The 56,309-nt window shown below is 63.7% G+C and carries 54 protein-coding genes (2 of these 54 cut by a window edge); 29 read left to right on the forward strand and 25 right to left on the reverse strand.

Annotation, left to right across the window (positions count from 1 at the left end):
* The 9 genes from CDV44_RS08605 to CDV44_RS08635 all read right to left on the reverse strand — a co-directional run.
* Positions 1-662: the 5' portion of an ABC transporter ATP-binding protein gene (locus tag CDV44_RS08605; RefSeq protein ID WP_212677087.1), read on the reverse strand. Its footprint begins 154 nt before the window's first position; only the first 662 of its 816 coding nucleotides appear in the window; its start codon is at positions 660-662; the stop codon falls past the left edge of the window.
* Positions 659-1,720, reverse strand: a complete 1,062-nt coding sequence (locus tag CDV44_RS08610) for an ABC transporter substrate-binding protein (protein ID WP_087687655.1) — start codon at positions 1,718-1,720, stop codon at positions 659-661. Before CDV44_RS08610 ends, CDV44_RS08605 begins: the two co-directional genes overlap by 4 nt.
* A 54-nt stretch (positions 1,721-1,774) precedes the next feature.
* Positions 1,775-3,109: an LLM class flavin-dependent oxidoreductase gene (locus CDV44_RS08615; protein WP_249277459.1), complete on the reverse strand. Its 1,335-nt coding sequence runs from the start codon at positions 3,107-3,109 to the stop codon at positions 1,775-1,777.
* Positions 3,110-3,321: 212 nt separating this feature from the next.
* Positions 3,322-3,483, reverse strand: a complete 162-nt coding sequence (locus CDV44_RS28000; RefSeq protein WP_170935913.1) for a hypothetical protein — start codon at positions 3,481-3,483, stop codon at positions 3,322-3,324.
* Positions 3,484-3,524: 41 nt separating this feature from the next.
* Positions 3,525-4,994 carry a putative sulfate exporter family transporter gene (locus CDV44_RS08620; protein ID WP_087687657.1) on the reverse strand — a complete coding sequence of 490 codons (1,470 nt, stop codon included), beginning with the start codon at positions 4,992-4,994 and terminating at the stop codon, positions 3,525-3,527.
* A 77-nt stretch (positions 4,995-5,071) separates the two neighbouring features.
* Positions 5,072-6,052: an aliphatic sulfonate ABC transporter substrate-binding protein gene (locus CDV44_RS08625; RefSeq protein ID WP_087687658.1), complete on the reverse strand. Its 981-nt coding sequence runs from the start codon at positions 6,050-6,052 to the stop codon at positions 5,072-5,074.
* 53 nt (positions 6,053-6,105) lie between these two features.
* Positions 6,106-7,434: an LLM class flavin-dependent oxidoreductase gene (locus CDV44_RS08630; protein WP_087687659.1), complete on the reverse strand. Its 1,329-nt coding sequence runs from the start codon at positions 7,432-7,434 to the stop codon at positions 6,106-6,108.
* A 214-nt stretch (positions 7,435-7,648) separates the two neighbouring features.
* Positions 7,649-7,777, reverse strand: a complete 129-nt coding sequence (locus tag CDV44_RS28605; protein ID WP_254916211.1) for a hypothetical protein — start codon at positions 7,775-7,777, stop codon at positions 7,649-7,651.
* Positions 7,778-7,938: 161 nt separating this feature from the next.
* Positions 7,939-8,853, reverse strand: a complete 915-nt coding sequence (locus CDV44_RS08635) for a LysR family transcriptional regulator (protein ID WP_170935914.1) — start codon at positions 8,851-8,853, stop codon at positions 7,939-7,941.
* Positions 8,854-8,952: 99 nt separating this feature from the next.
* Between CDV44_RS08635 and CDV44_RS08640 the strand changes: the two genes are divergently transcribed.
* Entirely contained in the window at positions 8,953-10,254 is a 1,302-nt protein-coding gene (locus CDV44_RS08640) for an aspartate aminotransferase family protein (RefSeq protein WP_087687661.1), read from the forward strand.
* An 86-nt stretch (positions 10,255-10,340) separates the two neighbouring features.
* Here CDV44_RS08640 and CDV44_RS08645 read toward each other — a convergent pair whose 3' ends face one another.
* The 3 genes from CDV44_RS08645 to CDV44_RS08655 form a co-directional block, all read right to left on the reverse strand.
* Complete coding sequence (locus tag CDV44_RS08645; RefSeq protein ID WP_087687970.1) at positions 10,341-11,237, reverse strand: esterase family protein; 897 nt, start codon at positions 11,235-11,237, stop codon at positions 10,341-10,343.
* Positions 11,238-11,322: 85 nt separating this feature from the next.
* Positions 11,323-12,192, reverse strand: a complete 870-nt coding sequence (locus CDV44_RS08650; protein WP_249277460.1) for a molybdenum ABC transporter permease — start codon at positions 12,190-12,192, stop codon at positions 11,323-11,325.
* A gap of 15 nt (positions 12,193-12,207) precedes the next feature.
* Positions 12,208-13,170: an extracellular solute-binding protein gene (locus CDV44_RS08655; RefSeq protein WP_249277461.1), complete on the reverse strand. Its 963-nt coding sequence runs from the start codon at positions 13,168-13,170 to the stop codon at positions 12,208-12,210.
* Positions 13,171-13,226: 56 nt separating this feature from the next.
* Here CDV44_RS08655 and CDV44_RS08660 point away from each other — a divergent pair, with 56 nt between their 5' ends.
* The 5 genes from CDV44_RS08660 (at position 13,227) to CDV44_RS08680 (ending at position 19,462) form a co-directional block, all read left to right on the forward strand.
* On the forward strand, positions 13,227-13,652 hold the full coding sequence (locus CDV44_RS08660) for a hypothetical protein (RefSeq protein WP_087687662.1): 426 nt from the start codon (positions 13,227-13,229) through the stop codon (positions 13,650-13,652).
* Between the two features lie 233 nt (positions 13,653-13,885).
* Positions 13,886-15,508 carry a glycosyltransferase family 39 protein gene (locus CDV44_RS08665; protein WP_212677088.1) on the forward strand — a complete coding sequence of 541 codons (1,623 nt, stop codon included), beginning with the start codon at positions 13,886-13,888 and terminating at the stop codon, positions 15,506-15,508.
* Between the two features lie 88 nt (positions 15,509-15,596).
* Positions 15,597-16,577, forward strand: a complete 981-nt coding sequence (locus tag CDV44_RS08670; RefSeq protein ID WP_087687664.1) for an aliphatic sulfonate ABC transporter substrate-binding protein — start codon at positions 15,597-15,599, stop codon at positions 16,575-16,577.
* A 160-nt stretch (positions 16,578-16,737) separates the two neighbouring features.
* Positions 16,738-17,130: a hypothetical protein gene (locus tag CDV44_RS08675; RefSeq protein WP_087687665.1), complete on the forward strand. Its 393-nt coding sequence runs from the start codon at positions 16,738-16,740 to the stop codon at positions 17,128-17,130.
* A 130-nt stretch (positions 17,131-17,260) separates the two neighbouring features.
* Positions 17,261-19,462 (forward strand): TonB-dependent receptor, encoded by a 2,202-nt coding sequence (locus tag CDV44_RS08680; RefSeq protein WP_087687666.1) that lies wholly within the window; start codon positions 17,261-17,263, stop codon positions 19,460-19,462.
* Positions 19,463-19,522: 60 nt separating this feature from the next.
* On the opposite strand, the gene CDV44_RS08685 is transcribed toward CDV44_RS08680, so the two are convergent.
* Together CDV44_RS08685 and CDV44_RS08690 are read right to left on the reverse strand one after the other, a co-directional pair.
* Positions 19,523-19,732 (reverse strand): 4-oxalocrotonate tautomerase family protein, encoded by a 210-nt coding sequence (locus CDV44_RS08685; protein WP_087687667.1) that lies wholly within the window; start codon positions 19,730-19,732, stop codon positions 19,523-19,525.
* A gap of 18 nt (positions 19,733-19,750) precedes the next feature.
* Entirely contained in the window at positions 19,751-20,485 is a 735-nt protein-coding gene (locus CDV44_RS08690) for an SDR family NAD(P)-dependent oxidoreductase (RefSeq protein ID WP_087687668.1), read from the reverse strand.
* Positions 20,486-20,624: 139 nt separating this feature from the next.
* Between CDV44_RS08690 and CDV44_RS08695 the strand changes: the two genes are divergently transcribed.
* Complete coding sequence (locus tag CDV44_RS08695) at positions 20,625-21,587, forward strand: LysR family transcriptional regulator (protein WP_087687669.1); 963 nt, start codon at positions 20,625-20,627, stop codon at positions 21,585-21,587.
* Here the strand turns inward: CDV44_RS08695 and CDV44_RS08700 are convergent.
* Positions 21,576-22,505: a LysR family transcriptional regulator gene (locus CDV44_RS08700; RefSeq protein WP_087687670.1), complete on the reverse strand. Its 930-nt coding sequence runs from the start codon at positions 22,503-22,505 to the stop codon at positions 21,576-21,578. The two genes, CDV44_RS08695 and CDV44_RS08700, sit on opposite strands and share 12 nt — an antisense overlap.
* Before the next feature lie 130 nt (positions 22,506-22,635).
* On the opposite strand from CDV44_RS08700, the gene CDV44_RS08705 reads away from it, so the two are divergent.
* The 4 genes from CDV44_RS08705 to CDV44_RS08720 all read left to right on the forward strand — a co-directional run bounded on the left by CDV44_RS08705 (position 22,636) and on the right by CDV44_RS08720 (position 26,797).
* Entirely contained in the window at positions 22,636-23,301 is a 666-nt protein-coding gene (locus CDV44_RS08705; protein ID WP_087687671.1) for an HAD family hydrolase, read from the forward strand.
* An 11-nt stretch (positions 23,302-23,312) separates the two neighbouring features.
* Complete coding sequence (locus CDV44_RS08710; RefSeq protein WP_087687672.1) at positions 23,313-24,476, forward strand: DSD1 family PLP-dependent enzyme; 1,164 nt, start codon at positions 23,313-23,315, stop codon at positions 24,474-24,476.
* Positions 24,477-24,657: 181 nt separating this feature from the next.
* Positions 24,658-25,749 carry an LLM class flavin-dependent oxidoreductase gene (locus tag CDV44_RS08715; RefSeq protein WP_212677089.1) on the forward strand — a complete coding sequence of 364 codons (1,092 nt, stop codon included), beginning with the start codon at positions 24,658-24,660 and terminating at the stop codon, positions 25,747-25,749.
* Between the two features lie 37 nt (positions 25,750-25,786).
* A complete protein-coding gene (locus CDV44_RS08720; RefSeq protein WP_212677100.1) occupies positions 25,787-26,797 on the forward strand; it encodes an ABC transporter substrate-binding protein in 1,011 nt (336 codons plus the stop codon).
* A gap of 18 nt (positions 26,798-26,815) precedes the next feature.
* Here the strand turns inward: CDV44_RS08720 and CDV44_RS08725 are convergent, their stop codons facing one another.
* Positions 26,816-27,448, reverse strand: a complete 633-nt coding sequence (locus CDV44_RS08725; protein WP_087687673.1) for a TetR family transcriptional regulator — start codon at positions 27,446-27,448, stop codon at positions 26,816-26,818.
* Between the two features lie 80 nt (positions 27,449-27,528).
* On the opposite strand from CDV44_RS08725, the gene CDV44_RS08730 reads away from it, so the two are divergent.
* Both CDV44_RS08730 and CDV44_RS08735 read left to right on the forward strand, forming a co-directional pair.
* Positions 27,529-28,197 (forward strand): O-methyltransferase, encoded by a 669-nt coding sequence (locus CDV44_RS08730; RefSeq protein WP_087687674.1) that lies wholly within the window; start codon positions 27,529-27,531, stop codon positions 28,195-28,197.
* A 10-nt stretch (positions 28,198-28,207) separates the two neighbouring features.
* Entirely contained in the window at positions 28,208-29,080 is an 873-nt protein-coding gene (locus CDV44_RS08735) for an SDR family oxidoreductase (RefSeq protein ID WP_087687675.1), read from the forward strand.
* 150 nt (positions 29,081-29,230) lie between these two features.
* Here the strand turns inward: CDV44_RS08735 and CDV44_RS08740 are convergent, their stop codons facing one another.
* A complete protein-coding gene (locus CDV44_RS08740) occupies positions 29,231-31,534 on the reverse strand; it encodes an aconitate hydratase (RefSeq protein WP_087687676.1) in 2,304 nt (767 codons plus the stop codon).
* Between the two features lie 129 nt (positions 31,535-31,663).
* Between CDV44_RS08740 and CDV44_RS08745 the strand changes: the two genes are divergently transcribed.
* On the forward strand, positions 31,664-32,551 hold the full coding sequence (locus CDV44_RS08745) for a LysR family transcriptional regulator (RefSeq protein ID WP_087687677.1): 888 nt from the start codon (positions 31,664-31,666) through the stop codon (positions 32,549-32,551).
* 62 nt (positions 32,552-32,613) lie between these two features.
* On the opposite strand, the gene CDV44_RS08750 is transcribed toward CDV44_RS08745, so the two are convergent.
* Together CDV44_RS08750 and CDV44_RS08755 are read right to left on the reverse strand one after the other, a co-directional pair.
* Positions 32,614-33,594, reverse strand: coding sequence for an alginate lyase family protein (locus CDV44_RS08750; protein WP_087687975.1), 981 nt, complete (start codon positions 33,592-33,594; stop codon positions 32,614-32,616).
* A gap of 71 nt (positions 33,595-33,665) precedes the next feature.
* Complete coding sequence (locus CDV44_RS08755) at positions 33,666-34,577, reverse strand: LysR substrate-binding domain-containing protein (RefSeq protein WP_087687678.1); 912 nt, start codon at positions 34,575-34,577, stop codon at positions 33,666-33,668.
* A 252-nt stretch (positions 34,578-34,829) separates the two neighbouring features.
* On the opposite strand from CDV44_RS08755, the gene CDV44_RS08760 reads away from it, so the two are divergent.
* The 6 genes from CDV44_RS08760 to CDV44_RS08785 all read left to right on the forward strand — a co-directional run bounded on the left by CDV44_RS08760 (position 34,830) and on the right by CDV44_RS08785 (position 40,707).
* On the forward strand, positions 34,830-35,729 hold the full coding sequence (locus CDV44_RS08760) for an ABC transporter permease (protein ID WP_087687679.1): 900 nt from the start codon (positions 34,830-34,832) through the stop codon (positions 35,727-35,729).
* On the forward strand, positions 35,726-36,763 hold the full coding sequence (locus CDV44_RS08765) for an ABC transporter ATP-binding protein (RefSeq protein WP_087687680.1): 1,038 nt from the start codon (positions 35,726-35,728) through the stop codon (positions 36,761-36,763). Before CDV44_RS08760 ends, CDV44_RS08765 begins: the two co-directional genes overlap by 4 nt.
* A gap of 44 nt (positions 36,764-36,807) precedes the next feature.
* A complete protein-coding gene (locus CDV44_RS08770; RefSeq protein ID WP_087687976.1) occupies positions 36,808-37,932 on the forward strand; it encodes an extracellular solute-binding protein in 1,125 nt (374 codons plus the stop codon).
* Between the two features lie 113 nt (positions 37,933-38,045).
* Positions 38,046-38,828, forward strand: coding sequence for an ABC transporter permease (locus CDV44_RS08775; protein ID WP_249277497.1), 783 nt, complete (start codon positions 38,046-38,048; stop codon positions 38,826-38,828).
* On the forward strand, positions 38,806-39,378 hold the full coding sequence (locus CDV44_RS08780) for a TIGR00725 family protein (RefSeq protein ID WP_058378539.1): 573 nt from the start codon (positions 38,806-38,808) through the stop codon (positions 39,376-39,378). Before CDV44_RS08775 ends, CDV44_RS08780 begins: the two co-directional genes overlap by 23 nt.
* Positions 39,379-39,507: 129 nt before the next feature.
* Complete coding sequence (locus CDV44_RS08785; RefSeq protein ID WP_087687682.1) at positions 39,508-40,707, forward strand: porin; 1,200 nt, start codon at positions 39,508-39,510, stop codon at positions 40,705-40,707.
* 192 nt (positions 40,708-40,899) lie between these two features.
* Here CDV44_RS08785 and CDV44_RS08790 read toward each other — a convergent pair whose 3' ends face one another.
* Positions 40,900-41,241 carry a YciI family protein gene (locus CDV44_RS08790; protein ID WP_170935941.1) on the reverse strand — a complete coding sequence of 114 codons (342 nt, stop codon included), beginning with the start codon at positions 41,239-41,241 and terminating at the stop codon, positions 40,900-40,902.
* 156 nt (positions 41,242-41,397) lie between these two features.
* Between CDV44_RS08790 and hutU the strand changes: the two genes are divergently transcribed.
* The 5 genes from hutU to hutG all read left to right on the forward strand — a co-directional run bounded on the left by hutU (position 41,398) and on the right by hutG (position 48,390).
* Positions 41,398-43,077 (forward strand): urocanate hydratase, encoded by a 1,680-nt coding sequence (gene hutU, locus CDV44_RS08795; protein WP_087687683.1) that lies wholly within the window; start codon positions 41,398-41,400, stop codon positions 43,075-43,077.
* An 8-nt stretch (positions 43,078-43,085) separates the two neighbouring features.
* A complete protein-coding gene (gene hutH / locus CDV44_RS08800; RefSeq protein ID WP_087687979.1) occupies positions 43,086-44,642 on the forward strand; it encodes a histidine ammonia-lyase in 1,557 nt (518 codons plus the stop codon).
* A 145-nt stretch (positions 44,643-44,787) separates the two neighbouring features.
* On the forward strand, positions 44,788-46,179 hold the full coding sequence (locus CDV44_RS08805) for an amino acid permease (RefSeq protein ID WP_087687684.1): 1,392 nt from the start codon (positions 44,788-44,790) through the stop codon (positions 46,177-46,179).
* On the forward strand, positions 46,176-47,396 hold the full coding sequence (gene hutI / locus CDV44_RS08810) for an imidazolonepropionase (protein WP_087687685.1): 1,221 nt from the start codon (positions 46,176-46,178) through the stop codon (positions 47,394-47,396). The genes CDV44_RS08805 and hutI overlap by 4 nt, the downstream gene beginning before the upstream one ends.
* Positions 47,397-47,457: 61 nt before the next feature.
* Positions 47,458-48,390: a formimidoylglutamase gene (gene hutG, locus CDV44_RS08815; protein WP_249277463.1), complete on the forward strand. Its 933-nt coding sequence runs from the start codon at positions 47,458-47,460 to the stop codon at positions 48,388-48,390.
* Positions 48,391-48,419: 29 nt separating this feature from the next.
* On the opposite strand, the gene CDV44_RS08820 is transcribed toward hutG, so the two are convergent.
* The 3 genes from CDV44_RS08820 to CDV44_RS08830 form a co-directional block, all read right to left on the reverse strand.
* Positions 48,420-48,821, reverse strand: coding sequence for a lysozyme inhibitor LprI family protein (locus CDV44_RS08820; RefSeq protein ID WP_249277464.1), 402 nt, complete (start codon positions 48,819-48,821; stop codon positions 48,420-48,422).
* 45 nt (positions 48,822-48,866) lie between these two features.
* Positions 48,867-49,574: a response regulator transcription factor gene (locus CDV44_RS08825; protein WP_087687687.1), complete on the reverse strand. Its 708-nt coding sequence runs from the start codon at positions 49,572-49,574 to the stop codon at positions 48,867-48,869.
* A 154-nt stretch (positions 49,575-49,728) separates the two neighbouring features.
* Complete coding sequence (locus tag CDV44_RS08830; RefSeq protein WP_087687688.1) at positions 49,729-51,219, reverse strand: helix-turn-helix transcriptional regulator; 1,491 nt, start codon at positions 51,217-51,219, stop codon at positions 49,729-49,731.
* 194 nt (positions 51,220-51,413) lie between these two features.
* Between CDV44_RS08830 and CDV44_RS08835 the strand changes: the two genes are divergently transcribed.
* A complete protein-coding gene (locus CDV44_RS08835; protein ID WP_087687689.1) occupies positions 51,414-52,151 on the forward strand; it encodes a response regulator transcription factor in 738 nt (245 codons plus the stop codon).
* On the opposite strand, the gene CDV44_RS08840 is transcribed toward CDV44_RS08835, so the two are convergent.
* Positions 52,088-52,738: an anti-sigma factor gene (locus CDV44_RS08840; protein WP_087687690.1), complete on the reverse strand. Its 651-nt coding sequence runs from the start codon at positions 52,736-52,738 to the stop codon at positions 52,088-52,090. The genes CDV44_RS08835 and CDV44_RS08840 overlap by 64 nt on opposite strands.
* Positions 52,738-53,319 (reverse strand): RNA polymerase sigma factor, encoded by a 582-nt coding sequence (locus CDV44_RS08845; protein ID WP_249277465.1) that lies wholly within the window; start codon positions 53,317-53,319, stop codon positions 52,738-52,740. The genes CDV44_RS08840 and CDV44_RS08845 overlap by 1 nt, the downstream gene beginning before the upstream one ends.
* Positions 53,320-53,658: 339 nt before the next feature.
* On the opposite strand from CDV44_RS08845, the gene CDV44_RS08850 reads away from it, so the two are divergent.
* The 3 genes from CDV44_RS08850 to CDV44_RS08860 form a co-directional block, all read left to right on the forward strand.
* The gene (locus CDV44_RS08850) at positions 53,659-54,621 is read left to right on the forward strand and encodes a LysR family transcriptional regulator (protein WP_087687691.1); all 963 of its coding nucleotides are present in this window, start codon (positions 53,659-53,661) and stop codon (positions 54,619-54,621) included.
* A 109-nt stretch (positions 54,622-54,730) separates the two neighbouring features.
* Entirely contained in the window at positions 54,731-55,735 is a 1,005-nt protein-coding gene (locus CDV44_RS08855) for an ABC transporter substrate-binding protein (RefSeq protein ID WP_087687692.1), read from the forward strand.
* Between the two features lie 72 nt (positions 55,736-55,807).
* Positions 55,808-56,309, forward strand: the 5' portion of a protein-coding gene (locus tag CDV44_RS08860) for an ABC transporter permease (RefSeq protein ID WP_170935915.1). It continues 266 nt past the right edge of the window; only the first 502 of its 768 coding nucleotides appear in the window; its start codon is at positions 55,808-55,810; the stop codon falls past the right edge of the window.

Below are 56,309 nucleotides of genomic sequence, written 5' to 3' on the forward strand. Positions count from 1 at the left end.
GGACGGCGTGACATCACATAAATAGTGTCCGAGAGGTACACGGCCTCGTCGATATCGTGTGTCACCAATACGGCGGTTTTGCCCGACGCCGACCACAAGCTCAGCAGTTCGTCCTGCATGAACTCGCGGGTCTGTGCGTCAAGCGCGCCAAAAGGCTCGTCAAGCAGCAGAATCTTCGGATCGCTCGCGAACGTGCGCGCCAACGCCACACGTTGACGCATGCCGCCCGACAGTTCGCGGGGAAAGCGACGCTCGAATCCCTTCAAATGGATCAGCGCAATGTAGCGTTCGACAGTGCGGGCCACCGTGTCGGCATCCACGCCCTTGCGGCGCAAACCGTAGGCGATGTTGTCGTACACCGTGAGCCACGGGAACAACGCGTATTCCTGAAACACGATGCCCCGGTCGACGCCCGGGCCGGTAACGGTGTTGCCGAATGTCGAGCAAACCCCTTGTGAGGCTTGAACGAAGCCGCCGAGGATGTAGAGCAACGTGCTCTTGCCGCAGCCTGAAGGCCCGACCAACGACACGAGCTTGCCCGCCGGCACGTCCAGATCGATGCGATCGAGCGCGAGCACCGATTCGCCGCCCTTGTCGAACGACTTCGACAATCCGGCGACGTGAATCGCCGGCAGGCTGTCGTGGGAGGCTGCGTCGCTCATACGCGATGCGGAAGATAAGACGCGTCGACGTACGGCGCAATCGTCACGGGCTTGGGCAGCAACCCGAGCTTGGCCATCGCGTCGATGGGCGGCTGCAAGCTCGCCGCCGAGATCGTCGCGTTCGGGTCGCGATAGAAATCCTTCGCCGTCAGGAAATACTCGTCGAGCGACGCCGCAGGTGTCTTCGCCAGATCAGCCGTGAGCGCCACGACCTGTTTGCGATTGGCCGGGTCATAGATCCAGCGCTGCGCATCCACGTAGTCCGCCAGCCAAGCGCGCACGGCGGCGGGCTGCGACTTCAGGAAACGGGTACGGGCGCTCTGGAACAGGACCGGGTACGGCGGCACGACGCCCACGGCATCGAATACCGTACGAATGCCGCCCTTCTTCGCCTCGTCGACTTGGAACGGCATGGCCAGTACACCGACGTCAATGCGCTTCTGACGCAATGCCGGACCGATGTTGCCGAACGGCATTTCCACCACACGCACGTCCTTGCGCGGGTCCAGACCGTGAGCCTGAAGCGCGATGCGCAGAATGATGTCGACACTGCCGTTGAACGCGTTCACGGCCACGGTCTTGCCCTTGAGATCGGCAATCGTGCGAACCGGGCTGTCAGCGAGTACGACAAACGGGTTGGACGCATAGCCCTGCACGGCATCACGGTGGATTTCGGCAATGGCCGTCACGCCACCCGGCACAGCGTCCTGCGCAATCGTGGTGGCAAGGCTCGTGAACGCGAGCGTGCCGAGATCGGCCTGCTCGGCAGCCAGCAGCGTGGCCACCCCGGGCGTACCGCGCGCGGTGGTCGTCTCGATGACATATTCCTTGCCGTGACGCTTCAGCACGTTCGCCTTGAACCAGTCGCTGAAGATCACCGTTTCGAGCTCACCCGGCCCCACGACGCCAGCACTGGCATAGCGAATCACGGGCGGTGCCGCACGGGCGATCATCGGGAATGCCGGTAGCGATAAGGCCGCAGCCACTGCGGCGCCCTGCTTGATAAAGTTGCGTCGGCCATTGACCGACGAGTCACGCGAAGAGGAATGGGAAGACATGGCAGTGTGCGAGAAGTCGTTGTTATGTGTGCGTTGGCAAATGGCGCAAATGGCTTAGTGCGCGGGGCGCGCGAGACCGAGGTGGTCACGCAGCGTCGCGCCGTCGTACTCGGCACGGAAGCTGCCGCGTGATTGCAGTTCGGGCACGACGAGGCGCACGAAGTCCTCCACGCCGCCCGGCAGATACGGCATCTGCACCATGAAGCCGTCGCAGGCGCGCGCATCGAACCATTGCTGCATCGTGTCGGCCACGGCAGCGCCCGACCCATTGAAATCGCGCAGCGGGCCGATGCCATAGCGCTTGCCGATCTCGCGCAACGACAGCCCCTGCTTGCGCGTGAGCTCCGCCACTTCCTTGTAGTGACCCTGCACGCCGCCGACTTCGAGATCGGGCAGCACGCCGTCCTGTGGGAATGGCGACAGGTCGATGTCCAACTGGTACGACAGCGTGGAAAGTCCGGCTTCGGGATCGCACAACTCGTCGAGCAACGCCTGCTTGTCGCGCGCGATGGCATCGGTCTCGCCAACAACCGGCACCATGCCGAGCAGAATCTTCACGTCATCGGGGTTACGGCCGTGTTGCACCGCACGCTCCTTGATATCGCGATAGAAGGTCTGCGCAGACTCTTGCGACGAGTGCGTGACGAAGATCACGTCGGCCCACTTCGCCGCGAAATCCTTGCCGCGGGCCGAGGCGCCGGCCTGAATAAACACCGGGCGGCCTTGCGGCGGACGGCTCACGTTCAGCGGCCCTTCAACGTCGAACCACTTGCCATGGTGCGAGATAGGCGCCACACGCGACGGATCGGCGAACTGCGGCGTGGCGCGATCGAGCGTCAGGGCGTCGTCGTGCCAGCTGTTCCAGAGCTTGCATGCGACTTCGACGAACTCGTCGGCGCGGTCATAACGGTCCTCGCGCGAGAGTTGCTCGGCCAGACCGTAGTTACGCGCTTCAGCATCTTGAAACGACGTCACGATATTCCACGCTACGCGCCCGGCGCTCAGATGATCGAGCGATGCCAGTGCGCGGGCCACATGAAACGGCGTGAAGTAGGACGTTGAAATCGTGGCGGCCAACCCAAGCTTGTCGGTGCTGGCTGCCAGCGCTGACAGCACGACGAGCGGGTCTAGGCGCAAGGCACCGAGTGCGCCATGACGCAGTTGCGAGTCGAGGCTGTCGCCGAGACGGCGCGGCAACGCCTGAATGTCCGGCAGGAAGATCATGTCGAACTTGCCGGCTTCGAGCAGACGCCCGATGTCGCGATAGAACTTGACGTTGAGAATGTCGTGCTGCGCCGAGGGATAGCGCCAGCCGCCGTGGTGACCCGACACTGGGCCCGCCATCACATAGGCGGCCAGGTTCATTTGTCGCGAGGCATTCGTAGGCATGCGAGGTATTCGGAAAAACGGAGTAAGAGACCGGCGCGGGTAACTTCGTTGGCAGCGCCTGCTCAGTTGTCTTCCCGGACCACAGTGACGGCGGCGAGGGCGGCACAAGCCGCCCCGCACGCAGTCGCAACCCAGTATAGAGTTCGGTTGCCTGATGACAAATTCGAATATCTGCTAAGCAAATTCACACAAACAGAAACACGCTTGCGAATCTATACCGTCGCCACCGGCAGGTAGTGATTGATGATGCCGAGCACGACCAGCAGCACGATGCCGATGCCCAGACTCCAGCCGATCAATTTCTTCTCGATCGGCAGCAGCGGCTCCTCCGGCGCTTGCGCGATGGCTTTCGACAGGTTGTCGAGGTCAGACATGGTGAGACTCCTGTGATGTGAAAACGTTGGGGCGGCAAGAGTTACGCCAGCGGCGGCTTCACCCCGTGGAAGAACAGCCACGAGATCAACAGGCCCACCCAGATAACGAAGCCGAAGAGGCTGATGACATACACCGCCGCGAGCTTGCCGATACCTTCGGACCACAGCTTGCGGAAGTTCGACAGCAGACCGATCGAGAAGAACGTCAGGACGAAGAAGATGACGCGGAAGTTGTTGGCCTCCCCCACAGCGCCCTTGATCTTCGCTGCGGCTTCCGGTCCGGCGGCGAGCGACAGGCCCAGTGCAAGCGCGAACGTCACGACAAAGCCGATGATGAACTTCGGAAACCGCTCCCAGATCTCGCGCGGACGAGCCCGTTGCGAGGCGTCGGTGACGTTGATGTGATTGGTCCAGATGTACGCGAGGATGAACGACCACACGCCGATGAAGATGTCGATGAACACCTTGATCGTGGCCGTCGTGCCCACGATCCAGCCTGCCGCGTAGTGCGTGCCGCCCGCAGCCGCTTTCGCGTTGATCAACGCTTCGGTGATCGCGCCACCCGCAACTGCCGCCCCATCAGTCTTGACCGCCAGCCCGAGCCACGCCGCTGCGACCAGCGGATCGTCTGCGAGGAAATGCTGGGCGAGGAACGGGAGAATCAGCAGCTCAATGACGGCGAACACCACGACCAGCGACGACACCAGCACCGGAATCGCTGGCCGCGCACGAATGGCGCTGCCGGTTGAAATGGCCGCTGCGACGCCGCAGATCGAGATGCCCGAGGCCAACGGCACCGCCCACTCGCGCGGGAAGCGGAACCACTTGCGCGCGATGTAATAGACGACCGCCCAATAGATCAGATACGCCTCGACGATGGCGGCAACCCCACGCAGCAGAATCGACGACGCGAACGTCAGCCGGTCGGCCACCGTGACAGCAATGAACGCCCCCAGCACGACGATCGCTGTCTTGATGTACCACTCGGGGCGCACCGCATCCGAGAGCCACGCGCTCGCACGCGGGAAGGCATTGGCGATGATCAGACCGACCACCAGCGCGACGATATAGCCACCCTCGTTGGTGAGGCGCAGCGACCAGTCGATGCCGAACTTGGTTTGCTCGGCGGGCGTAACCGCCGCCAGATAGGCGTAGCTGCCGAGAAACCAGCTCGCATACGCCAGCCAGAACAACACGGAAAAGCGCACAACGAAGCGGCGAACGTCTTGCTGTAACGCGGCCACGCCCAGCGAGAGCACGGCGCTCAGGACGATCCATGTCAGGACAAAGGCGGCGAATCCGCCGAGGCGGGCGTATCCCGACGCCGCGGGCGCGAGTGCCGTTGCCGGGTCGGTCCAGACGCGTGTCGTGACGACCCAGCCGATCGGGTCGGCACCGGATACGCCCGTGAGCCCGGCGATAACGATGATCAGGCCGATGATGACGGCGAGCCAGTCTTCGCTCACCGGCTTGGCGGCCGAGACCTGTGGTGTGGTTGAGGCTTGCTCCATACTGCATTCCCCTTCAAATGACGTGACGTGTGTTTGACGATGCCGGGTGACCCGGCTGTTGTTATCTCCTGCCGGGTTCAGCCCTTACGAATGTCCACGACCGCCTGTCGCACGTCGACCGCGCGCGGTATCAGACGGGTCTGGAAGGCCAGATCGGCGTTCGCCTGCTGTGCCTTGAGGACGTCAGGGGTGATTGGGTATTGCACACCCCATTCCAGACGCGGGATGGCGCGCTTCCATACGTCGAGCGGCACGCCGGTGTTCTGCGCCAATAAATCGGCGGTTTCGTCCGGCTTTGCCAGCCGCGCCGTAATGTCGGCACTCAGCGTGTCGAACAGCGTGCGCAGCGTGGCCGGATACTTCTCGGCGAACGTACGCGTGCCGATGTAGAAGGCGTACTGCGGCACCGACACGTCGCCGATCTTGAGAATGGTGCGCACGTGGCTCGCGATCTCGGCGTCGGCATAGCGCGGGTCCGGCACGGACCATGCGTCGACGAAACCGCGTTCGATGGCCGCGCGCGCATCGCTGTACGAGAGGTAGGCGAACTGCACCTCCGACGGTGAAACGCCCGCGTCTGCCAGCGCACGCAGCACGAACAAATGGCCTTGCGAGCCCTTCGCGAAAGCAATCTTCTTGCCGCGCAAATCGCTGATCGTGCGCACGGTGGAATTAGCGGGCACGACGATGGCGTAACCGTTCTGATAACGGCTGCCGGCAGCGACGTACACCACTGACGGTGCGGCACCCGCTTGCGCGAGAATCGGCGGCGGCGAACCCACCACACCGACATCGACATCGCCTGAATTGATCGCCTCGACCATCGGCGCGCCGTAGACAAACTCGATCCACTTCACTGCCACACCGTGTGGTCGCAACGCCGCCTCAAGCTTGCCGGACGCGCGCAGCGCCACCAGCGGGTCGCCTTTCTGAATGCCGATACGAATTGCGCCGGGCCATGCTTCGGCGGCCAATGCGCGCGGCACGTGCCCCGCTGCGAGCGCGGCGGCGGTGGTAGCGCCCAGCCAGGAAAGTGCGGTACGTCGAGTGATTGCCATGTCAAACCTTGAAATGCTTGCGTCGCCCCGTGCAGACGGGGTGTTTCATGAATTCAGCGTGAGAAGTGACGGTTTTCGGGGCGTTCGAGCCCGTAGTGCGCGCGCAAAGTGTGCGTGTCGTATTCCGTGCGAAGCCGCCCGCGACGTTGCAGGATTGGCACCACGTGCTCGACGAACAGATCGAGTTGGGCAGGCAATACCGGGGGCATGAGATTGAAGCCATCCGCCGCACCATCGTCGACCCAGTCTTCGATGACGTCGGCAATGCGCTCCGGCGATCCGGCGAATGTGAAGTGCCCACGCGCGCCCGCGAGTTGATGAAGCAGCCGACGCAGGGTCGGCCGCTCGCGAGCGACGAGACCGACGATGACTTCCGCCCGGCTTTTCGCAGCCTGCACGGTGGCGGGATTCGGGAAGTCATCGACAGAGAGCGGCTGGTCGAGTGGCAGACGCGAGAAGTCGTAGCCGCCAAAGCGGTCGGAAAGCCGGGTAAGGCCAACGCTGATGTCGGTCAGGCCATTGAGTTCTTCGAGCAGCGCCACGGCTTCGGCATCGGTCGCGCCAATCGCGGCACTCAAACCGGGCAGGATCACGACCTGATCGGCACGCCGTCCACGCGCTTCGGCCGCCGACTTCAGATCGCGATAGAAGTCGCGGGCCGAGGCTTTGGTCAGATGTGCGGTGAAGATCGCTTCGCCAAAACGCGCGGCGAACGCTTTGCCGTCAGGCGACGACCCTGCCTGCACCAGCACAGGCCAGCCTTGCGGCGAACGCGGCAGATTGAGCGGCCCCGCCACGCGGTAGTAGTCGCCCCGGTGATCGATGCTGCGCACCTTACCGGGCACGACGAAACGGCCGGTGGCGGCGTCGTCGACAATGGCGTCGTCGGCCCAGCTATCCCAGAGGCCGGTCACGACCTCCAGATATTCGTTCGCACGGGCGTAGCGCTCGGCATGGCTGATCGGCTGATCGAGTCCGAAGTTCTTGGCGGCGGCACCGACCCACGACGTGACGATGTTCCAGCCAATGCGGCCCTTGGTGATGTGATCGAGCGACGCGAACTGACGCGCCAGATTGAACGGCTCGGTGTAGGTGGTCGACGCCGTGGCAATCAACCCGATATGCCGCGTGGCGAAGGCCAGCGCAGCGAGGGTAGTGATGGGTTCGAGTTGCGCGGTCGCAACGTGCTCGGCGGCTTCGGCAAGCGCCAGCGCGTCGGCGAGAAATACCGAATCGAAACGGCCGGCCTCCGCGGTTTGCGCAAGCCCGGCGAAATAGTCGATATCGGTCAGCGGCAGGCGCGTCGCGCCCGAATGACGCCAGCCGGCCTCATGGTGGCCGCGGCCGTGAATGAACAAATTGAGATGAACGCGTTTTGCCATCGTGCCTGCCGTCGGTGAACTCACCGGGCCGGGCGGCCCGATGCCGGCAGCAAGACGACGCTACCCGCACCTCGGCGGGTTCGCGCATTCGTCTACACAACCGTGGCAGCGACTATAGGCACGCGTTCAGCGAAACGGAACCAACGGCTTTTCATTAAGATATTCACGTTGGCAATCGCCGTTCCGCCAGATACAACAACGGTTTCGGAACGGCTTAGAGGGCCTTCTTCACGGTGCGTGCAGCACCCGAGATATCCTGACCGACGCCATCCACCGTGTTGCAGCCCGCGAGCGCGAACAACGAACCGACCAACAAGAAAAACGCCAGGCAACGCGACAGCATATCGACCTCTTCGATACAGAACTGATGGGGAACGAGTTTCCGGATAACGGACGCTCGCGCTTCAACAAAACAGCCAGACGCGCCGACGCGCGCTGAAACAACCCGCAATTGTCCAACAAATGCCGTCCGCCGGGGCCATCCCCGGCGTCTTTTACCTTCGGTTACAACATCGGCAGGATGTGCCGGATGTGATCGGCAAACGCCTGCGACAGATGATTCGGGCGGGCCCGGTCGAACTTTACCGTAATCCCGACCGACGGCAGCGGCGGCAGCCCGGGAACACCGTTCAGCGCATGCAGGTCCGATGGCACCGCCGTCTGGGTCATGACCGCCAGCGCCTGCCCGGAACGTGCCAGTGCCGTCAGTCCCGCCAAATTGCTGCTCGCATAGGCGATTCGGTAAGGCACGCCCGCCGCTTGCAGGGCCTCGCAGGCGGCGATGTGGTCCAGCGTGTCCGGATCGGATAGCGCCAGGGGTACGGGCTCACGCGGCAGCAGCGGATCGAAAAGTGCCGCTTCGAGCCCCGGGCTGCCGATCCAGACCAGCGGCTCGCGGCGGATGATGTCGTCGCCAACGGCGCCGGGCGGCAAGGTGTCCGGCAGCGAAATCAGCGCCAGATCCAGTGCGTGGCGCGCCAATTGCTCCAATAACCGGGGCGTCGGCTCGCAGATCACTTCCACCAGCGCCTGAGGATGCTGGCTGGCGAACTGCCGCAGCAGATCGGGCAGGAACGCTGCGGCGTAGTCGTCGGGACACCCAAACCGAAGGGTGCCGCTCAGGCCCTTCCCCGTCATGTCGGCCAGCGCTTCGTCATGCAGCCGAAGCAGGCGCTGGGCGTGCCCGAGCAAGCGCTCGCCGGCCCCCGTCAACACCACGCCACGGCCGGTGCGCTGCAATAGCGGCTGATCGACCACTTCTTCCAGCCGCTTCATCTGCTGGCTCAGCGCCGACTGTGTGCGCGAAATGCGTTGCGCCGCACGGCTCAGCGAGCCCGCTTGCGCGATGGCGACAAACGAGCGCAGCAGATCGATGTCCAGTGAGAGGCTCAAGGTATTAGATTCCCTTCTATCTTTCATTAGCATTATTCGCTTCTATGAAAGCAGAGCGCTGCTTAGACTGCAAGCGGTTGATGCCCTTCTCTTGAGCTTTCGTCATTCGCCTACCGGAGATCCCGCGTGTCCAAGAACCAAGACGCTGCCTTTTGGCAGAACGCCCGGCAACATCTGATCCGCTACGGCGGCACGTTCGAACCCGCGATCATCGAGCGTGCGCAGGGCAGCTTTGTCTACGACGCCGACGGCCGAGCGATTCTCGACTTCACCTCAGGACAGATGAGCGCTGTGCTCGGGCACAGCCACCCCGATATCGTGTCGGTCGTGACGGAATACGTCGGCAAGCTCGATCACCTGTTCAGCGGCATGCTGTCGCGTCCGGTGGTCGATCTGGCCACTCGGCTGGCGGAAATTACGCCGCCGGGCCTCGACCGCGCGCTGTTGCTCAGCACGGGTGCGGAATCGAACGAAGCGGCCATTCGCATGGCCAAGCTCGTGACCGGCAAGTACGAAATCGTGGGGTTTGCCCAGTCGTGGCATGGCATGACGGGCGCGGCAGCGTCGGCGACCTACAGCGCAGGCCGCAAGGGCGTCGGTCCTGCGGCGGTGGGCTCCTTCGCGATCCCCGCCCCGTTCACGTATCGCCCGCGTTTTTTGCGCGACGGTCAGTACGACTACCTCGCGGAACTCGACTACGCCTTCGACCTGATCGATCGGCAATCAAGTGGCAATCTCGCCGCCTTTATCGCGGAGCCCATTCTCAGCTCGGGCGGCATCATCGAATTGCCACCGGGCTATCTGGCCGCGCTCAAACGCAAATGCGAGGAGCGCGGCATGCTGTTGATCCTCGACGAAGCCCAGACCGGCGTGGGCCGCACCGGCACGATGTTCGCGTTCGAGCACCACGGCGTCACGCCCGACATCCTCACGTTGTCGAAGACGCTCGGTGCCGGGTTGCCGCTTGCTGCCGTGGTCACGTCCGCAGAAATCGAAGAACGTGCGCACGAGCGCGGCTACCTGTTCTACACAACCCATGTCTCCGATCCGTTACCCGCTGCGGTGGGGCTGCGTGTGCTCGACGTCGTGGCGCGTGATGGTCTGGTTGCCCGCGCCAACGTCATCGGCGAGCGCCTGCGGACCGGCTTGCTGGACCTGATGGAACGCTTCGAATGCATCGGCGACGTGCGCGGCCGCGGCCTGTTGCTGGGCATGGAAATCGTGAAGGACCGCCGCACCAAGGAACCGGCCGATGGCCTCGGCACGCGCATCACGCGCGAATGCATGAACCTCGGCCTGAGCATGAATATCGTGCAGTTGCCGGGCATGGGCGGTGTGTTCCGGATCGCCCCGCCGCTCACGGTCAGCGAAGCGGAAATCGATCTCGGCCTGTCACTGCTCGGGCAGGCCATCGAGCGATCGCTCTGACGCGTTGCTTCAGTCGCAAAAAAGCCCCGTGATTCGCTTCATCGAAGCGCACGGGGCTTTTCTTCAGCCAGCGATCGACGGCTAGCTTAGTCCTGACGTTGCGGACGTTGCACGTCGCGGAAGATGTACTTCAGCGCGTCGGGCAGCGTGCTCGACCAGACCGGCCACTCGTGCTTGCCGTCCACGATGCGAAGCTCTGCCGGCTGCTTGTTGGCGCGCAGCAATTCGTAAAAGCGCGTGGCTTCGGACTCGATGTTGAAGTCGTCGTCATCGCCCGAGTTGATATACATCGGCACCTTGATGCCCTTCTTCAGAAACGCGTCGAAGAACACCGGGTAGTTGTTCGCCTGCCAGACACGCGCGCTGTACTCGCCGCCCGTATTGGGTTCGGCAAACACCTTCACGAAGCGGGCCGACGAATCCTTGGGCGGTTCCGGGTTGTAGATCGCCGGACTGAGCAGCGCCGCCGCCTTGAACTTCTCCGGGTACTTGAGCACGTAACGCAGCGCGCCGTAGCCGCCCATCGACAAGCCGCCGATCAGACGGCCATCGCGCGTCGTGATCGTGCGGTACGTTTTCTCGACGTGGGGAATCAACTCGCTGAAGAACGCCGTCTCCATGCGTTCTTTCAGATCGACATACCAGTTGGTGTTGGCGTCCGGCATGATCACGATGGCCGGGGGAATGTCGCCGTGGCTGATCAGTTTGTCCATCGTCGACTGCATATGGCCCTTGACCACCCAGTCGTTACGCACGCCATCGTTGCCGTGCAGCAGATACAGCACCGGGTACGTGGTCTTGCCCGACGATTCATAGCCCGTCGGCAGGTAGACGTTATACGTGAGCGGGCGCGACAGGTTCTTGCTGTACACCTCGCTGGACAGCACCTCGCTCGCGTTGGCGAACGAACTGCTCAGTGCTGCGGCGGCGATGAGACCCGTCGCCATTTGTCGTGCGAAGCTCGCACCGGTTTGACCGAACATCTTGAACACATACCCTCCTGGGGGAAATCATGACTTTGTCTAGTTATCCAGAACACCCGACTCTGTGTGCCGGGCGCCCGAAAGATTAACATTTGAAATGATTTTCAGGGGATGGAATCGATGGCCGGCGCGCATGTTCAGTACACCGTGTCATCCTCGCCAGTGGTTCGCCAGTGGTTCGCCGGTGGCTGCGGCGTGCGCGCATCAACACCACGATCGGCAGCGGCAACGCCACTACCAGCAGCAACCAGAGCAACGCGTAGACAGCGCCCAACCCGTCGTTTTGCAGGTTGACGTAGAGCTTGACCGGAATGCCTTGCGGAAAGTACGCGAAGATCATCACGATGCCGAACTCGCCGATGACACGCACCCACGCGATGACCAGACCGGTGGTCAGACCGCCGCGCGCGAGTGGCAACGTCACGTGCCGGAACACACGCCATGGCGTCGCACCGAGCGTGCTGGCGGCCATCGGCAGCACGGGCGGCACGGCCTCGAAGGCTGCGCGCGCCGCGAGGATGAAGTAAGGCAATCCGCCGTAGACCTGCGACAGCACAAAGGCCGGGGCATTGTTGCCGAGCAGAATGCCCGCCCGCGACAGCAGCGAACCAAAGGTGCCGACCGGGCCATAGGCGGACGCGAGCAGAATGCCCATCGCTAGCGGTGGTGTCATCAGCGCCACGAGCACCAGCACTTCCGCCACACGTGCCATGCGCGAGCGCGTGGTAGCCAACCAAAGTGCCACACGTGTGCCGAGCGCGACGACGATCGCCATCGAGAGGCACGACAGCCCGAGCGACACCGCGACGGCATCCCAGTCGCCATAAGCAAGCCTGAAATGACGCCACGGCGTTTGCGCCACCAGCGCGACAAATGGAATCGCGAGCAACATCCACGTGATGCCATCGCCCAGACGCGCCACGGCGCGCGGCGTACCACGGATCCACTTCAACACGCGCTTGTGCGCCGCTTAGTTGTGCTGCGGGTACAGCGCGTCGCCCTTCGGCTTGCCATATCCATTCGCATCAAACAATTGCTGGCCTTGTGTCGACGTCATGAACGCGATGAATCGCTCGGCGGCCTCGGGGTGCGGCGAATTCTTCAGCTTGGCGGCGTAGAACACGAGCGGTTGCGGACGCACGGTCTTGGTCTTGCCATCGGCACCGGGCAGCGAGAAATCGACCGTGTCGTACCAAGCCTTGGCAAACGCGGGATTGCTCAGGTTGATTTCGTCCGGCAGCGCGATGTAGGGCAGCTTGGCCGAACGCGTGGCACTCTCATAGCCTGAGGCGGCATCGACCTGCCCTGCTTCCAGCCGCGTGAGCAGACCACCTTCACCGAACACCTGCTGCGGATTGCGAATATCGCCGAGCACCGATTGGGCAAGCCCCGGCTGGTCGTAGTACTTCTGCGCAAGCATCAGCGTGAACACGATGTTCTGCCCCTGCGGATCGGTCGCGGGGTCAGTCCGGCCGAAGCGCAGCCCCGGCGTCTGCAACACCTTCCACCAAGCCGGGTGCGCAGCGTCGCTGCCGGCAAGCCGCAACGCGTCGCCAAAGCGGCCCTTCGGGTTGTACGCGATCACCATGCGCGTGCTGGCGACCGGTACCGCCTCGTCGATCAACCCCGCGTCTTTGAGAATGGCCATCGGCCCGGGGGTGATCGAGACGAAGACATCGGCCGTCGAGCGTCCCGACGCCAGCAAACGGGCCAGCCCGTAGGCGCCCTCGCCTTGCCCCTGATACGTCACATGTTCGCGCTGCGCGAACGCCGGCCCCAAGGCCTTGTCCATCACGACACCCATCGACCCGGCGTACGCGACACGGAACGTCTCGTCCGCCTTGGCGTGTGCGACAGCCAGTGCCGCCGCCGTGAGACACAGGGTATGCTTCATCGTCGCGACGACGCGCGCAGAAAACCACTTCTTCTTCACAGCCGGAACTCCGTTATATAAGTTGTTATATAACGAATATCATATATTAGATTTTGATGAGCGATCTACCCTACCTTGATTACACGGCGTTGCTGGCGCTCGCCCAATCGGCGGCGAATCTCCCGTCTGCGACAGCCCCCTGCTCGTGCACCCGGACCCCGCTCGACGGCTGGGCCAGCCTGCCAAATTCGCTGCCCGATGCCCAGTTGGAACCCATCGCAACACTCATGGCGCCGAACGACACACAGGAACCGACGTTCGCCGAGTTTCATCCGAATGGCACGTCGTACTGGGCAGTCGATGCGCCGATCGCACCCCGTTATTTCCCCTACAACCGAAGCCAAGTCTGCCGCTGCCGCGAGTGCGATCGTCTGTACCTTCGCTATCAGGAAGGCGGTGGTTACTTTGTCGATCAGCGCGTACGACTCGTCAATCCTTCGCTGATGGTCGACGCCCTCGTCGACGCCGACGACACGCATTGAATTCCACACGGGCGGCAAAACCCGGCGCAGAATTGTTGCCATTGGTTTTCATTCGTTTTGATGTGTTTTCGTTTGTGAACGAGCATGAACGAAAACAGCAAATCTGCGACAAACGAAGCGTCAAAAAATCCAATTAGAACAAGGCGCTTCGCAATATTCATCATCCGATTCATCTAGTTCGGATTGCGACATAACTGCACGAACAGGTTCTCGCGCGCGGAGTCCAAGCGCCCATGCGAAAAACCCAAATCTCCGCTTCGGAACCCGTGTTCCCTTCGGCCTCGATGGCTGCCGGCTTTGCGTCGGGAGGCCTCGCCGATCTGTCGTCACGCCCCCGGCCGATAGCCGCCCGCCCGAGTCGCATCAGACGATTCGCTGCTGCGGCCATAAGATCGCCCGCCGCTTACGTTGCGCTCTATGCCGTGATCTGGTCGCTGGTGAGCGCGATGCTCGATCCCACGGTGCCCTTCGACGCCGTCGAAGCGTTCAACTGGGCACGCAATGCCGAATGGGGTACGCCGAAGAATCCGTGGCTCGTCGGCCTCTCGATGTGGCCCGCGCTGGGACTGGAAGGCAATGCCCTGAGTCTCTATTGGTACGCGTCGCATTTTGCGGGTGTCGCCATCGGCATGCTCGGTGTCTGGCACCTTGCGCACCGGCTGTCGGGCACCCGGCGTCTCGCATGGCTCGCCATGTTGACCCTGCATGTCTCGGGAGCCATCAACATCGACATCCTCCCGTACAACGACAACTTTCTGCTGGTCATGCTCTGGCCATGGATGCTGTGGTTGTTCATTCGGGCGCTGTACGACACGCCGCGCCTCTGGCCGGCGTTTGCACTCGTCGCCGGTCTGGCCGCGATGACGAAATACTCGACGTTCGCGCTACTCGGCACGATGTTCATCGTCACGCTCTGTACACCGCAGACACGCCGCCACTACCGGCACCCGGCTTTCCTGCTGGGCCTCGCGCTGTTCGCGGCAATCGTCTTACCGAATGTCGTCTGGCTGGCGCAACACGACTTCGCGGCATTTCGCTGGGTCGACGATCAAATCAAGCCCCGCCTGAACTCGCGCGCGTTATGCGGGGCGCTGAGCGCGTTTTATCCGCTGATCGTGCTTGCGCTGATCGTGCGTTTGACGGGCGGCCGTCTGACGTGGCCCTGGCGAGCGCCATACGATTCGCAGAACACGGCGGGCCCAGCCTGCTCACCGGTCGCCATTGCCGCGTGCGTGTTGCTGCCGCCGCTGGTGCCGATCCTGCTCTACTTCACTTGGCACGAAGGCGGCCGCATCTCCGAATGGTTGCAACCATTTGCCGTGCCCGCGCCAGCGCTGCTGGCCGCGTGTGTGTGGCCCGGCACGAATGCGCGTTTGTGGCGAACCACGCGCTGGTTGCCTGCGGCTGGCGTACTGGTGCTCGCGGGCTACGCGATATTCCTGAGCGCCAATTTCCGCAACGCCGGGCAGAAATTCGTGGGATTGAAGACCGCGAGTCTCGCGTTGGAACAGCGCTGGCAGACGCGTTATCACACGCCGCTGCGCTACGTCGGTCATGACAATGTCGCCAATTGGGTGACGTTCTATGCGCCGGGCAATCCGCATTTGCTGATGCGCTGGTCACCCGAACACCGGCCCAACATCTATACGAAGGATATCGACGCCGCCGAGGTGCGCGCTCACGGCGCAATGCTGCTGGGCCACCCGGGGCGGCCATGCCGCAGAGCCGGTTTCGGCAAGACACTGGTGCAATGGCCCGATCTGGAAATCGACGCGTACGAGACGGTGCCGTTCTCGTATCACGGCGGCGCAGAACCGGTGACGATGTGCGTTGCCTACATTGCGCCGCAGCGCTGAATATCTAAAGCACTATCGCTTCGTTGCCCGTGCGAGACCGGTATGGATAATCGGACGTCCACAGTCTCTTCTGATACGGGCAACGCATATGGCGCACTCCGGCAATCCGACTCGTCGACAATTTCTCACACTGCTCGGCGCATGCGCTGCGGCCGGCACCGCCTCCTTAGCCTTGCCGGCACGCGCCGCCTTCGAAGCGGGCAAATTCCGTATCGGCTATCAGAAGGCCGCGAGCACGCTGGTGCTCGCCAAGGCAAACGGTTCACTGGAAGCCAGGCTGCGCCCGCTGGGCGTGCAGGTGACATGGGCCGAGTTTGCCGCAGGGCCGCAGTTGCTCGAAGGCCTGAACGTCGGCGCGATCGATTTCGGTTACGTGGGAGAAGCGCCGCCGGTGTTTGCACAGGCCGCCGGGGCCGACTTCGTCTACAGCGCCTATGAGATTCCGACGCCGTTGGCCGAAGGGGTCGTCGTCGCCAACACCTCGCCGATCAAGACAGTCGCCGATCTCAAGGGGCGCAAGGTCGCGTTCAACAAGGGCTCGGATGTCCATTGGTTCATCATCGCCCTGCTGCGCAAACATGGACTCGACTTTGGCGACATCGAACCGGTCTATCTCGCCCCGGCCGACGCCCGCGCCGCGCTTGAGCGTGGCTCGGTCGACGCGTGGGCCATTTGGGATCCGTTCTTCTCCGCCGTGCTCGAACAGAGTCCGGTGCGCTTGCTGGCCAATGCCGAAGGCGCGGCCGATCACCATCAGTTCTTCCTGAGCCAGCGGACCTTCGCCGAGAAGCGCGCCGATGTCATCAAGGCAACGCTCGACGCGCTGAGTGAAACCGGTCAGCAGATTCGCGGGGATTACGCCGGGGCCGCCGCCAAGCTCGCGCCGATTCAGGGGCTGGACGCGAAGATCATCGAGAAGGGACTGCGGCACTACGCCCACATTTACAAACCCGTCTCGAAACCGGTGCTGGAGGCGCAACAGCGCATCGCCGACACCTTCCTGCAACTCAAACTCATCCCCCGCCCGATCCGTGTCGCAGATGCGACACTTCCCAACGCCATCGGCTGACATCCCCGATAAAACGGCTTTCCGCTTGGCAAAGCCGGTGCGAATGTGACAGAATTCGCAACTCAGTTGCATTGCAATTGAGTTGCATTATCGCGTGCGTCCTGCTTGGGACAGCACCCTCCTGTCACCGTCTTCGTTTTCGATTGCGCGCTCCGGCCCCATGTTTCGCCGCTGGCTTCCCCTATGGCTTGTCGTTTGCCTGCTCGTCTCGCAGGCCGCGCTCGCACGCCATATCGTCGCGCACACGGCCGTGGCGCTGGGCATCAGTGCCGCACGCGCTCAGCTAGACAACGCGCTCGACAATGCCTTTGAAGCCAGCGCCGGTAGTCCACGCGCCGATCAGCACGCCAGCCCGCACGACGATGGTGTCTGTGAAGAATGTCTGGCATTCATCGCCGTCGATGTCGCCCTGACCAGCGTCCCTGCCATCACACCGATGGCAGCCGTGCGTGAATGGCATTACCCGCCAGCGCCGCCCGTGCGCGTGCGTTCGATCTCCCCGGGCCCTACCCGTAACCGCGACCCGCCCGCCGTCTCAGTGTTGTCCGCCTGAACCAGAAGATTCGCCGTCGTCGATAACTCACCGGTAACTCGTGGATAACGCGAGGTATGCCGCGCGAGCGCCTGCCTGCGCCCGCGTTCGACCGCACGGCGTCCACACGTCACGCACACTGAGGATCGGCATGATTGCCAACTCCGGAACCAGCTTCAGAAGCGCGCGGTTCGCCGCGCTCACTCGCCACGCCATTGCTGCCGCCGCAGCCTCGGCCTTCGTCGTCAACGTTCACGCGCAAAGCACGCCGGCCCCCGCCGGAAACGACGCGGCCAAGAGCGACCCCAACGTCTCGCTGTCCGGCACCACGATTTCGGCCAAGCGGCTCGATGCGGCGCGCAACGCGCTCTCCCCCGACACCGGCAGTTCGGTCTACAACTTCGACCGCACCGACATCGAGACGCTGCCGCTCGGCGCCAACACGCCGCTCAATCAAGTCTTGCTGCAAGCGCCCGGCGTGGTGCAGGACTCCTACGGGCAACTGCACGTACGTGGCGACCATGCCAACTTGCAGTACCGGATCGACGGCGTGATCATTCCCGAGGCCATCAGTGGCTTCGGTCAGGCGATCGATGCGCGTATTGCCTCGCAGATCAACCTGATTACAGGCGCACTACCGGCCCAGTTCGGCTATCGCACCGCAGGCATTGTCGATATCCATACGAAGGGATCGCCCGGTGAGGCCGCCGACAGCGGCGAGCCGCCGAAGGCCTTCGGCGGTGAAGTCGGCGTCGTCTTCGGCAGCCACGCCGACCGCGAGGTCAACACCCAGTTGTACGGCACCAAGGGGGCGTTGTCGTATTACTTCAGCGCGCGCGTGTCGGCCAACGACCTCGGCATCGAGAATCCGACCGGCGATCGCAACGCTATTCACGATCACACGAACCAGACCAACGCGTTCGGCATGATGTCGTATCTGCTCAACGCCGATAACCGTGTGTCGTTCATGTTCGGCACGGCCAATAACCGCTTTCAGATTCCGAACCTGCCGGGCGTCGCACCGTCGTACACGCTCGACAGTGGCGTGATCCCCGACTCGGCCAGCCTGAACGCCCATCAGCAGGAACGTAACGACTTTCAGGTGTTGTCGTGGCAGAGTCATCTGTCGCCGCAACTGGACACACAGATTTCGCTGTTCCACCGCACGACCCGTGTCGACTACACCCCCGACCCGCTCGGCGATCTGGCGTACAACGGCGTCGCGTCCGACATTACCCGGCGCAATGAAGCCTACGGTGTGCAGGCCGACAGCAGCTACAAGCTCAACGACCGCCACACGCTGCGCTTCGGTCTGTTCGTGCAGCAGGAACAGTTCAGCGTGAACAACACGTCGAGCGTGTTTCCGGCCGTGGACGGTCAGCAATCGAGCAGCACCCCCTTCACCATCGTTGACAACGCGAGCGATCGCGGCACCACCTACGGGCTTTACCTGCAAGACGAGTGGAAGGCCACCGAGCGCCTGACGATCAACTACGGCGCACGCTACGACCACGTCAACACGGTGACCGACGAGGGGCAGCTCTCGCCGCGTCTGGGTCTGACGTACGACCTGTCGAGCCGAACCCGGGTGCATGCCGGCTACGCGCGCTACTTCACGCCGCCGGCCACCGAGAAGATCGATACGACGTCAGTCGCCAAATTTCTGAACACGACCAACGCGCTGCCGTCCGATGCCAACACGGCGGTGAAGGCCGAGCGCTCTGACTATTTCGATCTGGGGATTTCGCATCAACTGACCTCGTCGATCACCGTGGGGCTCGATGCGTACTACCGGCACGTGCGCCATCTTCAGGACGAAGGGCAGTTTGGTAATGCGCTGATCTATTCGACGTTCAATTACGACAAGGGACGCGTGTACGGCGTGGAAGGTACGGTCAACTTCCATCAGGGCAATGTGGGCGCGTATCTGAATGTGTCGGTGTCGCGCGCGATGGGTGAAGGCATCGAGACCGGGCAATTCAATTTCGGCGCCGACGAACTTGCATACATCAACAGCCACTGGGTGCATCTGGATCACGACCAGCAACTGACGGCGTCAGCCGGTGCGTCGTACCAATGGGGCAAGACCCTGTTGTCGACGGATGTCCTGTTCGGTTCGGGCCTGCGCAGCGGCTTTGCCAACACCGGGCACCTGCCAGCGTATTTTCAGGTCAACCTTGGCGTGGGCCAGAAGATCGACCTGCCGGGTCTGGGCCGGTTCGACGCGAAGCTCTCGGTCATCAACCTGTTCGACCGTGTGTATGAACTGCGCGACGGCACGGGCATCGGCGTAGGCGCGCCGCAGTTCGGGCCGCGCCGCACCTTTTATCTCGCGATGTCGAAGCCGTTCTGAGTGTGACGCCGCCGCTGTCGCTTCGCTTGTCGTGAGCGCGCGACGCGGCGGCCCGCTGCCTCAGCGACCGCCCGACTTCCGCCGGAATTCGGTCGTCGTCTCCCCCGCATAACCCCAGTTATCCGTGTCGACTTCCTCGATCACGATGTGCGTCTTTTCCGGTGCTTTGTTGAGTACGCGTTGCAGCGTTTCGGTCACTTCACGGATGACCTGCGCCTTTTGTTCGGCGGTGTTCCCTTCACGGGTAATACGAATGCTCACGAATGGCATGATTGGCTCCCGGTTGTCTCAACGGCCTGCGCTGTATCCGCCGTCGACCGGCAGTACCGTGCCCGTCACGAATGCGCCGTTCACCAGATAAGCCACGGCGTCGGCAATCTCTTCGACCTTCGCAATCCGGCCGAGCGGATGGATGCGACTCAGTGCCTCGTGCGTCGCGGCCGGGTGCATCGGCGTATCGACCACGCCCGGTGCCACCGCATTGACCGTCACACCGAACGGCGCCAGTTCGAGTGCTAGTGCGCGGGTCGCCTGATTGAGCCCGCCCTTGAGGACAGCGGCCATGAGCGCCGGCACCGCCGTATTCGCTTGCATCGCCACCGCCGCCGTGATGTTGATGATCCGCCCGGCACGGCGCTCACTCATGTGGCGTGCGGCTTCCTGCGAGAAATACAGCGTGCCTTTCAGGTTCGTGTCGATCTGCTCGTCGATCTCTTCCGGCGTGAAGTCAACGAACGGCTTCGCGGCAAAGATGCCGGCGTTGTTCACCAGCACATCCACGTGACCGAATGCCGCGATGGCGCTGGCGAACACCGCTTTTGCCACGCCCGGCTCGGCCACGCCGCCTGCCAGCGGTAAAAATCGCTCACCGGCATCCAGAAGCTCGGCGGTCTGGTCAAGCCGCGCTTGGCTGCGGCCCGAGCCGACCACGTTGTAGCCGTCGTTCAGAAAACGTTGCGCCAGCCCCAGCCCGATGCCGCTGGATGCGCCCGTGATGACAACCGTCTTGTCCGACTTGCTCATGATGACCCTCTCGTAAAAATTGCCCTGCCAGTGCATCGCCCTCTGCGAACGCCCCGCGGGTTGAGAGCCACTTTATTGATGAATCAAGACGCGAAAAACACATGCCGCTACACTTGTCTTTTTACATCGTGTAATCAATATGCAGCGGCAATTCGACGACGTCCTGCTCGGCAGCATCGAACTGTTCTGTCTGGCGGCCGAGGCGGGCAGCTTCACGGCGGCTGCCAATCTGGCCGGGGTAACACCTGCTGCCGTGAGCCGCTCCGTCGCCCGGCTCGAGCAACGGCTGGGCGTTCGCCTGTTCGTGCGGTCCACGCGCAGCATTCGGCTGACCGAGGGCGGCAGCGCCTATTTCGAGGAATGCCGTACCGCGCTCGCCCTGCTCACCGAGGCAGAGCGCCGTGTCTCCGGCGCGCAGGTCCAGCCCTCCGGTACGGTACGTATCAGCGTGCCCACCACCTACGGCCACTACCGGCTGCTGCCGCTGCTCCCGGCCTTTCGTGCGAAATACCCGCTTATCAAGCTGCACGTGCAGGTCAGTAACCACAACGTCGACCTGCACGAGGAACGCTTCGACTTTGCGATTCGCTTTCGTGCCCAGCCCGAATCGAGTCTAGTCGCCCGACATCTCGAAGACGCCACCCTCGTCGTCATCGCCCACCCCGACTATCTGAAGCGCGCGGGCACACCGAAGACGCTCGCCGATCTTGCCGATCACGATTGCATCGAATTTGATTTGCCGAGCACTGGCCGGCCGATTCCGTGGCTGTTTCGCGAGGCGGGTAATGACGTGGAGTACGCCGCGCAAGGCAGCTATCGATGTGCTGACGACGTCCTCTCGGGCGTGACGCTTGCGAAGGCCGGTGCCGGACTGTTCCAGACCTACCGCTTCATCGTGGAAAACGATCTCGCCACCGGACGGCTGGTGGAGGTACTTGCCAGCATCGGCGGCCGGTCACGCCCGGTCAGCTTGATGTATCCGCATGGCAAGACGCTGCCGTCGCGCGCCCGAGTCTTTGTCGACTACATGCTCGAAGCCGTGGCCGAGACGCGCAAACCCTCAGTGGCTGGCGGCAGCCGCCGACGTCGGTCAACGCCTTGACGGCGTACCCAGCGTCTCGTCGAGGAATGCCATCAGCGCTTGTAGCCGCGCCGTCCGGCCACGCCGGGTCGGCACCAGCAAGGTGACCGGCGCGCTGTCGAAGGTCCAGTCGGCCAGCACGCGAACCAGCGTGCCGGCCGCGACGGCCTCACGCGTGTCCCACTCTGAGCGCAGCACCAGTCCCAGCCCCTGCTCCGCCCACTCACGCGCCACACTCCCGTCGTTGCTCGTATAGGCAGGCACCACGCGCACACTGTCGCGTGCGGTGGCTCGACTGCCACGCACGCCCTTCGCCACGCCCGGTCGCCGAAAACGCCACAGCGTTACGTCCTCATCGTTCTCCCGAATGCAGATACATCGATGACGCAGCAGATCGTGCGGCTCGGCGGGCATACCGAAGCGGCGCAAATACGCCGGGCTCGCGCACAACCAGCGCGCGTTCGGTGCCAACGGACGTGCAATCCATGACGAGTCCCGCACCGCGCCCACATGGATGACGGCGTCGGAATCGTGCTTGTCAGGCCACGGCGTCTCGCGCAAATCCAGTTGCAAGTGCAAATCGGGATGCAACTGGGCAAAACGTGCCAGTGCGGGGGCGACGTGATGACGTCCATAACCGAACGGTGCTGCAACGCGCAACGTACCGGTCAGCCGGCTGTCGTCACGTCGAAACGATTCGGGTAACGCGTCGAGCTGCGCAAGCAGCGCCGCCCCCTCGCGAGCGAAGCGTTCGCCCTCTGCGGTCAGGCTCAGCTGGCGCGACGTTCGCGTGGCGAGCGCAAGCCCCAATGTGGCTTCGAGCTTGCGCAAGCGCGCGGACAACGCAGGCGGTGTCACATTGAGCAATCGGGCCGCTGCACTGAGCGATGGCGCCTGTGCCAGCGCTTCGACGAGCCGTAGGTCTTCGATCTGGATCATTAACCTGTGCTTAAGCATTGATGTTCCGGAATTTAACCACGGGTAACGGTATCGTTTCTACACTTAAGGCCAGTGACGATGCCGTCAACCGTGTTCCCTCATCGAAAACCCAACGACAAAAGGCCCCCGAATGCCCACTCACGACGCTTCCGCTCCCGCCGCTTGGCCGCGTGCCGTCTTGTTCGACCTGCTCACCGCGTTGCTCGATTCATGGACCGTGTGGAACACCGCCGCTGGCAGCGAAGCCACCGGCCGCGCGTGGCGCGCAGAGTATCTGCGCCGCACCTACGGCTGCGGGGCTTACGTGAGCTATGAGCAACTGGTGCGTGAGGCCGCCGAACACGTCGGCCTGCCCGCATCTGCACCGGAAGCCCTCGAAGCGCAATGGACCACGCTGCCCGCTTGGGACGGCGCCCGCGAATTGCTTCAGGCGCTGCGCCCCCATTGCAAGCTTGCGGTGGTCACGAACTGCTCCGAGCGGCTGGGCCGACAAGCGGCCGACCTGCTCGGTATCGACTGGGACGTGGTGGTGACCTCCGAACAAGCGGGCTTCTACAAACCCGATCCGCGTCCGTACCGGCTGGCCCTCGCGCAGTTGGGGGTATCGGCAGAGGAAGCGGCCTTCGTTGCGGGCTCCGGTTACGACCTTTTCGGCACCTCGGTGGTCGGCATGCGCACGTTCTGGCATAACCGCATCGGCCTGACCTTGCCCGAAGGCGCGCCATCGCCCGAGCGCGAAGCCCCCACACTCGAGCCCGTGTTGCCGTGGCTGCGCACGTTCGGCGCAACGGCCTGAGGAGACCCGTCATGACGACCATTCAAGAGACGACGCCGCTGGCGCTCACGTTGCAGACGCTGGAAACACCGGCGGCTGTCATCGACGTACCGCGCATGCAGCACAACATCCGTCGCATGCAAGACCGGATGAGCGCACTCGGCGTGCGCTTTCGTCCCCACGTGAAGACGAGCAAGTGTTCGCAAGTCGTGCAGGCGCAGATCGCCGCTGGTGCAGCGGGCATTACCGTCTCCACGCTCAAGGAAGCCGCGCAATTTTTTGACGACGGCGTCACCGACATTCTCTATGCCGTCGGTATGGTGGCAAGCAAGCTGCCCGCAGCGTTAGCGTTGCGCCGCCGTGGCTGCGATTTGAAGATCATCACCGACAGCGTCGCGTCGGCACAGGCCATCGTCGCGTTCGGTGCCGAGTACGGCGAGACCTTCGAGGTGTGGATCGAGATCGACACGGACGGCCACCGCTCCGGCATTCGCCCGGACGAAGCCGCCCTGCTCGACGTGGGCCGCGTGCTGCATGAAGGCGGCGCAACGCTGGGCGGCGTGATGACGCACGCTGGCTCAAGCTACGAACTCGACACCCCCGAAGCCCTCGCGGCGATGGCGGAACAAGAACGCTCGGGATGCGTGCTCGCGGCTACTCGCTTGCGCGATGCAGGACTGCCCTGCCCGGTCGTCAGCGTGGGTTCGACACCCACGGCGTTGGCGGCCACGCATCTGGAAGGCGTGACCGAAGTGCGCGCAGGCGTGTATGTCTTCTTCGATCTCGTCATGCACAACATCGGCGTCTGCACGACCGACGAGTTGGCGCTCAGCGTGCTCACCACGGTGATCGGTCATCAGGCGGACAAGGGCTGGGCGATCGTCGACGCGGGCTGGATGGCGATGAGCCGCGACCGAGGCACGTCAAAGCAGAAGCACGACTTCGGCTACGGACAGGTGTGCCGTGTCGACGGCACGGTCATGCCGGGCTATGTGCTGAGCGGCGCCAATCAGGAGCATGGCGTGCTCTCGCGCGAAGGCGACGCCGATCCCGATATCGTGTCGCGCTTCCCCATCGGCACGTTGTTGCGCATTCTGCCGAATCACGCCTGCGCCACCGGTGCGCAATTTCCCGGCTATCACGCCATCGACCCCCACGCCGATACCGGCACATGGTCACGGCTTCACGGCTGGTGATCTCAAGCGAATCGGGATGCTTATGCGACTACCCCGCATAACGTTTCCCGATTTGCTTCGTTCCCTACGCTGCCCTCCAATGCCAAGCTGATTAGCTTCGCCTCATACCGGATCGCCAAACGATGGTGCCCACCGGTATGACGCGCGGCCAATCTTTGTTTGCTTGCACTGGAGCGCACCCATGAGCGTAGAAATCATCGGCATGATCACGGCGGCCCCGGGCTCCGAAGTCGACCAACCGTCGGGCGCTGCCGTCGACCCGGCTTTCGTCACACGGATGGCGCAAGCGCACGAGACTGCCGGCTTCGACCGGGCCCTCATCGGGTACTTCTCCAACGGCCCGGAAGGGTCCATCGTGAGCAGCTATGTGGCCGCCGCCACGCAGCGCCTCGGCATTCTGCTGGCCTATCGCCCCGGTGTGATTGCCGCGCCGCTGGCCGCTCGCCAACTGGCGACCCTCGATCAATTCTCGCGGGGACGCGTCGCGCTCAACGTGGTGTCCGGCGGCAACGACGCCGACCTGCGCCGCGACGGCGACTTCCTCGAACACGATGCGCGATATGCGCGCACCGACGAATATCTCGACGCCCTGAAGCGCATCTGGACCGCCGATGCGCCCGTCGATTTCGAAGGCAAGCATTACCGCTTCGAACAAGCTTCGCCTGCCGTGAAAACGTGGCGGCAACCGCATATCCCGATCTACTTCAGCGGCGCGTCCGAAGCGGCCATCGATGTGGCGGCGCGCCATGCCGATACCTACATGCTGTGGGGTGAACCGCTCGACGCCGTTGAGCAGCTGATCGGCCGCGTGCGCACGGCCGCACAGAAATACGGCCGCACGCCGCGCTTCTCGATCTCGTTCCGCCCGATCGTTGCCGACACCGAAGCCGAGGCATGGGCGCGCGCAGACGAAGTGCTGCGGCAGGTCAAAGCCACCCGTGCGAGTCTCGGACTCCATGTGGAAGCCCCCGAGAACGTGGGCTCGCAACGCCTGCTGGCTGCCGCACAACAAGGCAACGTGCTCGACGAACGCCTGTGGATGGGTGTCGCCAAAGCGACCGGTGCACGCTGGAATTCCACGGCGCTGGTCGGCACGCCCGAGCAGGTGGCGCATGCACTCGGACGCTATTACGAACTCGGCGTCGACACGTTCCTCATTCGCGGTTTCGACCCACTGGGCGACACGATCCGCTACGGCGAAACGTTGATTCCGGCAATTCGCCGGCACATCGCGAGCCTCGGCGCGCCAGATGGCGTGCGCCGCGCCGCCTGATTTTCTTCCCCCACTCTTGCTCTATACAGGTGTCATGATGCTGTTGCGTTGGATTCGCCGCGCCCGCTTTGCCCTCCCCGCACTCTCGTTAGTCGCGCTCGCCGGTATGCATACGTCTGTCGCCACCGCGCAGACCGCGCCACCGGTCACGTTGCGAATTGGCGATCAGAACTACTACAACGTGCGCGCTTCCATCGAGGCCTCCGGGGCGTTGGAAGGCGCGAACTATCAGGTCGAATGGAAACACTTTCAGTCGGCCGCACCCGTCGCTGAAGGGCTGAACGCCGGCGCACTGGATCTCGGATTTCTCGGTGATTCCGGTTTCCTGTTTCTCGCCGCCAAGGGCGCACCGGTCAAGTTGATTGCCGTCTCGCGCCAGAACCCGGACACCATCGCGCTGCTCGTGCCGAAGGATTCGCCGGTCAAGTCGATTCAGGATCTCAAAGGCAAGAAGGTTGCCTATTGGCCCGGTGCGTGGAGTCAGCAACTGACGCTGCGCGCGCTTGAAAAAGCGGGCCTGCCGACGGATTACGTGCAGTTCGTGAAGTTGATGCCGGTGGATGCGGCCGTGGCGTTGCCGAACGGCGCCATCGACGCCTTCCCGGTCTGGGAACCGTACATCTCGCAGCAAGTAGTGCATAACGGCGCGCGCGCCGTCATCACCGCGCGCAATCTGATGCCGGGTCTGAGCAGCGTGGCCGCCTATGCGCCGTCAGTGACCGAGAAACGCGCAGCCATCGCCGACTTTCTGGTGCGTCTGCAAAAAGCACGGGCGTGGGTTGAGACACACAAGGAGGCTTACGCCGATCAGTGGGCGAAGAAAGCCGGGCTGGATCGCGATGTCGCCCGTCACTGGATCGGACAAGCGGGCATGACCGTGGAAGCGATCGACAAGCAAGCCGTGGCCGACTATCAGGGCACCAGCGACTTCCTGACGCAAACCGGCGCGCTGCCTAACCGCTTCGATGTGAGCAAGGTGGTCGATACGTCGTTCACGCAGGTGCTGCAAGCGCAGGGACAAGCCTCGCGTCAGACGGCGGCGCGTTGAAGCCCACGTGCATGCCTTTCACCGGCAACCAAGATCTTTGAGATAAGCGCAGAACATGCGCGATACCCCGCCGGCGTAGACGTCGATCTCCGCCGGCGTTCTCGGAGTCTCGGAAAATTGCTTGCCCACGGCGGACAACGTGTCGCCGATCAAATCTCCCGCTAACGCCCGCGTCTCATCTGACGCTTTCGGCAGCACTTCCGCCATGAATGTCTGGATCAGGCGCTCGCCCGACGCGCGAGCCGCATGCGCCTCCGGTGCGTCGCGATAGAGCGGCGCGGCGTCGTTGAGCGCAACACGGGCCTGCGCCTCGTCGCACTCGGAGCGAATGAACGCATGCACCATCACATGCAGACGCTCCAGCGGCGGCACCGCCCGGTCTTCGAGAATGCGACGCAGCATACCGCTCGTCTGCTCCCACTCGTCGCTTTGCAGGCGAAACAGAATCGCCGCCTTGTTCGGGAAGTACTGATACAGCGACCCCACGCTGACCCCCGCTTTCTCGGCGACCCGCGCGGTCGTGAAACGCTGCGCACCCTCCTTCGCCAAAACCTGAATCGCCGCCTCGAGAATCGCAGAAACCAGCTGCGACGAGCGAGCCTGTTTTGGCTGTTTTCGCGAGGAAATACGGGCTTTTCGGGGTTCGGTCATGAGCGGAATCGCAATGCGAATAGAAAATGTGACGAATTCGTCGCATTATAGACGCACTGTCTCTCACACGAAGGTTTGCCATGACGACACTGACTGAAAGCCCGCTCGCACCGTTGCTGGAGCGGCTTTTTACGGAAGCCGACGCCACCGCCCGGGCCATTGACTGGGACGCCCTCGATGGGCCCGACGGCAGCATCTCCCGCTTGATGAGCAGCCGCACCGAGTATCTCGAGTTGTATTCGCGCATGAAGGATTTCCCGCTGCCGGTGTCGCGCGAGACCGGGCGCATGCTCTACATGCTTGCACGGAGTTGCCGTGCCACGTCGATCGTGGAATTCGGCACATCGTTCGGCATCTCGACGCTGCATCTGGCTGCGGCGCTGCGCGACAACGGCGGCGGCCGGTTAATTACCAGCGAGTTCGAGCCCTCGAAAATTGCGCGTGCGCAGGCCAATCTCGCGGCGGGTGGCCTCGACGATCTGGTGGAAATTCGCGCGGGCGATGCGCTGCAAACGCTGAGTGCCGACCTGCCCGGCAAGATTGATCTGGTGCTGCTCGACGGGGCCAAACCGCTCTACCCCGACATACTTCGCCTGCTTGAGCCGCGACTGCGCCCCGGCGCGTTGATCGTCGCGGATAACGCGGACTCCAGCCCTGAGTATCTGGCGCGCGTGCGCTCCCCGGAGCATGGCTATCTCTCCGTGCCGTTCGGTGGCGACGTGGAGTTATCACAGCGCGTCGGCGCATGAGGGTCATCAAATGAACGTTTTCGTCACAGGCGCCACCGGTTGGGTCGGCGCGACGGTTGTGAAGGAATTGCTCGCTGCGGGTCATCATGTGACCGGTCTGGCGCGCTCGGACGACAAGGCTGCCGCGCTGGCGGCAACCGGCGCACAAGTGGTGCGCGCATCGCTGGATGATCTGGATGTTTTACGCGCCGCAGCCGGTGCCGCCGACGCCGTCATCCACACCGCGTTCAATCACGACTTCTCGAAATTTGCGGAGAACGCCGCGCAAGACCAGCGCGCCATCGAAGCCATGGGCGAGGCATTGCTCGGTTCGGCACGTCCGCTAGTTGTGACCTCCGGGCTCGCACGCCTTGCGCCCGGCCGACGAGCCAGCGAGGCGGACATCCCCAGCGCGGATTTCGTGCGCAAGTCTGAAACTACAGCGAGGGCATTGGCCGAGCGCGGTGTGCGCGCCGTTACCGTGCGTCTTGCGCCCACGGTGCACGGCATCGGCGATCACGGATTCATTCCGATCCTGATTCGGTTGGCACGTGAGACGGGCGTGGCTGCCTATCCCGGCGACGGCAGCAACCGTTGGGCGGCAGTGCATCGCCTCGACGCGGCGAAAGTGTTCCGGCTGGCGATTGAACAAACTGCACCGGCATCGGTGTATCACGCCGTCGCGGAGGAAGGCGTGACCCTGCGTACCATCGCCGAAGCCATCGGACGTGGCCTCGGGTTGCCCGTCGCCTCGCGCGAGCGTGAACATTTCGGCTGGTTCGCGGACTTCGCCAGTGCGGATATGGCGGCATCCAGCGACGCCACCCGCGCCGCACTCGGGTGGCAACCGGCAGCCCCCGGCCTGCGGGATGACCTGGCGCAGCCGGAGTACTACCGCGCGTAAGGTTGCGGGTGCGGGTGCGGGTGCGGGTGCGGGTGCGGGTGCGGGTGCGGTTGCGGGCGCAAGAACTCGGCTTCGATAGAAAAAGCGCGGGGCATGCAGCACCTGCTTCATGCCGTATGCCCCGCGCTACCCACGACTGCCGTTTCCGAATTACTTGCTTGCCTTCGGCACGACGTTCAGCGCCGAACCCGCCTTGAACCACTGAAGCTGCACGTCGCTGTAGCTGTGCTTCAACTGCACCGTCTCCTGACTGCCGTCAGCGTGATGCAGCACGCACTCGACGTTTCGTCCGGGCGCGAGGTCGGCCAACCCGAGCAAGTCGATCCGGTCGTCGGCACGCACGCGCTCATAGTCGTCCGGGTCGGCAAAGGTCAGCGCCAGCAGCCCCTGCTTCTTCAGGTTCGTCTCGTGAATCCGCGCGAAACTGCGTGCGATGACGGCCATGCCGCCCAGCAATCTTGGCGAGAGTGCCGCATGCTCGCGGCTACTGCCTTCCCCGTAATTGAAGTCCCCCACGATGACCCACGGCACACCTGCCGCCCGATACGCGCGCGCCGCTTCTGCGGGTGTGACGTCCTGTGCGCCGCTCAGCAGATCGATCGTGCGCCCGGTGGCACCGGTGAACGCGTTCGTTCCGCCGTTCAGCAGGTTGTCGCTGAAGCGCTCAAGGTGACCGCGCAATTTCAACCACGGACCGGCGGGTGAAATATGGTCTGTCGTGGTCTTGCCGCGCGTCTTGATCAGCACGGGCATGCCCTTCGGGTCGTGGCCATTCCAAGCCGGCCACGGCTTGAGCACCTGAATGCGTTCGCTCTTCGGATCGACACTCACTTCGACGCTCGTGCCATCGTCGGGCGGCGCAATGTAATGCGTTGCGCCGCGGGTGAAACCTTGCGACGGTACTTCGGGGGCGACGGCCGGTGGCGTCAGACGGAATGGCTTGCCGTCGGCACCGGTCAGCGTGTCGTGTTGCGGATCGAACGAAATACGCCCCGCCAGTGCCCACGCGGTGACGATTTCCGGGCTGGCGATCAGGTTCACCGTATTGGGTGAGCCATCGTTGCGGCGCGGGAAATTGCGGTTATACGACGTAACGATGGTGTTCGGTGCCGCCACCGCCGCCGACTCGCGCCGCCACTGGCCGATGCACGGGCCGCAAGCATTCGCGAGCACCGTCCCGCCCATCGCGGCGAGTGTATCGAGTTGGCCGTCGCGCGCAATCGTCGCGCGGACTTGTTCCGATCCCGGTGTGACCATGAACGGCACGGCCGCCTTCACGCCATGCGCGTGCGCCTGCTTTGCCACATCAGCGGCACGGCTCATGTCTTCATACGACGAGTTTGTGCAACTGCCGATGAGCGCCGCCGACACGGCGTCGGCTTCGACATCGTGCGCGGCCAGTCCGTCGCCCGGCTTCGCCTGCTTCATTTGCGCCGCGAGTTGCGACACCGTGCGTGCACGATCCGGCGAATGCGGGCCAACGACGTGGGGCTCAAGCGTGGACAGATCGATGCGCACGACGCGGTCGTAGAAACGCTCCGGATCGGCTTCGACCGCAGCATCCGGTGCCAGCAACGGCAGATTTTCCTCGATCACCGGCACCAGATCGGCCCGGCCACTCGCACGCAGGTACGTCAGCATGCGTTCGTCCGCCGGAAACATCGATGTCGTCGCCCCCAGCTCAGCGCCCATGTTGGTGATGGTCGCCTTGCCGGTCGCACTGATTGTGCGGGCACCCGGGCCGATGTACTCCACGATGGCGTTGGTGCCGCCCGATACGGTCAGCTCCCCCGCCACACGCAGAATCACATCCTTCGGTGCGGTCCAGCCGCTCAACTCGCCCGTGAGATACACCGCAATGCGCTTGGGATAGAGCACTTCCCACGGCAGGCCAGCCAGCGCCTCCACGGCGTCGGCACCGCCGACACCCACGGCGCAAGCACCGAGGCCACCGGCATTGGGCGTGTGCGAATCGGTGCCGATGATGAGCGCGCCGGGAAACGCGTAGTTTTCGAGCACCACCTGATGGATGATGCCCGCACCGGGTTCCCAGAAGCCCAGCCCATAGCGGGCGGCAGCGCTGCGCAGAAACGCATAGACCTCGCGGTTCTCATCGATAGACGCCCGCAGATCAGCGCGGCCTTCGACCCGCGCCTGAATCAGGTGGTCGCAATGAATGCTGGCCGGCACGGCGACGCGGTCGCGTCCTGTCTGCATGAACTGGAGCATGCCGGTCTGCCCGAGCACGTCCTGAAACACGACCCGGTCGACCATCAGCGCGAGATAGCTCTTGCCCGGTACGAGCGGCTGGCTGTCGGGATCGGCCAGATGGCTGAACAGCACCTTCTCGGCCAGCGTGAGCGGATGGCCAAGCCGCTGACGGACGATAGCAAGCTTGTCGTCCATGGCCGCATAGAGACGCGTGAGCGTCTCCGCAGAAATGAATTGAGACATCGATCACTCCTTTTCTGAACTTCTCTGACTGCATTTGTGGGGTGGGTGGGTGCGATCGCAGGACGGATTCTGAAACCCTCGGCAATTCCCGTAAAATGAATTTATCTGTCCGATTACTCAATTTTTCTTATGAAAATCGACATCCTCGGCGTGCAGGCCTTTGTCGCGATTGCCGATCGCGGCGGCTTTCAGAGCGCAGCCGACGTGCTCTCGGTGACGCAAACCGCCATCACGCAGCGGCTGCGCAAGCTGGAGGACTATCTGGGCGTCATGCTCTTCGAGCGCACCACACGGTCGGTGTCGCTCACACAGATCGGGCGGGATTTTCTGCCGCAGGCGCGACGCTTGCTCGATGAGCTTTCCGACGCACTCACCGAAATCAAGGAAAGCGGACAAGCCGCGCGTGGCGACGTGTCGATTGCATGCGTGCCGACGGCGGGTGTGCAGTTTCTGCCGAGCATTTTGCAGACGTATGCGCAGCGATTTCCGCATAACCGCGTGCGCGTGCTCGATCACTCGTCAGTGGCAGTGACTGACGCCATCCTGCGGCGAGAGGTCGAATTCGGCATTCATATCGCGGGACCGGGGCACAGCGATCTGGTAGGTCTGCCGGTCGCAGAAGATCAATTCGTGCTGATCTGCCACGAAAAACATCCGCTCGCCCGTCGCCGGCGCGTGCCTTGGCGCAGTCTGTCGCCGTATCCGTTGATCTTTGCAGGACAAGTAAGCGCGAATCGTTCGTTGCTCGATGGCGCGTTGACGGACGTGAATCTGCAACCGCACTTCGAAGTGCAGCGCAGTTCCACGGCAGTCGGGATGGTGGCGGAAGGTGTAGCGGCGGCAGTGGTGCCGCGGCTGGCGATCCAGAAAGGGGCGTATCCACACATACGCGTCGTCGATCTGGTCGAGCCAGTGATTGCACGCACGCTCGTGCTCGTCACACGCCGGGGGGCACAGCTATCGCCAGCGGCGCAGGCGCTTTACGATTTGATCGTCGCCAGCACTGCGCCGCATTAGGTGCGGAGGATGTGCTGCTGAAGCGTCCCCTAGCGTTGCGCCCGGGGACGTTTTGGTATGCCTCAGCGCGTCGGCACAATACCGTGTTGCGCCATCAGCGTCAGATTGCCGCCCATGCGCGGGTCTTTGAACGGCGCGAAGGCATGCATGGCGTCGTAGCGCTCGGGATGCGGCGAGCGAAGGCGGTAAAACTCCACCCATCCGCTCGATCCACGCGGTTGGGCGGTTTCCTGCACCGCACCTGACTGCGCGTTGAACCACGCCGGATCGCGATAGCCATCGGCCACACGTGCCGCCAGCAATTCGATCGCGCCTTGCCGATACGCATACCAGTCGTCACCATGAAGCCGGGCCATTTCCGCCATCAGCACCAACGGCGCCGTGGCGTAGTCGTGATAGTGCAGCGCGCGACGCTTGCGGGCCATCTCCATCGGCAGGCTGCCATCGGGTTGAATAGCGTCGATGCCGGTGCGGTAGATACCTTGGGCCGTCGTCAGCAATGCATCGTCGTGCGTGGCGAGCGCCGTCGCCATGATGCCGACGCCCGTCCAGTAGTAGTGATTGTTGCGCTTGTGCTTCGAGTTGTCCCAGTAAGCGAGATTCGCGCTCGACAACTGGCGCAGCCACGATTCGATCGCCTGCCGCTGCTGCGGCGTAGCCAATGCCTGCGTGCGCAGATAGGCGATGGCGGCGGCACCGTGCGTCCATTGGCGCATGTAGTCGGACTGGTCATTATTCACATGGATCATCTGGCCGAGCATCGCACCGCTGTTGGCCCATGCTTCCAGCCACGAAAGCGTGCAGCGCCCATCCGCCTCATCCCCCTTGCCTGCCGCGTTGGCATAGGCGTCGGTCATTTTGGCGATTTGCGCCGTGAAGTCGTTCAATGGCTTCACGGCCGCCTCGTTCTGCGCCTGAAGCTGCGGGTCGATTTGCGAACTGGCCTTGTCGGTGTAGTAGCCCAGCGCCCGGATGTCGGGATTGCCCGGCGGCGGTGCGGGACACTCGTGCGGCGCGGCGAAAGCGCTGAGGTGAACTGTCATGGTGAATGCGCCTGCGATGAGCGCCGTGAGCAGGCGTCGTTGACTGATGCGTTGATGTTTCATGCGTCCCTTTACCGTTGACTCTGCCCTGCCTGCGCGAGCATCCACTCGCGAAAGTGCTGCAAGGCCGTGCGTTGCTGCAACCGCTCTCGCGGGTAACACAGGTAGTGACCGTGATGCGGCACGTCGACCCCGGCGTCCACCGGCTCGACCAGACGCCCGGCCGTCAGCGCCTCGCGCGCGAGAAACGCGGGCACCATGCCGACGCCCATTCCCGCCTCGGCCGCCTGAAGCAGCACCGAGTACTGCTCAAAGCGCGGCCCGGTGCGCTGCGCCTGTTCGCCTACGTCATGACGACGCGCCCACGTTCCCCAGACATCTTCCGCCTGACTGTGCACCAGACGCGGCGCACGCGCGACGTCGGCAACATCCACCAGCGGGTAACGCTCGAGAAACGACGGCGCACAGACCGGCACGAAGCAACGCCCGTCGAGATAGTCGCTCACCACCCCATCCCACGTGCCGTCGCCGTAACGAATGGCGGCATCGAGCGAGAAGGGAAAAGCGTCGCCATGCGACAAATGACGGCTGAAACTCAGCGTCACCCCCGGCGTTTTCTCCAGAAAATCCGGGAGTCGCGGAATCAGCCACTTCGTCGTAAACGTCGGCACGCTTGCAATGGTCAGCAGGTCGCTTTCCCCGCGAGACGTCATCAATTCCAGCGACGCATTGCCGATCTCGCGCAACGGCTCGGCCACGCGCTCATGATAGCGACGCCCGGCATCGGTGAGTGTCAGATTTCTGCCCTCCCGAACGAACAGCGGCGTGGCCACTAATGCCTCCAGCGCCGCGATCTGGCGGCTTACGGCGCTCGGCGTCAGACCCAGCTCACGGGCAGCACGAGAAAAATTCAAGTGTCGCGCGGCACTCGCGAACGCGAGAAGTTCCGCAACATTGGGATAGCAATGACGTAGCGCAGGCATAGGGCTGGCGTGGGTTTGCCGGGTAACAGCGGGCGATAAAGAGAGATGACAGCGGCGGCTGCGAGGCCGTCAACTGTTCCGTTTTCGCACAGAACGATGCCCGATTTGTGTGTTTTCTTCATGACGATGACACGTCCCGTCGCGACACTGGCGCCCAATGCAAAACGTGTCGCCCGCCCTTTTTGTAAGGGAAATAAAGGCTTCAGCGTCGCAGCAACCCTTTTGTCGTTACCCGCCGATCAAGTTCACCCGATGTCCGACGTCCACATTGAGCGCCTCGCCCGATCTGTGCCATCCCGGCACAGCCCCGCCCCTGCCGACGCCGGCCAGGCGGGACGTGCGCCGCAGCGCTCACGCACCAGCGTACTGCTGTGGATCGTGCGCGCCGTTGCCGCCCTGTTTCTCATCTACCTGTGCCTGCCAGTGCTTCTGCTGCTCGTGGGCGCGTTTGGTCAGGCATGGACCAACACGGTGTTGCCGACCGGCTTCACGCTGCACTGGTTTGCCGAACTGGCCGGTGACCCGTCGTTCCGGCGAGCCTTCTCCACGAGTCTCATCGTCGCCCTGAGTTGCTGCGTGATGACTGCACTGGTCGGTCTGCCGCTCTCGTATGCGCTGCATCATCGGTCGCGTACCGGCCGGGGCGCGATTGCCCGCCTCGTGACACTGCTGCCGGTGGCCGTGCCGGCCCTCACGCTCGGCTTCGGCTACATCGCAGTGTTCAGCGGCGATACGCTGCCGTGGCTCGGCTCGCTCTGGTTACTCGTGCTGGCCCACACCGTGTTGACGCTGCCGTATCTCACGCAAACGCTCCTCGCCGATCTGCGCCATCTCGACATCGCGCGTCTCGAAGACTGCGCGGCCACGCTCGGCGCCTCGCCGCTCAAGCAGTTTCTGACCGTCGCCGTACCGAACCTCACGCATAGCCTCGTCGCCGGGCTGGTAATGGTCGCGGCGCTGTCGATCGGCGAGTTCCAGATTTCCAATCTCATCGCGGGTTTCCGCTATCGCAATTACCCGGTGGTGCTGCTCCAGGCGTTTTACGGCGCCACCGGTTTTGCCTGCGCCGCGACCGTCGTGCTGCTCGTACTCGCGTTGATCGCGACCGGTGCATCGATCGTTGCGGCGTCCCGCCAGAAGGTCAGTTCATGAGTCTTACTCTCGAAAACGTCAGCTTCCGTTACGCCGGTGCGCCGCAAGGGCTCGACGACGTCAGCCTGCAAGTGCGTCAGGGCGAACTGCTTGCCGTCATGGGCCGCAGCGGCTCGGGCAAGTCGACGGTGCTTCGGCTCGTCGCAGGGCTGCTCGACGGCTATCGCGGCCGCATCGCTATCGGTGGCGAAGACGTTGCGGGCGTGCCGGTCTGGAAACGTCAGGTCGGCATGGTGTTTCAGCAATACGCACTGTTCCCGCACCTCAGCGTGCTCGACAACGTGGCGTACGGCTTGCGCATGCGCGGCATCATTGCCGCCGAGCGCCAGCGCATCGCGCTGGAAATGCTCAATCGCGTGGGACTGGCGGATTGTGCCTTGCGCCGTCCGGCGTCGCTGTCCGGCGGACAGCAACAGCGTGTTGCGCTGGCGCGCGCGTTGGCCGTGTCGCCCCGTGTGCTGCTGCTCGACGAACCGCTTGCCGCGCTCGATGCCGGCATTCGCCAGCAGTTGCGCGATGAAATTCGCGCACTGCAACAGGCGAGTGGTGCCACGACGCTGATCGTCACGCACGATCGCGATGAAGCGCTGAGCCTCGCTGATCGCGTTGCGGTCATCGACGGCGGACGCTTGTTGCAGATCGATACGCCGCAACGTCTTTACGACGCCCCGGCCTGTGCCACGGTCGCCAGTTTCACCGGCCTGTCGACGGTATTGCCCGCACGCGTGGTGCGCCCGGGTGCGGTCGACGTCGGCTTCGCCGAACTGCTCGCCGATACCGGTGCATGGCGCACCGGTGACGCTGTCAATTTGCTGGTTCGCCCGGAGCACATCGACGCCGATCCGCCGCTGCATGCGATCAACCGGCTGGCTGGCCGTGCAGGTGCAGTGCGCTTCTTCGGTGCCACCTGCCGCTATGACTTTCTGCCAAACGGCGCCACCACGCCGCTGTTGGGCGAGCACCGTCGGCCAGCCACGCACGCGGTGGCGCTTGACCCGGCACTGCTCCGGGTGCTGCCCCCGGCGTCGAAATGATTTCCCTGATTTCCTTACCCCATGCCCCCGATGGAGCTATGTCGATGATTCGCCTCACCTCTTCGCCGCGCCTGCTGTCTCGTGCCGTCCTGCCGGCACTCTCCACGCTGGCCGTCTCGTTCGCCCTGCTCGCCGGCACGACCGCTGCCGTGCACGCACAAACGCAAAGCAATGCGCCGCTGTACCCCGGTGAAACGGAGTTGTACGCCAAGGCCGCCGACGAAGGCCTCGTCGTGTCGTTCGACACGGGCCCCGAGTGGGCCAACTGGAAGGCGCTGTTCGCCGAGTTCCGCAAGCGGTATCCGAAGGTGGAGATCACCTACAACGACATCGGTTCGGCCGCCACGGTGGTCTCGCTCGACAAGGCACGCCGCCGTCCGCAGGCCGATACGGCCTACTACTTCGCCGGTTCCGCACTCGATGCCGTGCAGAAAGACGTGGTGGCCCCGTTCAAGCCGATCAACTTCGACACGCTGCCCAAGGTGTTTCGCGATAACGACGGCCGCTGGTTCACGATTCACTCGCTGAACATCGCATTCCTCGTGAACACGAAGCTGGTCAAGCACGTGCCGCAGTCGTGGGCCGACCTGCTCAAGCCGGAATACAAGAACGCGGTGGTCTATCTCGACCCGCGTTCGACGGGTCAGGGACAGGTGGCTGTGTTTGCCGCGGCGTATGCGTTCGGTGGCAACGTGGACAACCCGAAGCCGGGTGCCGAGTTCTTCGGCAAGCTGCGTGAGGCCGGCAATGTGATGCGTGTGGAGGGCACCACGCCCTACGCCAAGTTCGTGAAGGGCGAGATCCCGATTCTGATCGGTTACGAGAACGACGGCCTGAAGGCGAAGTACACCGACGGCATGGGCGATGCAGCGCAAGTCGTGATTCCGAAGGAAGCCAGTGTCTCGGCCCCGTACGCGATCAGTCTCGTGAAGAACGGCCCGAATCCGGACGCCGCCAAGCTGTGGCTGAACCTGATCATGAGCCCGGTCGGTCAGGCGTTGTTCGCACAAGGCTATGTGCGCCCGGCCGTGCCCGGCGTGCCGCTCTCGCCGGAAATGCGCGCTCGCATGCCGGACGCGCCGCAAGTGCACCCGCTCGACGTCGTGCGCGCAGCGGCCCAAAAGGCGGAAGTCGATCGCCTGTGGGCGGCGGCTGCACTCGCCAAGTGAGATCGCACGAGATGACTTCCGTCCGCGCCACTCCGGTCCCGGCTAACGAGATCGCCGCCGAAAGCCCCCGTGGGGCGCTCGCCCCGCGTGGCTGGGTGCGGCGCTTCGGGGGCATGCCTGCGGCCGTGTTGCTCGCCCTCGGTTTCGGACTGCCGCTCGGCGCGCTCGTGGTGGCAGCGTTCGACGGTCATGGCGAAGCGTTTCTCGCCATCGCCATCGACCCGCTGGTGCGCGACGCGCTGGTGAACTCGCTGGCGTTGGCGGTCGGCGCAGGCACCGTGTCGTTGGTGGTCGGTGCGCTGCTCGCCGTCACGCTCGCCCGTCAGACGCCGCGTCGTCGCCGTTTCTGGCTGGCCGCGATGGGTGTTCCGCTCGCGTTCTCGGGGCTGGTGATCGCCTACGGTTTCATTCTGGCGTTCGGCCGTGCAGGGTTCGTCACGCTCGGGCTGGCGTCGCTCGGTGCCGACCCTGCGCGTGTCGGCGCGCTGATCTACACGGCACCGGGGCTCATCGCTGCGTACGCGTACTACCTGATTCCGCGTGTGGCGTTGATGGTTTATCCGGCGATTGCCAATCTGGACCGCCGGCCGCTCGAAGCTGCGCTCACGCTCGGTGCGCATCCGCTGCGGGCCATCGTCGACGTGGCATTGCGTGAACTCTGGCCGACGCTGGCCGCCGCGTGGTGTCTCGTCACCGCCATCGCCATGGGCACGTATGGCACGGCGCTCGCGCTGGCCGGTACCCAAATCAATATTCTGCCGTTGCTCATGTTCCTGAAGATGTCGGACGGGCAAACGGATTTCCCACAAGCCGCCGCGCTGTCGCTCGTGTTGATGGCGGTATGCAGCGGTGTGCTCGCTCTCGGAGAGTGTCTTGTACGGCGTCATCCTCAATGAGTGGTCGGCTGCGGCCCGCCACGCCCTCGATCGTCTGGCTGCCCGCCAGGAAAGCACGCACCGGCACGTGACGCCGGTCGGGCTGATTGGCCCGCGCGAAGCCACGGCGGCACAGTTGGAAGCCGCGCACTGTGTCGGCGAAGCACTGGCAGCTGCCGGTGTTGCGCTTGTGTGCGGCGGCAAGGGCGGCGTGATGGAAGCGGCGTCGGCAGGGGCGGCATCGGCCGGCGGCATCGTCATCGGGCTGTTGCCGGAAGACCATGCGAACGACGCCAATCCGCATCTGAGCGTTGCGCTGCCCACGGGGTTGGGCATCACGCGCAACGCGTTGATCGCGCGTGCCTCGGTGTGTCTGGTCGCCATTGGCGGCGGACTGGGTACGCTCTCGGAAATCGCGCTTGGCCTGCAATGGCGCAAGCCGGTGTTCACGGTACTCGACGCGCCGGCCGTGCCGGGTGCCGAGAACTTCGACGATATCGACGCGCTGGTCGTGGCGGTTGCGACCTGGCTCAGCGTCACCGGACTTCCCGGAGGTGACGCCCCCCGGTAAGCCACGCCAGCGGTACCCTCCCCCCCGGCCCCATATCGGGAAAAGGATCGGGAAAAACACGGTTCAACGGGGTATCGACGGCGCGTTCTCGTGACGTTCCTGTCACATATATTTAGGATTACTAATATTATGAAGCGTATTCTTCTCGCGGCGCTTGGGCTCGGCGGCTTCGCCATCGCGGCACAAGCACAAAGCAACGTGACTCTGTACGGCATCGTCGACGCCGGCGTGGGTTACACCAGCGGTCAACGCACCGCCACCACAAAGGGTGGCGTAGGCACCCCGATCGTCTACTCCAACGCCTCGAACTGGGGTTTTGCCAGCGGCACGTGGTCGGGCGACCGTTGGGGCCTGAAAGGCACTGAGGATCTGGGCGGCGGCAATGCGGCCATCTTCCAGCTCGAGAACGGCTTCAACATCGGCACGGGTCAGTCGGGCCAAGGCAGCCGCCAGTTCGGCCGTCAATCGTGGATGGGTCTGCAAAGCGCCACGCTGGGCAAGATTACGTTTGGCCGTCAGTACGATCCGATCGTCGACTATGTGGGCGCGATCAGCGCGGGCACGTTCGTCACCGGTATGGGTGCGCACCCGGGCGATATCGACAACATCGATAACCAGGCACGCGTGAACAACTCGGTGAAGTGGGCCAGCCCGGTGTACGGCGGCTTCCAGTTCGGCGCGATCTATGGCTTTGGCGGCCAGCCGGGCAGCGTGAAGAACCAGAACGCATGGGGCCTTGGCGGTCAGTACGCCAGCGGGCCGCTCGCCCTCGGCGTGGCTTACCTGCAAGCGACGAATGCTTACGGCAATACGGGCGGCACGTGGAGCGGAGCGTACGACGGCACGTTCGCGTCGTCGATCAACGAAGGCTTCGCTTCGGCCGCCAGCCAGCGCATTCTCGCTGCTGCCGGTACGTACACGTTCGGCAACACACAGGTGGGTCTGTCGTACGGCAACGTGCACTACACCCCGGGTTCGTTCTCGACGTTCGCCAGCGCGATGACGTTCAACTCGATCGGTGCCACGGTGGCGTATCAATGGTCGCCGGCGATTCGACTGGCCGCCGCGTACAACTACACGCAAGGCAGCGACGTGAAGGGTGCCGGCGGTCCGAAGTATCAGCAGGTCAACCTCGCCACGTATTACGCGTTCTCGAAGCGCACGTCGCTGTACGCGCTCGTGGGCTATCAGAAGGCGTCGGGTAACACGCTCGACACCTTCGGCAACGTGGTGTCGGCAACGGCATCGGTCGGCGACGTGGGCAACGGCATCTCGTCAGCCACCTCGACGCAGACGCTGGTCCGCATGGGTATCCGTCAGACGTTCTGATCTTCGGTTGTTCCCCCCCTCGCTCGCCGAGGGGGTGCTTGAGTTTCATCGGTCTCATCTCGGAGACTTCGCGAGAACCGGTACTTTGCGCTCGGCCTTCGACATGGCGTGGCACTGCGTAATGGCCCGGCTCACCCTTGGCACACCCTCGCACAACGTTGTTTCGTGCGGTGGTGTGTTTTTTTATGCCCATCAACTCTCGGGGTCATCTCCAAACTCGCGGAGTTCCTGCGAGCAGCGGCAAGCTTGGGCGATCTTCGCAGCCCACGCGATGGCGGCTTCGCGCGACGGGAGTTGCAGGACACAGAAGCCGCCGTCGAACTCCTTCGTCTGGGGATACGTGTCGTTTGTGGTCCTGCCGTCTGCGGCGACCATGAGGGGAGCGCCCCCCCCGTTGATTCCACCACCGAACACGTACACACCGGCAGCCTTCGCCTCACGTATCACCTGGTGCGCCGCTTCGCCCACGGCGGCAAAGTCCTCGGCGGGGACGTCCATCGCCCGCGCGGGAAACGAGATAAGGTATTTCGTCATCGCTTTGTCCTTCGGTGAAGTCGGCGCTTTCATCGGCCGCACTCGCATACTCCCGCCAACCTCCCCACGCCCACCGTTCGTACAAACCCTAATACATACCTACCTGTATATACAATACTGTACCGGTCATTACTTGGTCTGAACGAAAGGAATGCTGTGAGCCAACCTACCCGATACCGCGATGTGACGATCCGCGCGCCGCGCGGCACGCAACTCAATGCCCGTAGCTGGCTGACTGAAGCGCCGCTGCGCATGCTCATGAACAATCTCGACCCGGACGTGGCCGAGAACCCGAACGCTCTCGTCGTCTACGGCGGCATCGGGCGTGCCGCCCGCAACTGGGAATGCTTCGACAGCATCGTCGCCACCCTCAAAACGCTCGGCGACGACGAAACGCTGCTGGTCCAGTCGGGCAAGCCGGTCGGTGTCTTCAAGACGCACGCCGACGCACCGCGCGTGCTCATCGCCAACTCCAACCTCGTGCCGCACTGGGCCACGTGGGAACACTTCAACGAACTCGACGCCAAAGGTCTCGCCATGTACGGCCAGATGACCGCCGGCTCGTGGATCTACATCGGCAGCCAAGGCATCGTGCAAGGCACCTACGAAACCTTCGTGGAAGCCGGCCGCCAACACTACGGCGGCAAACTGGCCGGGCGCTGGGTGCTGACCGCCGGCCTCGGTGGCATGGGCGGCGCGCAACCGCTCGCCGCCACCCTCGCCGGTGCCTGCTCGCTGAACATCGAATGCCAGCAAACCAGCATCGACTTCCGCCTGCGCACGCGCTACGTGGATGAACAAGCCACCGATCTCGACGACGCACTGGCCCGTATCGCCAAGTACACGGCAGCAGGCAAGGCCGTGTCCATCGCCCTGTGCGGCAACGCGGCCGAGATTCTGCCGGAGCTGGTGCGTCGCGGCGTACGCCCCGACATGGTCACCGACCAGACCAGCGCGCACGATCCGCTCAACGGCTATCTGCCCATCGGCTGGACCTGGGACGAATACCGCGAACGCGCCCGCAGCAAGCCCGCCGAAGTCGTGAAGGCCGCCAAGCAATCGATGGCCGTCCACGTCAAAGCCATGCTCGCTTTCAAGGCAATGGGCGTGCCGACGTTCGACTACGGCAACAACATCCGTCAGATGGCGCTGGAAGAAGGCGTGGAGAAGGCGTTCGACTTCCCCGGTTTCGTGCCGGCGTACATTCGCCCGCTGTTCTGCCGTGGTGTCGGCCCGTTCCGTTGGGTCGCCCTGTCCGGTGACCCGGAAGATATCTACAAGACCGACGCGAAGGTCAAGGAACTGATTCCCGACGACGCGCACCTGCACCGCTGGCTCGATATGGCCCGCGAACGCATCAGCTTCCAAGGGCTGCCCGCCCGTATCTGCTGGGTCGGCCTCGGCCTGCGCGCCAAGCTCGGTCTGGCGTTCAACGAAATGGTGCGCTCGGGTGAGCTCTCCGCACCCATCGTGATCGGCCGCGACCATCTGGATTCCGGCTCGGTTGCCAGCCCCAACCGCGAGACCGAAGCGATGCGCGACGGCTCCGACGCCGTGTCGGACTGGCCGCTGCTCAACGCTCTGCTCAATACCGCCAGCGGCGCGACGTGGGTGTCGCTGCACCACGGCGGTGGTGTCGGCATGGGTTTCTCGCAACATTCGGGCGTGGTGATCGTGTGCGACGGCACGGACGCCGCCGCCGCACGCATCGCCCGCGTACTGAACAACGACCCGGCGACGGGTGTCATGCGCCACGCCGACGCCGGCTACGACATCGCGATCAACTGCGCCCGCGAAAACGGCCTGAACCTGCCGATGCTGAATACCTCGAAGTGAACCTCACCATGTCGAATCAAAACAACGCCCCCCTGAATTCCCTGTTCATCACGCCCGGCACGCTCACGCTGGCACAACTGCGCGCAGTCTTCGAGCAGCCGACTAAAGTCACGCTCGACGAGAAGGCCTACGCGGCCATCGATAAAAGCGTCGCCTGTGTAGAAGGCATCGTCGCCGAAGGCCGCACGGCCTACGGCATCAACACCGGCTTCGGGCTGCTGGCGCAAACGCGCATCGCCCACGAAGATCTGGAAAACCTGCAACGCTCGCTCGTGCTCTCGCACGCCGCCGGCGTGGGCGCCCCGATCGACGACGCGCTGGTGCGCCTGATCATGGTGCTCAAGATCAACAGTCTCGCCCGCGGCCTGTCCGGTATCCGCCGCAAGGTGATCGACGCGCTGGTCACGCTGGTCAACGCGGAGGTCTATCCGCGTATTCCGCTGAAAGGCTCGGTGGGGGCATCGGGCGATCTGGCGCCGCTCGCGCATATGTCGCTGCTGTTGCTGGGCGAAGGTCATGCGCGCTATCGCGGCCAATGGCTCGGCGCCCGCGAAGCACTGGCCGTCGCGGGGCTCGAACCGCTGACGCTGGCTGCCAAGGAAGGGCTCGCGCTGCTCAACGGCACGCAGGTCTCCACGGCTTATGCCCTGCGCGGCTTGTTCGAAGCGGAAGATATGTTCGCCGCCGCGAGCGTATGCGGTGCCTTGACGGTCGAAGCCATGCTCGGCTCGCGTGCCCCGTTCGACCCGCGTATTCACGCAGCGCGCGGCCAGCGCGGTCAGATCGATGCGGCCTCCACGTATCGCCATCTGCTCGGCGAAACCAGCGAAATCGGCCAGTCGCACGCCAACTGCGAGAAGGTGCAAGACCCCTACTCGCTGCGCTGCCAGCCCCAAGTCATGGGCGCGTGCCTGACGCAGATTCGCCAAGCCGCCGACGTGCTGGGCGTGGAAGCCAACGCGGTGTCGGATAATCCGCTGGTGTTCTGGGAACAGGGCGACGTCATCTCCGGCGGCAACTTCCACGCCGAACCGGTGGCCATGGCCGCCGATAATCTGGCGTTGGCACTGGCTGAGATTGGTGCCTTGAGCGAACGGCGCATTTCGCTGATGATGGACCAACATATGTCCCAGTTGCCGGCTTTTCTGGTCGCCAACGGCGGGGTCAACTCCGGTTTCATGATCGCGCAGGTCACCGCCGCCGCACTCGCATCGGAAAACAAGGCCTTGGCACATCCGGCCAGCGTTGATAGTCTCCCGACCTCGGCAAATCAGGAAGATCACGTTTCGATGGCCCCCAACGCCGGTAAGCGGCTTTGGGAGATGGCCGATAACGTCAAGGGCATCATCGCGATCGAATGGCTCAGCGCCTGTCAGGGCCTGGACTTCCGCGAAGGGGTGAAGACGACGCCGGTGCTCGAACGTGCCCGCGCCCTGTTGCGCACCGCAGTCCCGTTCTACGATAAGGACCGCTATTTCGCACCGGACATCGAAGGGGCAAGCGCGTTGATCGCGCAGCGCCACCTGACTGCCCTCGTGCCTTCCGGCACTCTGCCGAGCGCTTGATTCGCGTTTGATTCGCGCCCTGCCGGTGCGAAACGAACAGCGATTCGCGCACCGGCAACCCGCCTGATCGCGGGCTAATCGTCATACCGCCTGCCCCATGGGCGGGCCGGTTCATTGCGCAAATTACGCATATTCAGGAGACAGCTTGAAAAACCTGCAACGCAATCTGAGCGCGCGGCACATCCGCTTTCTGGCGCTCGGGTCGGCCATCGGCACCGGCCTGTTCTATGGCTCGGCCTCCGCCATTCAACTGGCCGGTCCGGCCGTCATCCTCGCCTACATCATCGGTGGCGCCGCCGTCTACATGGTCATGCGCGCGCTCGGTGAAATGGTCGTTCGCCAACCGGTATCGGGCTCGTTCGGCCGCTATGCCCGCGACAACCTCGGCCCCCTCGCCGGCTTTCTCACCGGATGGACCTACATCCTCGAGATGGTCATCGTGTGTCTGGCCGACGTGACGGCTTTCGGCATCTACATGGGCTTCTGGTTTCCCGACGTGCCGCAATGGATCTGGGTGCTCGGCATCGTGATGGTCATCTGCGGACTGAACCTGTGCAACGTGAAGGTGTACGGCGAAATGGAGTTCTGGCTGGCGTTGGTGAAGATTCTCGCCATCGTGGCCATGATCGTCGGCGGGGCCGTGATCCTGTTCACCGGCGTGCATATTCACAGCGAACATGCCCCGGCAGTGAGCAATCTCTGGTCGCATGGCGGCTTCCTGCCGAATGGCTGGGGTGGCCTGATGGCGTCGTTGGCGGTTGTGATGTTTGCCTATGGCGGCATTGAAATCATCGGCATCACCGGCGGCGAAGCGAAGAACCCCGAGAAGGTGATTCCGCGTGCCATCAACGCCGTGCCGCTGCGCATTCTGCTGTTCTACGTGCTGACGATGTGCGTGCTGATGGCCATCTTCCCGTGGACCGGCATCGGCAATCAGGGCAGCCCGTTCGTGCAGATCTTCTCGGGTCTGGGCATCAAGTCGGCGGCAGCGATCCTCAACGTGATCGTGATTTCGGCAGCCATCTCGGCCATCAACAGCAATATCTTCGGCGCGGGCCGCATGATGTTCGGCATGGCCGAGCACGGTCAGGCGCCGGCGGCATTCAGCGCAACGTCGCGCCACGGCGTGCCTTGGGTAACGGTGCTGGTGATGACCGGCGCGTTGCTTGGCGGCGTGGTGCTGAACTACCTGATTCCGGAAGGCGTGTTCCTGATCATCGCGTCGATCGCCACGTTCGCGACGGTCTGGGTCTGGCTGATGATTCTGCTCTCGCAGGTCGCCATGCGTCGTCGCTTGTCGGCCGATGAAGTCGCTGCGCTCAAGTTCAAGGTACCCCTGTGGCCGGTCGGCCCGGCGCTCGCCATCGCGTTCATGCTGTTTGTGATCGGCGTGCTGGGCTATATGGAAGACACGCGGGTGGCGTTGTATGTCGGCGCAGGCTGGATCGCGCTGATGTCGGCGGCCTACTGCTTCGGCGTCAAACCCAAGGCGTCGCGTGAAGCGCGCGACGACACCAGCCAAACGAGCCTCTCATGAAACGTATCCACTGGAAGCACTGCCATGTCGCCACGATGCGCGACGGCCGCTACCACGCGATCGAAGACGCCGTGATCGTCACGCACGGCAAGCAAATCGAATGGGTCGGCCCGCGCAGCGAGCGCTCCGCCACCGCAGCCGACGAATGTGTCGATCTGCAAGGCGCGTGGGTCACACCGGGGCTAATCGACTGTCATACGCATCTGGTGTTCGGCGGCAACCGCAGTCTCGAGTTCGAGCAGCGCCTGCAAGGCGTGAGTTACGCCGAGATTTCGGCAGCGGGCGGTGGTATCAAATACACCGTGCGGCACACACGCGATGCGACCGAAGACGCGTTGTTCGAGTCGGCGCGCAAGCGGCTTCTCACGTTGATGCGTGACGGCGTGACGACGGTCGAGATCAAATCCGGCTACGGACTCGATCTGAACAGCGAGCGCAAGATGCTGCGCGTGGCCAGACGCCTTGGCGAAGCGCTGCCGGTTACCGTCAAGACGACGTGTCTGGCCGCGCACGCCGTGCCGTCGGAGTTTGCCGGTAAGGCGGACGAGTATGTGAACTACGTCTGCGCCGAGATTCTGCCGACGCTTGCTGAAGAGCGGCTGGTCGATGCGGTCGATGCGTTCTGCGAGACGATTGCGTTCTCGCCCGCACAGGTCATGCGCGTGCTGCTGCGTGCGCAGAAGCTGAAGCTGCCCGTGAAACTGCACGCCGAGCAACTCTCGCCCCTGGGTGGTGCCAGCCTTGCGGCGGAGCTGGGTGCACTGTCGGCGGACCATCTCGAATACATGACGCCGGAAGACGCGGCTGCGATGGGCCGGGCCGGTACGGTGGCCGTGCTGCTGCCGGGCGCATTCCACATGCTTCAGGAATCGCGCCGGCCGCCGGTGCACCTGCTGCGCCAGCACGGTGTCGATATTGCCGTGGCCTCCGATCTGAATCCGGGCACCTCGCCTGCCCTGTCGCTACGTCTGATGATGAACATGGCGTGCACATTGTTCGGCCTGACGCCTGAAGAAGCGCTGGCAGGTGTGACACGCAACGCCGCCAAAGCCCTCGGCATGCTCGATACCCACGGCACGATCGAAATTGGAAAGACAGCCGACTTCGTCGCGTGGGAAATTGAACGGCCTGCCGAACTGGCGTACTGGCTTGGCGGCGAACTGCCCTGCCGGACCGTCCGCCACGGACAATGGCGCGACGTGTCCGTCGACGCATAACCCCTTCACGGTACCCGCTCCCATGCCCACTTCAGCGACAGCCCTCCCCGCGCAGACGGCGATGCCCACCGTCTGGCAAGGTCGTACCGACGCGAACGAGCGCGGCGACACCCGCCGGCTTTTCAACGTCGTGAAAGTGCTCGACGGCCCAGCACACTCGGCAGTGCCGGGCGCTCCCGTACTGCTCGGATTCGCATGCGACGCCGGCGTCAAACGCAATCAAGGGCGTGTGGGTGCGTCCGAAGGGCCGCAAGCCATTCGCCGTGCGCTCGCGAACCTCCCTGCCCACGACATCGCCCCGCTCTACGATGCTGGGGACGTGACCTGTGAAGGCGACGCGCTCGAAGCCGCGCAAGCCGCGCTCGCCATCGCTGTCCGCCGCCAGTTGGACGCCGGTGCAAGGCCTGTCGTGCTCGGCGGCGGTCATGAGATTGCATGGGGTACATGGCAGGGGCTGCGCGCACATCTCGACGCAAAAGGCGACCGCGGCCGGGTGCTGATTCTCAATCTCGATGCGCACTTCGATTTGCGAACCGCCCGGCCCGGCACGTCCGGGACCCCCTTCGATCAAATTGCACAAGCCAGTGAGGCAGCCGGATTGCCTTTTGACTACGTCTGCCTTGGCGTCAGCCGTCTGGGCAACACTGCGTCGCTATTTGCGCGTGCGAACGAGTTGGGGGTGACATACGCCGAAGACATTGAGATGCAGGACAGGCATCTGGACGCTCGTCTCGCGCAGATCGATGCGCTGATCGAGGAGGTATCGCACGTCTACCTCACGATCTGCCTGGACGTCCTGCCCGCGGCAGTCATGCCCGGTGTGTCGGCACCGGCTGTCTATGGTGTGCCCATCACTGTGGTCGAGGCGATTGCCACGCACGTGCGCCGTTCGGGCAAACTCCGCGTGGCCGATCTCGCGGAATACAACCCGCACTTCGATCCCCAAGGGTCAGGGGCCCGTGTCGCGGCCCGGCTCGCCTACCGTCTGCTTTGACCGGCAGATGTGAGCTGACTCGGCGCGTCTTACTTCGCGCAGGACAGGTCCCCTTCCTGACAGTGAAGCTGACCGTCGAGTCGCTTGGTCTGCGCCTGCGTCAGTTCATCGGCGCACGAGGCGTACATCGCTGCGTGAATGCTGCCGCCATCGGTCCCCATGGTCTCGAACGCACATTGGGCATCCCGCCACGCGAGCCATGCGCGCTGCGCGCTCAGGAGCTTGCTCTTGCCCGAAGGGCCGACCTTCTTGACCAGCGCGTTGTACGTCTCGTTGAGCTTCTTGTCAGACGCAGCAAGCGACTTGCCCGCGCAAGCGTTCATGGTGGTCTGATCCTGCGGGTTGTCGCAGGGATCGGCAGCCCACGCGGAGGCGCTCGTCAGGCCGGTCAACATCAGCGCCGCCGCGCCGCTCATCCAAATCTTTTTCATGGGTTCTCCGGAACTGTCATGGGCCATGTGCCCGAATAGCAAAGCTTACAGCCTCGCGGGCTGCGGACCGTCAAGCCGGTAGCCCGAGGCATACACGGCGCGCAGTGCCACCGGGCCGCCTCCCGAAAGCCCGAGCTTGCGGCGTATCTGGTTGATATAGCGCGTCAGCGCACCCGGCTCTCGGGCCTGTGCGGCTTCCCCCCAGATCTTTTCGGAGATGCGCGGGCGGCTCAGCACCGACCCCGGATGCGAGAAGAACAGCCATGCTGTCGCGAACTCGCGGGTGGTCAGGTGAATCGGACAACCTTCGCGAGTGCAGCGGCAGTTCAGCTTATCCAGCCGGTAGCCGCCGTATTCGATGACGGTCGCCTCCAGCTCCGACGTGCGCCGCCGCGCCACGCAGCGATACGCCCGCGCCTGCAACTCGTCTAGCGATAGCGCACCCGCGACGATGTCGTCGCCGCCGCAAGCCAGCGCATCGCGCATGGCAGCCGCACTCAGATAGTGGCCGGTGACGAGAATGGGGAGATCGTGGCGCGCGTGGCAGGTGCGCCACGTCGCGAGAAACGCGATGGCCTCGGCGTCCGTATCGGCATCGATGACCACCAGATCGGCATTGGCGCGCACCGAGAGATAACGGATCAGCTCGACCCGATTGTCGAAATCGATGACCCGGCAATTGCCTGAGCCTTGTTCAAGTGCAGAGAAGACGGCGCGAAGCGCTTTGCTGCGAGACAGAAGCACGATGACCATGCCGGGGCCTTTCGAGGGAAACAGCGGCGAGTCTGCCTCAGGCCCTCGGACACGCCGAAAATCTCAACAGCGCGTCATATTACGTCCTCTTACACGCACCATTGGGGTGCCCTGCAACGCCGAAACCAGTGCACATCCCCCACGTTGATGACGCTCAGGCGTTGATCGTCTCCGAGGGCGATTCGTCGAACTGCTTGCGATAGCTCTTGACCAGCGCCGAGCGGCTCGTCACCCCCCAACGATTTGCCGTACCCAGTACGGACCCCATGACGCGTGCGTCGTCCATCAGTTCATTACGAATGCCTTCGAGACGCAGTTTGCGAATGAGTGCGCCCGGCGACATGCCCAGCGAGCGCTTGAACACCATTTGCAGTGCACGCTCCGTCACGTTGACCTGTGCCGCGACTTCACGCGTGGTGAGTTCGCTGTGCGCAATGTGCTCGATGATGTAGCGATAGGCCTTGCGATATTTGGCCGGCAAGCGCGTGGCGATATCGTCGCCGCGTGCCATCTGTGCCGCATCCGCCTGCGGGTCGAGACTGCGCGTCGGGGCGATCTGCGAACGCAGGCAGAACAGCGCCTGCAACGAGTAGCTGGTGTACAGCGAAATGCCCTGATGGATCTGGCCGCGTTGGAACGCCAGCTTTGCGCTCACGTACAGCCATTCGAGATCGGAGTGCCGCGCGGCATGATGCACGTCGCGGGCGCCGATGGCATCGAAGAGCCGCACCGCGACGTCGGCCTGCCCGCCCGCCAATGCCGCGAGCACGGCGTTCAGCCTCAGATTCATCAGCACCTGCGGGCTGCCGCACGCACGTAAGCCGTCGATCAAGTCGTTCAATGCACCTGCATGGACACGGGCGCCATCCGACAACTCGCCCAGATGGCGCATATAGGTGCGATACCGGCACACCAGCACCCCGTCGGTGGCCGAGCTGGCGTCTGCCGCCGCGACACGATTGCCAAACACATCGAGCCCATCGGTGGCTTCGCATTGATGCGTAGCGCCCGGCGCAGACTCTGCACTCAGCCACGCGGATTGCCAGAACACATGATCGGACAATGCCGACGAGCGGCGAATGCGCGAATGCAGCGTGATGTCCGAAAGCAATAGCGAAACGATGCTTTCCCAGATCGGATGAAGCGCATTAAGAAGCTCATTAACCGACCGGTCGGCTTGCAATAGCACTTGCATGGCCGCATGCGGCCGCCCCAGCCGATAGTCGACGATAGCCAGCCCCACACGCGCCTCAATTTCCTGCGCAGCATCGCTCGCGCGATCACGAATAATGCTGATGAAGCAGTTGCGCGCCACGGCAAACCGGTCGCGCAGCAACGCCTGCCAACCCGCATTGCGCGCCGACATCAGGCGCAGCGCATCGCCACCGGCGCGGCAACCGCGCTGCGCTCTCGCATAGCTCTGCTCGGCTTCTTCCTCAAGTTCGCGCAGCACCTGAACGTCGGCCAGCGCGCCGAGATTGGCACCTTGCACGTCTTGCCAGTGCTTTTCGTTCTGGTCGGCAGCGCCGCAAATGGCCGCATAGGCACGCGGCCAATCGCCGGCGAGCAAGGCATCGGCGCAGCGTGGCATAGCGTTACGCATACGCGCACTGGCGATCAATGCGAAGTAGATCCGTGCGTTCATGAGGTTCGCTTTTCGGGGGGAGTGGCAGGTAACTCAAGGTAGAACGCCATACCCTGCTGAATTCTCAACAACCTGATGCGAAATCCTCACTTTTCATATCGCCGGTTCAGGTGTTTATGTAGGGAGCGCTGCAAGACAGCACGGTGACTCGAAGCATGTAAGAACGTATTTAAGACGGGTAATTGGAGATTCCGGTGAAGTTTGCAATTCTGACGAGAGACGTCGCGCTTTACGAAGCCATTCGCACCAGCCTGAACACGGACGGGTCCTGTCAGCACTTCGACGACGCCGCGCAGTACGCGATTGCCGCGACGCGCATCGGTTACTCGGCGGTCCTCATCGACGCCGCGCTCGGCCCTTATGAAATGCAGGGCGTGCTGGCCCGTCGCCGGGGTGCGCGGGGTGACGGGGCACCGGTCATCTGCTTCGGCACGCCGGCATGGATGCTCGACTTCGCGTTTCGCTCAGGCTGCGACGACGTCGTGATGTATCCGGTCGATGTGGGCGAACTTAGCGTCCGGCTGTCGCTCGCCATGCAACGCCGCGCGACGTCAACCGCAGCGCGCAGCAACGAGATTCTGGAAGTGGGTGCCTATGTCGTCGATCGTGGCCGCGACACCGTGGCGATTCACGGTCTCGACGTACCGCTGACTGCACGCGAGTTCGCCGTGGCATGGCTGATCTTCAGCCAACCGGAGATGCGCATCAGCCGGCAGCAGATTGCCGAAGCCATCTGGGGAAGCGACGAAAAGGTAGCGGCCCGCAGTATCGAACAGCACGTCTACAAGCTGCGCAACCGGCTGGGTCTGCGCGGCGATCATGGCTTGACGCTGCGCACGGTCTACGGTGGCGGCTACACGCTGGAGCGTCAGGGCAATCGCCATACCTCGCATGTGTCGCGCCCACCGAGTGCCATCGGCACATCGCCATAACCAGGTCGCCGACCGGATGAATCCTCGGACTGCGATCGTGTCGGGCGTCCGTCACTACACATGGTCGTCGCGGCATTGCTGACCGAGGGCGTCAGCAGCAGCGATGACAACGAGGAAGAGGATGGCTCGTCGGCCAAGAAGCGCGCACCGGCGAACGACAACAATACGGCACACGCTGTAGCAGCGGCGGCAAACGTGCCGGCCGACCACCACACCAGCGGTCGCGCACGGGGAGCGGCGAAATGGACCACGCCCGGCATGGCACCCGCCGCGAGTTCGCCGCCGAAAATACGAGTGGCATGCGTGCGCACGAAACTGGCGTCGTTGGCGCTGGACGCTTTGCGCAGCAACCCATGCGTCGTGCGTCCCCGTGTCAGCGCCAGCACACTCGCCTTGAGCCCCGGTGGCACGGGGGGAGCCACGAGATCGTCGAACGCCTCGCGATACGGCAACGCCGAGGCCCGCAACGCCGCCACGCGCGCGCCCATGTCCTTCGAGCGGGCAATCGCGGCTTCGACCTGTAGACGTGCATCGTCGGACAAGGCCCCTTCTACATAGGACAGGAGCGTCTGGTCGTTGATCACCATTATTTGGATGTCTCTGCCAGCGCCGGCCGCAAGCGACGCGGCGCAATGCCGAACTGCACACCAATGGCCTGACGCGCCGCCGACAGGCGGCCGGTCACCGTCGCCACGGGCACATCGAGAATCTGGGCAGCTTCGCGATAACTGAACCCTTCGACTGCCACGAGCAGCAGCGCAATGCGCTGGGTCTGCGGCAAGCGCTCCACCGCGTCGACAATCTGCTGATGGCTGGCGTGCTCGTCGGGCAGTCCCGACACGCCATCGGCCACGTTCTCGAGCATCTCGTCGTCCCACGCCACGCCGCTGCGGCTGCGCACGTTGCGGGCACGTAATTCGTTGACCCACAATGAGTGGACGATCGAATACAGCCAGTTCAGCGGCGCACTGTCCGGACGCAAGTGGGCATCGGCCCGCTCCAGCGCCCGCACGCAGGCGCGTTGGACGAGGTCTTCCGCATCGTGCCGGTCGCCCGTCAGACGCAAAGCGAACGTCCAGAGTTTGGGCAGCATCGGGGGTAAAAGGCTCGCGAAACTCGTGTCGCGTTCGAAGTCCAGCATCGTCATCACCAAGCGCTCGTGCAGCATGCACGGCACCGATTATTCCCGTGCGCGCGTAAAGGAAATAATAAGATTCCCTCAACAGGCGCCCTCGCCAGATTCACCTGACGTCCCGCGTCCCTGCCCTCGCCCCCATCTGCGAACGCGTTCGTTCCGCACATCAACACCCTCAGCCCTGCCCCTAAGCGATTTCCCCTACCCGGATTCTCACGGCCTAATACAAAGTATTAGTTTTACTTAATTCGTTTTTGTTTTTAGGGCCTGAATCCCTACAATCCACAGAAATTCTTATATCGATGCATCGCTGCGCACCGGAAAACGCCCTCTCGCGCCACCGGCACGCACCGCCCGACCGGAGACAGGTTGATGAAAAAGCGTGCAGACCTCGACGTCAGATCGTTGCGGATCTTTGAAGCCGTCGCGTCGGCCGGCAGCCTCTCGGGCGCCGCCGATACGCTGGGCGTCACGCAATCGGCCATCTCGCAGGCCATCGCCCAGATCGAACAAACCGTGGGTACGCGAGTGCTCGACCGGTCGCGCCGTCCGCTCAAGCTCACGCCGGCCGGTCTGGCGCTCTCGCGTCATGCCCGCCAGATCGTCGACGACATGGACCGCCTCATCGCGCAGGTGCAAGACGCCGATGTCGCCAGCCGTGCCGCCGTGCGCGTGGGCATGATCGACTCGTTTGCCGCCACCGTCGGCCCGTCGATCGTGCGGCAGATGTCGGGCAGCACCAGCGAACTGCTGCTCTGGTCCGGGCTGGCCAACGGACACGCGCAAGCGCTGCTCGCCCGCCAGCTCGACCTGATCGTCACCAGCGACCCCATGCACGACATGGAGCGGCTGGTACGCCGCCCGATCTTCACCGAACCGTTCATCGTCGTGGTGCCCAAGGCACGCGAGGCCGAGCTTGCGCAGGCCGATCTGAGCGAACTGATTCGCACCCTGCCGCTGATCCGGTTCTCGGGACGCTCGCACTTTGGTGCCGTCATCGAGCGCCATCTGCGCCGCACGGGTCACTCGCCGCGTATGCATCTGGAGATCGACACATCCGACGTGGTCATGTCGATGGTTGCCGCCGATCTGGGCTTCACGATCGCCACGCCGCTGTGTCTGTTGCAGGGACGCGCGTCGCTCTCTCAAGTGGCCGCACTGCCGCTGCCCGGCCCAGCGCTGTCGCGCACGATTTATCAGGTCTCTCGCGAAGGCGAAGTCTCGGAGATGGCCTCGCAGTGCTTTCTTGCCGGGCGTCTCGCGCTGGCGCAAGAGGCATTCCCCGAGTTGCAACGCCTCATGCCATGGCTGGGCGAGCGGCTCGCCTTGTGCTGATTTCCCCTTACGTTCCTCCCCCATCGCCCGCTAATCCCATACCGCCATCACCGCAACACCCGCGCGCATCGTTCACCGCGAAATAACACATATCCAACAGGAGACACGCATGAACCCGTCACGACGCAAGTTTCTTCACACCAGCGCCGCCATGTCAGCCGTTGCCGCCACCGCCGGCCTGACCGTGCCCGGTATCGGCCGCGCGGCCGACGCCGCCACCGTCCAGTACGGCGGCTCGGCATGGCTTGGTCACTACCCTGCCTATCTCGCGATGAAGTCGGGCGCACTGACCGCCGCCGGTATCGATCAGCAATGGCAGTCGTTCGGTACGTCGTCGGCGCGCATGAGCGCGGTGCTCTCCGGCGGCATCGACATTGCCTGCACGGGCATCGTCTCGGCACTGGCGCTGATGGCGCGTGGCTCGAAGCACTTCTCGATCGTGGCCGTGCCGGAAAGCTTTGGCCGCGTCGAAGGTCTGTTCGTGCGCGAGGGCGTGAATTCGCTGCAAGACCTCAAGGGCAAGAAGCTGGGCGTGACCTTCGCGTCGAGCGCGCATCTGCTGGTGCTCGACCTGCTGGGCAACGCGGGGTTGTCGAACGACGTGACGGTGCTGAACGTGCCCGCCCCGGAAATTCCCGGCGCCATCCAGTCGGGCCAGATCGATGCCGCCGCCGCGTGGACGCCGCAGTTCAACCGCATTCGCGCCATGTCGGGAATGAAGCTGCTTGCCGACGACACGCAGTTCTCGCTCTACAAGCGCTACAACGTCACGCCCGGTCCGGACGTGCTGATCGTGCGCAATGCGTGGGCCGAGAAGAACGGCGATGTGGTGCGCAAGTACCTCAAGGTCTACTTCGACGCCTGCCAGACGCTGCGCGACAAACCGGATGAGGCCGCCCGTTCGCTGATCGGCTTGACCGGCATGTCGGCGCTCGACCAGATCGAAACGATCAAGGGCGCGGAGTGGTACACCCTCGCGCAGCAAACGCAGTTGCTCAAGTCACCGGGCAGCTATGTCGACGGGCTTCAGCGTCTGGCGGAAATGCTCGTGACGTACAAGCAGATCGACAAGGCGCCGGCCGTGCGCCAGTGGATCAACACGTCGTATCTGTAAGCCCTGCGGCTGTGCCGTCGCGCCGGTGTTCGTGAGCCTCACGAGGCCGGCGCAAGTTCGAGGAGTCTGATTGTGAATCATCGTCAACCGTCCCGCGCCACGTTGCTCGGCGTGGGGTTTGCGTCCATCGTGGTGTTCCTGCTGGTCTGGGAACTCGCCTGCCGCACCGGGGCCATCGATCCCCTGTTCCTGCCGCCCCCGTCCGCTGTCGGCGAACGCATCATGGCCATGCTCAGCGACGGCACCCTCGTCGCCAACGTGCTCGCCTCCACGCGTCGCGTGATGACCGGCTTTATCGCCGCCACCCTCGTCGCCATTCCGCTGGGCATCATTCTCGGCACGTCGACGTACGCACGCGCCGCGTTCGATCCGATCCTGTCGTTCCTGCGCCCGCTGCCGTCGATGAGCTGGATTCCGCTCTCGCTGCTGTGGTTCGGTATCTCGGAGACGCAGAAGTACAGCATCGTGTTCATGGGCACGTTCGCCCCGGCGCTGGTCTACGTGATTGAAGCGACGCGCAACGTCGACCCGCTGCTGATTCGTGCGGCCCGCAATCTGGGCGCGGGAAACTGGC

This window comes from Pandoraea sp. PE-S2R-1, from assembly GCF_002179865.1.
Classification (GTDB): domain Bacteria; phylum Pseudomonadota; class Gammaproteobacteria; order Burkholderiales; family Burkholderiaceae; genus Pandoraea.

What these genes read in the sequence shown, in the direction of transcription:
- CDV44_RS08610 (WP_087687655.1), bottom strand. Translation starts at nt 1,720, where the DNA reads ATGTCTTCCCATTCCTCTTCGCGTGACTCGTCGGTCAATGGCCGACGC.
- CDV44_RS08615 (WP_249277459.1), bottom strand. Translation starts at nt 3,109, where the DNA reads ATGCCTACGAATGCCTCGCGACAAATGAACCTGGCCGCCTATGTGATG.
- CDV44_RS28000 (WP_170935913.1), bottom strand. Translation starts at nt 3,483, where the DNA reads ATGTCTGACCTCGACAACCTGTCGAAAGCCATCGCGCAAGCGCCGGAG.
- CDV44_RS08620 (WP_087687657.1), bottom strand. Translation starts at nt 4,994, where the DNA reads ATGGAGCAAGCCTCAACCACACCACAGGTCTCGGCCGCCAAGCCGGTG.
- CDV44_RS08625 (WP_087687658.1), bottom strand. Translation starts at nt 6,052, where the DNA reads ATGGCAATCACTCGACGTACCGCACTTTCCTGGCTGGGCGCTACCACC.
- CDV44_RS08630 (WP_087687659.1), bottom strand. Translation starts at nt 7,434, where the DNA reads ATGGCAAAACGCGTTCATCTCAATTTGTTCATTCACGGCCGCGGCCAC.
- CDV44_RS28605 (WP_254916211.1), bottom strand. Translation starts at nt 7,777, where the DNA reads ATGCTGTCGCGTTGCCTGGCGTTTTTCTTGTTGGTCGGTTCGTTGTTC.
- CDV44_RS08635 (WP_170935914.1), bottom strand. Translation starts at nt 8,853, where the DNA reads ATGAAAGATAGAAGGGAATCTAATACCTTGAGCCTCTCACTGGACATC.
- CDV44_RS08645 (WP_087687970.1), bottom strand. Translation starts at nt 11,237, where the DNA reads ATGTTCGGTCAAACCGGTGCGAGCTTCGCACGACAAATGGCGACGGGT.
- CDV44_RS08660 (WP_087687662.1), top strand. Translation starts at nt 13,227, where the DNA reads ATGAGCGATCTACCCTACCTTGATTACACGGCGTTGCTGGCGCTCGCC.
- CDV44_RS08665 (WP_212677088.1), top strand. Translation starts at nt 13,886, where the DNA reads ATGCGAAAAACCCAAATCTCCGCTTCGGAACCCGTGTTCCCTTCGGCC.
- CDV44_RS08670 (WP_087687664.1), top strand. Translation starts at nt 15,597, where the DNA reads ATGGCGCACTCCGGCAATCCGACTCGTCGACAATTTCTCACACTGCTC.
- CDV44_RS08675 (WP_087687665.1), top strand. Translation starts at nt 16,738, where the DNA reads ATGTTTCGCCGCTGGCTTCCCCTATGGCTTGTCGTTTGCCTGCTCGTC.
- CDV44_RS08680 (WP_087687666.1), top strand. Translation starts at nt 17,261, where the DNA reads ATGATTGCCAACTCCGGAACCAGCTTCAGAAGCGCGCGGTTCGCCGCG.
- CDV44_RS08685 (WP_087687667.1), bottom strand. Translation starts at nt 19,732, where the DNA reads ATGCCATTCGTGAGCATTCGTATTACCCGTGAAGGGAACACCGCCGAA.
- CDV44_RS08690 (WP_087687668.1), bottom strand. Translation starts at nt 20,485, where the DNA reads ATGAGCAAGTCGGACAAGACGGTTGTCATCACGGGCGCATCCAGCGGC.
- CDV44_RS08695 (WP_087687669.1), top strand. Translation starts at nt 20,625, where the DNA reads ATGCAGCGGCAATTCGACGACGTCCTGCTCGGCAGCATCGAACTGTTC.
- CDV44_RS08700 (WP_087687670.1), bottom strand. Translation starts at nt 22,505, where the DNA reads ATGATCCAGATCGAAGACCTACGGCTCGTCGAAGCGCTGGCACAGGCG.
- CDV44_RS08705 (WP_087687671.1), top strand. Translation starts at nt 22,636, where the DNA reads ATGCCCACTCACGACGCTTCCGCTCCCGCCGCTTGGCCGCGTGCCGTC.
- CDV44_RS08710 (WP_087687672.1), top strand. Translation starts at nt 23,313, where the DNA reads ATGACGACCATTCAAGAGACGACGCCGCTGGCGCTCACGTTGCAGACG.
- CDV44_RS08715 (WP_212677089.1), top strand. Translation starts at nt 24,658, where the DNA reads ATGAGCGTAGAAATCATCGGCATGATCACGGCGGCCCCGGGCTCCGAA.
- CDV44_RS08720 (WP_212677100.1), top strand. Translation starts at nt 25,787, where the DNA reads ATGCTGTTGCGTTGGATTCGCCGCGCCCGCTTTGCCCTCCCCGCACTC.
- CDV44_RS08725 (WP_087687673.1), bottom strand. Translation starts at nt 27,448, where the DNA reads ATGACCGAACCCCGAAAAGCCCGTATTTCCTCGCGAAAACAGCCAAAA.
- CDV44_RS08730 (WP_087687674.1), top strand. Translation starts at nt 27,529, where the DNA reads ATGACGACACTGACTGAAAGCCCGCTCGCACCGTTGCTGGAGCGGCTT.
- CDV44_RS08735 (WP_087687675.1), top strand. Translation starts at nt 28,208, where the DNA reads ATGAACGTTTTCGTCACAGGCGCCACCGGTTGGGTCGGCGCGACGGTT.
- CDV44_RS08740 (WP_087687676.1), bottom strand. Translation starts at nt 31,534, where the DNA reads ATGTCTCAATTCATTTCTGCGGAGACGCTCACGCGTCTCTATGCGGCC.
- CDV44_RS08745 (WP_087687677.1), top strand. Translation starts at nt 31,664, where the DNA reads ATGAAAATCGACATCCTCGGCGTGCAGGCCTTTGTCGCGATTGCCGAT.
- CDV44_RS08750 (WP_087687975.1), bottom strand. Translation starts at nt 33,594, where the DNA reads ATGACAGTTCACCTCAGCGCTTTCGCCGCGCCGCACGAGTGTCCCGCA.
- CDV44_RS08755 (WP_087687678.1), bottom strand. Translation starts at nt 34,577, where the DNA reads ATGCCTGCGCTACGTCATTGCTATCCCAATGTTGCGGAACTTCTCGCG.
- CDV44_RS08760 (WP_087687679.1), top strand. Translation starts at nt 34,830, where the DNA reads ATGTCCGACGTCCACATTGAGCGCCTCGCCCGATCTGTGCCATCCCGG.
- CDV44_RS08765 (WP_087687680.1), top strand. Translation starts at nt 35,726, where the DNA reads ATGAGTCTTACTCTCGAAAACGTCAGCTTCCGTTACGCCGGTGCGCCG.
- CDV44_RS08770 (WP_087687976.1), top strand. Translation starts at nt 36,808, where the DNA reads ATGATTCGCCTCACCTCTTCGCCGCGCCTGCTGTCTCGTGCCGTCCTG.
- CDV44_RS08775 (WP_249277497.1), top strand. Translation starts at nt 38,046, where the DNA reads ATGCCTGCGGCCGTGTTGCTCGCCCTCGGTTTCGGACTGCCGCTCGGC.
- CDV44_RS08785 (WP_087687682.1), top strand. Translation starts at nt 39,508, where the DNA reads ATGAAGCGTATTCTTCTCGCGGCGCTTGGGCTCGGCGGCTTCGCCATC.
- CDV44_RS08790 (WP_170935941.1), bottom strand. Translation starts at nt 41,241, where the DNA reads ATGACGAAATACCTTATCTCGTTTCCCGCGCGGGCGATGGACGTCCCC.
- hutH (WP_087687979.1), top strand. Translation starts at nt 43,086, where the DNA reads ATGTCGAATCAAAACAACGCCCCCCTGAATTCCCTGTTCATCACGCCC.
- hutI (WP_087687685.1), top strand. Translation starts at nt 46,176, where the DNA reads ATGAAACGTATCCACTGGAAGCACTGCCATGTCGCCACGATGCGCGAC.
- hutG (WP_249277463.1), top strand. Translation starts at nt 47,458, where the DNA reads ATGCCCACCGTCTGGCAAGGTCGTACCGACGCGAACGAGCGCGGCGAC.
- CDV44_RS08820 (WP_249277464.1), bottom strand. Translation starts at nt 48,821, where the DNA reads ATGAAAAAGATTTGGATGAGCGGCGCGGCGGCGCTGATGTTGACCGGC.
- CDV44_RS08825 (WP_087687687.1), bottom strand. Translation starts at nt 49,574, where the DNA reads ATGGTCATCGTGCTTCTGTCTCGCAGCAAAGCGCTTCGCGCCGTCTTC.
- CDV44_RS08830 (WP_087687688.1), bottom strand. Translation starts at nt 51,219, where the DNA reads ATGAACGCACGGATCTACTTCGCATTGATCGCCAGTGCGCGTATGCGT.
- CDV44_RS08840 (WP_087687690.1), bottom strand. Translation starts at nt 52,738, where the DNA reads ATGGTGATCAACGACCAGACGCTCCTGTCCTATGTAGAAGGGGCCTTG.
- CDV44_RS08845 (WP_249277465.1), bottom strand. Translation starts at nt 53,319, where the DNA reads ATGCTGCACGAGCGCTTGGTGATGACGATGCTGGACTTCGAACGCGAC.
- CDV44_RS08850 (WP_087687691.1), top strand. Translation starts at nt 53,659, where the DNA reads ATGAAAAAGCGTGCAGACCTCGACGTCAGATCGTTGCGGATCTTTGAA.
- CDV44_RS08855 (WP_087687692.1), top strand. Translation starts at nt 54,731, where the DNA reads ATGAACCCGTCACGACGCAAGTTTCTTCACACCAGCGCCGCCATGTCA.